Source organism: Agromyces sp. Y558 (assembly GCF_059445415.1).
In genome coordinates this window covers 1,826,491-1,882,531 of sequence record NZ_JCAIUH010000001.1, presented here as the reverse complement: position 1 = coordinate 1,882,531, position 56,041 = coordinate 1,826,491, and the positions used below count along the sequence as shown (strand labels likewise).

Genomic DNA, 56,041 nt, shown 5'->3' with positions numbered 1-56,041 from the left:
AGTCGCCTCGGCGGCACGCCGAAGGCCGAGCTCGAGGTCGGCGGTGTGCGCCTCGTCGACCTCGCGGTCGCCGCCGCCGATGCCGCCGGTGCGCGCCGAACGGTCGTCGCGGGTCCGTCGGGGCTCGTCGCGCCGCCGGTGATCACTCGTGCCGAAGACCCGCCGTTCGGCGGACCGGTGGCGGGATTGGCGGCCGCGCTCGACGCACTGCACGTCGCTGAACTGCACGCCGCCGATGCGCATGGCGAGACGGATGCCGCGTGGGTGCTCGTGCTCTCCTGCGACCTCCCGCGCGCGGCTGGCGTCGCAGCCGCGCTGGCCGACGCCGCCCGCACTGCCGCGGCGTCGAGCACGAGCCGCATCGCGCCAGACGAGGACATCGATGGGATCTGCCTCGACGACGGTCGGCCCCAGTGGCTCGCCGCCGTCTACCGTCGCGCCCGACTGGGCGCCGCGCTCGCCCGACTCGGCGCGGTGCGCGACGCGTCGGTCTCGGCGCTCGTCAGGGGTCTCAGGCTCGACCGCCTCGCCGACCCCGACGGCCTCGCCGCCGACGTCGACACCTGGGCAGACCTTGCACATGCGCGCGAGGCATCCGCTCGCCCGGATCCGACGTCGCACCGCCCCCAGGAAGGAACCTCCATGACCGAATCCGCCGCCCCGCCCCCTTCGCCCGACGACCTCGACGAATGGGTCGCCGCCCTCGCCGCGGAGCTCGGCGTCGACGCCTCCGGCATCGCGATCGGCGAGGTGCTCGACCTCACGCGTGAGATCGCGCACGGCGTCGCCCGGCCGGCGGGCCCGCTCAGCACGCTGCTCGTCGGCCTCGCCGCCGGCGCTGGCAAGGGCTCAGTCTCCGAACTCTCGGCCCGGGCCGGCGCGCTCGCCGCACGTTGGCCCGAACGCGACGGACGCGACGCCTGAACTGTCGCTGCGCTCCCTCCCCCGTCGGAGCTCAGGAGCCGGATCGCGCGTCGCGAAGCATTCCGGCGACGACGAGTGCAACCGCACCGACGAGCACGAGCAGCCAGAGCCCGAGCGCATAGGAGTTCGTCTCCGGATGGTACGTGGCGCCCATCACGAGCGGGGGGAAGTAGCCGCCGAGGCCGCCCGCGGCTGCCACGACGCCGGACACCGCGCCGACCTTGTCCTTCGGAGTCGACGGCCCCACCCAAGCGAAGACCGCACCCATGCCGAGTCCCATCGCCGCAGCCATACCGATGAAGACGGCGCCGGTGAGCACCCCTTCGGCCGGCTGTTGGCCCACGATGTAGGCCAGCGAGACGATGCCCGCGAGCGAGATGAGGGAGACGATCTTCGGGCCGAATCGGTCTGAGAGCGCTCCGCCGATCGGGCGGGCGACCACCGCCGCCAAAGCGAACAACGCAGTGCGGGTGCCCGCGCCGATCGGATCGACGTCGTCGGGGTAGATCGTGGTGAGGTACTTCGGCAGGAACGTCGCGAAGGCGACGAAGCCGCCGAACACGATGCCGTAGAGGAACGCCATCGCCCAGGTGACGCGGAGCCGCAGCGCTCCCATGACCTTGGGGACGAGCCGCTGACGGCTCGGCTCCCACTCGGGCGAGTCCCGCAGGAACACCCACACCACGATCGCGGTCGCCACCATGATCGCCGCGATCAGCAGGTGCGTCGGCAGGTATCCGATGCTCTCGGCCAGTCGCGGCGTGAAGAATGACGCGACCGCGGTGCCGATCATGCCCATGCCGAACACGCCCGTCGCGAACCCCCGACGTTTCGCCTCGTACCAGGCACTCGAGAACGGAACACCGACGGCGAAGATCGTGCCGGCGACGCCCAGGTAGAAGCCCGCGACCATCAGCAGCGGGAAGTTCTGCAGCACACCGGCCAGGGCGACCAGAAGCACGGCCGGAACCGAGCCGAGCAGCACGAAGGTGAACATCTTGCGTCCGCCGAACCGGTCAGTGAGTGCACCGACGACGACGCGGCCGAGCGCACCGACCAGCACCGGCATGGCGAGCATGAGCGAGATCTGCCCCTCGTCGAGCCCGAGTTCGGTCGCATAGGTGTTCTGCAGCGGCGCGATCACCATCCACGCCCAGAAACCGATCGTCGAGGCGAAGGTCGCCAAGAGCACTTGACCGAGCTGCCCCCGCAGTCCGGTGCTTTTCTGTTTCGACGACGATTCGTTCATGCTGCCCCCTCGGCACACTGGAGATCGTGACGTTCCTGAGGCAGACAGTACACAGCGACGGCCGGGAGCGCACGCGTTCGCCACACGGCTCGAACGTGCGGCGACGCGCTGATACGCACGAGTCACTTCCAATTCGGCGGATCGCCGAGCACAATGACCGTAGGACGTGTCGGAACGCGGCCGTGGCCGACGCGAAGCACCAGCTGAAACGAGGAGGCTTCGATGAGCCGAACGCCCAGCCCTGCAGTCGAACCCGCCACCGATGGCCCGCTCGCCGACGCCCTCGTGAAATTCGGCCGGTTCCTCCGGCCTGGCGAGGTCTCGCCCGACCTCCGCACGGTCACCCTCGAGGGAGGGCGCCAGGGCGACATCTTCTACCGCGACCGCTGGTCGCACGACAAGGTCGTGCGTTCGACCCACGGTGTCAACTGCACGGGTTCGTGCTCGTGGAAGGTCTACGTGAAGGACGGAATCATCACGTGGGAGACCCAAGAGACCGACTACCCCTCGGTCGGGCCCGACTCTCCGGAGTACGAGCCCCGCGGATGCCCCAGGGGTGCCGCCTTCAGCTGGTACACGTACTCCCCGACCCGGGTGCGCTACCCGTACGTGCGCGGGACACTGCTCGGCCTCTACCGCGCGGCGAAGGAACGGGTCGGCGGCGACCCCGTGCTCGCGTGGGAGTCGCTCATGGCCGACGACGCGGCATCCCGCAGCTACAAGCGCGCCCGCGGCAAGGGCGGACTCGTGCGGGCCTCGTGGGACGAAGTGCTCGAGATCATCGCGGCCGCCCACGTGCACACGATCAAGGTGCACGGCCCCGACCGGGTCGCGGGCTTCTCGCCGATCCCCGCGATGTCGATGGTCTCCCACGGCGCCGGATCCCGGTTCATCAACCTCATCGGCGGCACCATGCAGTCGTTCTACGATTGGTACGCCGACCTGCCGGTCGCGAGCCCACAGGTGTTCGGCGACCAGACCGACGTTCCCGAGTCGGCCGACTGGTGGAACTCCACGTACCTCATGATGTGGGGCTCGAACGTGCCGGTCACCCGCACCCCCGACGCCCATTTCATGACCGAGGCGCGCTACCGCGGCCAGAAGGTCGTGACGGTCTCGCCCGACTACGCCGACAACACGAAGTTCGCTGACGAGTGGCTGGCCCCGCACCCCGGCACCGACGGCGCACTCGCGCTCGCGATGGGTCACGTGATCTTGCGCGAGTTCCTCGTCGAGCGGCGCACCGAACGCTTCGAGCAGTACCTGAAGAGCTATGCGGATGCTCCGTACCTCGTGAGCCTCCAGCCGCGCGGCGACGGCTTCGTGCCGGGCAAGTTCCTGACCGCGTCCGACCTCGGCGGGGCGGCGGCCGACGTCGACAATCCGCAGTTCAAGACGGTGCTGATGGGAGGCGACGGCGAACCGGTCGTGCCGAACGGTTCGCTCGGGCATCGCTTCGGGACATCCGATCAGGGCAAGTGGAACCTCGATCTCGAAGGGGTCGACCCGAAGCTCTCGATCATGGACGGCACCGGCTGGACGGGCGGAACGGCGGCAGTCGACCTGCCGCGCTTCGACGTTGCGCCCGAGCCGGGCGCCGAACAGGAGGGCGGATCCGGCATCGTGCGCCGCGGCGTGCCCGTCGCGAGCGTCGCCGGGCGCACTGTGACGACCGTGTTCGACCTGCTGCTCGCCCAGTACGGGGTCGGCCGCGAAGGGCTCCCGGGGGTCTGGCCGACCGGATACGACGATGCGTCGACACCCGGCACTCCGGCCTGGCAAGAGGAGATCACGGGAGTGCCGGCAGAGAAGGCGGAACGCATCGGGCGCGAGTTCGCCGACAACGCCGAACGCTCGGACGGCCGCTCGATGATCCTCATGGGCGCGGGAACCAACCACTGGTTCCACTCCGACACGATCTATCGCACCTTCCTCGCCCTGACCACCATGACCGGGTGCCAGGGCGTGAACGGCGGCGGCTGGGCGCACTACGTCGGCCAGGAGAAGGTGCGCCCCGTCACGGGATACACCCAGTACGCCACCGGTTCCGACTGGTCGCGCCCTGGCCGCGCCATGATCGGCACCGCATTCTGGTACCTCGCCACCGACCAGTGGCGCTACGACGGCCTGCCGGCCGATCAGCTCGCCTCCCCGCTCGCCGCGGGCCTCTTCGAGGGTCGCACCACCGCGGACTGCCTCGTCGAGTCGGCCAAGCGCGGCTGGATGCCGAGCTACCCGACCTTCGATCGCAACCCGCTCGACCTCGTCGACGACGCCCGAGCCGCCGGCAAGGAACCTGCCCAGTACGTCGTCGACAGCCTGAACGACGGCTCGCTACGGTACGCGTGCGAAGACCCCGACGCCCCGGAGAACTTCCCGAGGGTGCTGAACGTGTGGCGGGCGAACATCCTCGGCTCCTCGGGCAAGGGCAACGAATATTTCTTGAAGCACCTGCTCGGCACGGATTCGGCGGTGCGCGCTGCCGAGGCATCCGAAGACCGCAGGCCGAAGACGATCGACTGGCGCGATGACGCCCCAGCGGGCAAGCTCGACCTGCTCGTGACGACCGATTTCAGGATGACGTCGACCACGCTCTTCTCCGACGTCGTGCTGCCGGCGGCGACCTGGTACGAGAAGTACGATCTCTCGTCGACCGACATGCACCCCTTCGTGCACTCGTTCAACCCGGCGATCGCCCCACCCTGGCAGACGAAGACCGACTTCGAGATCTTCCACCTCATCGCGGGACGCTTCTCCGAGTACGCGGCGACGCACCTCGGCACCCGTGAAGACCTCGTCGCCGCACCCCTCATGCACGACACCCCCGACGCGATGGCGACCCCGCACGGCACGGTCGAGCACGATCTGCCGCTCGTGCCGGGCGTGACGATGCCGAAGCTCATCGTCGTCGAGCGCGACTACACGGCGATCGCCGACAAGATGGCGACCCTCGGCCCGCTCGCTGTGAAAGCCGGCATGACGACGAAGGGCATCGTCTTCGATCCGACACCCGAGGTCGCCGAGCTCGGGCGCCTGAACGGCGTCGCCCGGGCGGGCGCCGGGGCGGGGCAGCCGCTGCTCGACACCGACGTGAAGGCCTGCGAAGCGATACTCGCCCTCTCGGGCACCACCAACGGACGACTCTCGGTGCAGGGCTTCCGCCAACTCGAGCAGAAGACCGGACAGCAGATCGCGCAGCTCTCCCTCGACCACGAGGGCACGCGGATCCGCTTCGCCGACGTACAGGCCCGCCCCGTCTCGGTCATCACGAGCCCCGAATGGTCGGGTTCGGAGCACGGCGGACGCCGCTACACCGCCTTCACGATCAATGTGGAACATCTGAAGCCGTGGCACACGCTCACCGGCCGCCAGCACTTCTTCCTCGATCACGATTGGATGGCCGAGCTCGGCGAGAACCTGCCGATCTACCGGCCGCCGCTCGACCTGGCGCGACTGTTCGGAGATTCGCCACCGGTCGGTTCGACGAAGCCGAGCGGCGACCCCGCGGCCGCCGGTCATGCCGAGGTCGCCGTGCGCTACCTCACCCCGCACTCGAAGTGGTCGATCCACTCCGAATATCAGGACAACCTCTTCATGCTCTCGCTCTCACGAGGCGGCCCGACGATCTGGATGAGTCCACAGGACGCAGCGAAGATCGGCGTGCGCGACAACGAGTGGATCGAGTCGTACAACCGCAACGGCGTCGTCGTCGCGCGTGCGATCGTCTCTCACCGCATGCCGGAGGGAACCGTGTACATGTACCACGCGAAGGATCGAACGGTCGATGTGCCGCGCACCGAGACGAGCGGCCAGCGCGGCGGCATCCACAATTCACTCACCAGGGTGCTCCTGAAACCGAGCCACCTCATCGGCGGCTACGCGCAGCTCTCCTTCGCCTTCAACTATCTGGGGCCGACCGGCAACCAGCGGGACGAGGTCACCGTGATACGCCGTCGCAACCAGGAGGTCGTGTACTGATGTGTCGAGTACTGATGATGGGGGCGATCAGATGAAGGTCATGGCTCAGATGTCGATGGTGATGAACCTCGACAAGTGCATCGGATGCCACACCTGCTCGGTCACGTGCAAGCAGGCCTGGACGAACCGCTCGGGGGTCGAGTACGTCTGGTTCAACAATGTCGAGACGCGGCCCGGAGTCGGGTATCCGCGCGGGTACGAAGACCAGGAGAAGTGGGGCGGCGGCTGGGTGCGCACGAAGCGCGGGCGCCTGAAGCTCAGGAGCGGCGGGCGATTGAAGAAGCTCGCGACGATCTTCTCGAACCCGAAACTGCCTGAGATCCACGACTACTACGAACCGTGGACCTACGACTACGACATGCTGCTGAACGCCCCGGCGGGCGAGCACACCCCGGTCGCCAAGCCGAAGAGCCTGCTCACCGGTGAAGACATGAAGATCTCCTGGTCGGCGAACTGGGACGACGACCTCGGCGGCTCAGGCGAGACCATGGCGCAGGACCCCATCCTCCAGCACATGTCCGAGCACGTCGCAGCGGAGTTCTCGGACACCTTCATGTTCTACCTCCCGCGCATCTGCGAGCACTGTCTGAACCCCTCGTGCGTGGCATCCTGCCCCTCCGGGGCGATGTACAAGCGCGAGGAAGACGGCATCGTGCTCGTCGACCAAGACCAGTGCCGCGGGTGGCGCATGTGCGTCTCAGGATGCCCGTACAAGAAGGTGTACTTCAACCACAAGACCGGCAAGGCCGAGAAGTGCACTCTCTGCTACCCGCGGCTCGAGGTCGGCCTGCCGACCGTGTGCTCCGAGACCTGCGTCGGGCGCCTGCGCTACCTCGGCCTCGTGCTCTACGACGCCGACAAGGTGGCGGCCGCCGCGAGCGTCGAGAACGAGCACGCGCTGCTCGACGCCCAGCGCGACGTCTTCCTCGACCCCCACGACCCGGCCGTCATCGAAGCCGCGCGCGCCGAGGGCATTCCCGAGGACTGGATCGACGCGGCCCAGCGCAGCCCCATCCGGCGCCTCATCAGCGAGTACAAGGTGGCGTTGCCGCTGCATCCCGAGTACCGCACGATGCCGATGGTCTGGTACATCCCCCCGCTGTCTCCCGTCGTCGACGTGGTCGCCTCCTCGGGCAGCGACGGAGAAGACGCGAAGACCCTGTTCGCCGCGATCTCCAAGCTGCGCATCCCCCTCGAGTACCTCGCCGGGCTCTTCACCGCGGGCGATACGCGGCCCGTCGAGGCGTCGCTGCGCAAGCTCGCCGCGATGCGCTCGTACATGCGGGGCATCAACCTCGGCGAGGGCAAAGACGAGCGCATCGCCGATGCCGTGGGCATGACCGGTGAAACGCTCGAGGAGATGTACCGGCTGCTCGCGATCGCGAAGTACGAGGAGCGCTACGTCATCCCGGCCGCCCACACCGAGCAGGCGCGCGAGCTCGACGAGCTCGCCTGCTCGCTCGACTACGACGGCGGCCCCGGCATGGGCGGTGCCGGGCCCTTCGGGTCGTCCAGCGGCGAGCAGGTGCCGGTCGCGGTCGAGAACTTCCATGCACTGAAGAACCGGCAGACCGCCGACCGCCCCTCGACGCCGGGCCGGGTGAACCTCTTGAACTGGGACGGAAACGGATCAGCGGGTGGGCTGTTTCCACCGAAAGGCAAGGGCAAGGGCGAAGGCGAGGGTGAGCAATGAGCACACGACTGCGCCTGCCGATGCAGATCACCCTGAATCGGATGCCGCGGCCGACGAAATCCCTGACGCTCACGCGCGATCAGCGGAATGCGTCGCAGATGGCGGCCTCGCTCCTCCTCGACTATCCAGGACCCGGCTTCGCCGCACGGCTCGGCCCGATCGGCGCAGCCGTCGCTTCGCTGCCCCGGCCCATCGCCGGCGAGTTCGCCATCTTCCTCGACCATGCGCGCGCCACGCCGCAGACCGAACTCGAAGCGCAGTATGTGGCGACGTTCGACGTCAAACGCAAGTGCTGCCTCTACCTCAGCTACTACACGGCCGGCGACACCAGGCGGCGGGGCACTGCGCTCGTCGCGTTCCTCGAGGCGTACCGGGCAGCGGGGTGGGAGTTCGATGCCGACGAGCTGCCCGATTTCCTGCCGGCCGTGCTCGAACTCGCGGCGCGCAGCGACTCGCCCGTGGCATCCGAGCTGATCGCATCGCATCGTGAAGGACTCGAGGTGCTCCGCACCGCGCTCGAACGACTCGACAGCCCGTACGCTGCGGTCGTTCGCGCCGTGTGCCGCTCGCTTCCCGAGATCGACGACGCGACCCGCGAACGCGTCCTCGCGCTGATCGATGAGGGGCCCCCGACCGAGACGGTCGGACTTTCGTTCCTCGGCAATCTGCCGCCGTTCACCCCGGCCGGGGGCCCGCCGGAGGAGGTCCGCACATGAATGCATTCGAGATCGTGCTGTGGGTGGCGCTGCCCTACGCCGCGTTCGCCGTGTTCGTCGTCGGCCACGTCTGGCGGTACCGCTACGACAAGTTCGGCTGGACCACGAGGTCGAGCCAGGTGTACGAGAACCGGCTGCTGCGCTGGGGGTCGCCGATGTTCCACCTCGGCATCCTCTTCGTCATCGCCGGACACTTCGTCGGCCTCATCATCCCGCGCGAATGGCTCTACGCCATCGGCATCGACGAGCACATGTACCACATCGGTGCGACCACGCTGGGCACTGCTGCCGCGGTGCTCACGATCGCGGGACTCGTGATCCTCATCTACCGACGCCGCACGGTCGGCCCGGTGTTCCTCGCGACGACCACGATGGACAAGGTCATGTACGTCTTCCTGGGCGCCACGATCGCGTTCGGCACGGCCGCGACCGTGCTGCACCAGTTGCTCGGGCCCGGTTACGAGTACCGCGGCACGATCGGGCCGTGGATCCGCAGCCTGATCGGCCTGCAACCGCAGCCCGAACTCATGGCCGACGTGCCGCTCTCGTTCCAGCTCCATGTGGTCGCCGCGACCCTGCTCTTCGCCCTCTGGCCGTTCACCCGGCTCGTTCACGTCTTCTCCGCACCGGTCGGGTATCTCTTCCGCCCCTACATCGTCTACCGTTCGCGCGATGCGCAGCGGCCGAATCGGCCCACCCGCCGCGGATGGGAGCCAGTGGAGCAGCCCGACCCCGAGAAGCTCACCCGGCTCTGAACGGCAGCTGGTCGTTGAGCGGCAGCTGGTCGCGCATCTTGCTTGCAATTCCGCAGCTGCGGATCTAACGTCGATTTCGTGACGCATTATCGGATCAGCGAAGCTGCCTCGCTCGTCGGCGTCAGCGACGACACCGTGCGCCGATGGGTGAACGACGGCCTCCTGACTGCGAGCAGAGACGCGTCAGGCCGTCAGGTCGTGCCGGGCGCCGAGCTCGCTGCCCGGGCGGTCTTGATCGCGACGGCACCCGCCGACCGCAGCCAGGTGCAGCGCAGCGCCCGCAATCGCTTCGTCGGTCTCGTCACCCGGGTCGAGATCGACGGCCTGATGGCACAGGTCGAGCTGCAATGCGGCCCGCACCGGGTCGTCTCGCTGATGTCGGCCGAAGCGGCACGCGAACTCGCCCTCGACGTCGGCTCCCGGGGCGTCGCGGTGGTCAAGGCGACCATGGTCGCGATCGAGACCGACAAGGACCCCGTCGAATGACACGTCGCGCCCGCTCGGCAGCAGCGACCGTGACAGCCGCCGCGGCTGCCACCGCCGCCCTCGTGCTCGCGCTCACCGGTTGCGTCGTCTCCGACGGTGCCCCCGGGGCATCCGCGCAGCCAGAGACTGCGCCAGCGACCGAGCTCGAAGGGGAACTCACCATCTTCGCCGCCGCATCGCTCGGCGGCGCCTTCGATGAGCTCGCCACGCGGTTCGAGCAGCTGCATCCGAGCCTCGAGGTCGCGCCCATCAGCTACGACGGCTCCTCGGTGCTCGCCACCCAGCTCATCGAGGGTGCACCGGCCGACGTGTTCGCCTCTGCCGACGAGAAGAACCTCGACAGGGTCGTTGCCGAAGGTCTCGTCGAGGGCGAAGCCGAGACCTTCGCCACCAACGTGCTCGAGATCGCGGTGCCACCGGGCAATCCGCTCGGCATCGATCGTCTCGACGACCTGGCAGATGCGACGGCGAACGGCGCCGCGCCGATCGTCGTCGTCTGCGCTCCCGAGGTGCCGTGCGGTAACGCGGCGGTCACCCTCCTCGAGCGGGCCGGCGTCGACCTGGTGCCCGCGAGCGAGGAGCAGAACGTCACCGCCGTGCTCACGAAGGTGCGCGCCGGCGAGGCTGACGCCGGGCTCGTCTACGTCACCGATGTGCTGGCCGCGGGCGACGAGGTCGCGGGGGTCGCAGGGGTCGAGATCGAAGGTGCGGATGCCGCGACCAACGTGTACCCGATCGCCGCGCTCACGGGGGCGGCGAACCCCGAGGCTGCTGTGGCCTTCATCGCCTTCGTGCGCTCGGCCGAGGGCGTCGAGGTGCTCGCCTCGTTCGGCTTCGGGACGCCGTGACGACTCTTCTCCAGACATCGCACCGCGGCGGCTCCGAGCGCTTCGGCCCCGGCCGCGGCGCAACGCGCCTTCCCATCTGGCTCGTCGCGCCCGCCGCACTCGGCGGCGCGGTGCTCGTGCTGCCCATCGCGGCGCTCCTCGTACAACTCGACTGGGCGAACGTCCCGGCCGCGATGGGCTCCCCCGCAGCGCTCGAGGCTCTGTCGCTCTCGCTCATGACCGCGACGATCGCCACCCTCTGCTGCGTCATGCTCGGTGTGCCGCTCGCGGTCGTCATCGCCCGCAGCGCCCCGGCCCTCGGCGCGGTGCTGCGCACCCTGACCACGCTCCCCCTCGTGCTGCCGCCGCTCGTCGGCGGCATCGCCCTGCTCGCGCTCCTCGGCCGCAACGGGATGCTGGGCGACTCGCTCGCCCTGCTGGGCCTGCGTATCCCGTTCACGACCGCGGCGGTCGTGATCGCACAGACCTTCGTCGCCCTGCCGTTCCTCGTGATCTCGGTCGAGGGGGCACTGCGCAGCTTCGGGACCCGGTACGAGGCGGTCGCCGCGGGCCTCGGCGCCGGCCGCTTCACGGTGTTCCGTCGCGTCACCTTGCCGCTCGTCGGTCCGGGGCTGCTCGCCGGCACCGTGCTGTGCTTCGCGCGCGCACTCGGCGAGTTCGGCGCGACGGCGCTGTTCGCGGGGAACGCGGCCGGAGTCACCCGCACGATGCCGCTCGCGATCTACACCGCCTTCAATGGCGCAGGCGTCGGCGAAGACACGGCGATCGCCCTGTCGCTCATGCTCATTCTGGTGGCGGTCGCCGTGCTGCTCTCGATGCGGGCCTGGCGAGAGGATGCCACGCAGTGAGCACGCCGCCCGCGCAGCGCATGGCCGCGGCAAGCACGCTCGCCGTCGAGGTCGTCGCCGGCCGCGGCGACTTCACGATCGACGTCGCGCTCGGCGTCGGGGCGGGCGAGACGCTCGCGGTGCTCGGCCCGAACGGCTCGGGCAAGTCGACGCTGCTCGCGATCATCGCCGGGCATCTCGCGCCGACCGCGGGAACGGTGCGGCTCGGCGGTCGCACCCTCGTTGCACGACGAAGCGACGGCAAGGTCGATTCGCTTCCGATCGAGCGCCGGAGGGTCGCACTGCTCGGCCAGGAGGCGTTGCTCTTCCCCCACCTCACTGCCCTCGAGAACATCGCATTCGGCCCGCGGGCGACAGGCGCGCCGGCCGCCGACGCACGTCGCAGCGCCCTCGGCATGCTCGACCGGTTCGGTCTCGCCGAGTTCGCCCGCCGCCGACCGCGGGAGCTCTCCGGCGGTCAGCAGCAGCGTGTCGCGATCGCCCGGGCGCTCGCCTCGCGCCCCGACGCGTTGCTCCTCGACGAACCGTTCGCCTCGCTCGACGTGCAGACCGCCGCCGAGATGCGCAGCGTCATCGCCGAACAGCCCGGCGATCGGCCGATCCCGACGCTCCTCGTCACGCACGACCCGCTCGATGCGATCATGCTCGCCGATCGAGCCGCGATCCTGCAGTCGGGCCGAATCGTGGCGGAGGGGCCGACCGCCGAGGTGCTCGGCCACCCGGCAACGCCGTTCGCAGCCGCCCTCGCCGGCGTCAACCTCGCCACGGGCATCGGCACCGCCGACGGCTCGGTCGAGGTGACCGGACCGCGTGGCGCGCGACTCGTCCTCCACGCCGCCACCGGCAGCGTCGACCCGGGAGGCAAAGCTTCGGCGGTGTTCAGCCCGGGGGCCGTGCACGCAACTCCCACGGATGAACGGCAGCCAGCGGCATCCGTCGACCCGGTGCCGAACCGCTGGGTCGGAACCGTCTCGTCGCTGCAGAGCGCGCCCGGCGGGGTGCGCATCGTGATCACGGAGCATCCCGGACTCGTCGTCGATGTCCCGTCGGCGGCGGCGGTCGCATTGGGGCTCGCCGCCGAAACCCGGCTCACGTTCACCATCGCCGCGTCGGATGTCTCGGTGAGGGCGGTCGGCTGACCCCTCGGTGTTAGCGTTGACGCCAGACGAGGGGGTGAGCTGTGAAGACCGTGCCCTCAGACGCGCGCTCGGTCGTGCGCCGCCTGCCTGCCACCGGCCGTCTCGCCGACCAGCTCGATCGCCCGATGCGCGATCTGCGGATCTCCGTCACCGACCGGTGCAACTTCCGCTGCGTGTACTGCATGCCGAAGACCGTGTTCGGCCGCGACTACGCCTTCCTCGACCGTGACGAGCTGCTGAGCTTCGAAGAGATCACCAGGCTCGCTCGAGTGGCGGCGGCGCACGGCGTCGAGAAGCTGAGGCTCACCGGCGGCGAACCGCTGCTGCGGCGCGGCCTCGAAGACCTCGTCGCGAGTCTGGCCGAACTGCGCACGCCCGACGGCCGCCCGCTCGAGATCGCCCTGACCACGAACGGCGCCGCACTTGCCGTGAAGGCGGCCTCGTTGAAAGCGGCGGGCCTGACCCGGGTGACGGTCTCCGTCGACTCGCTCGACGACGCCGTGTTCCAGGCGATGAACGATGTGAAGTTCCCGGTCGCACGCGTGCTCGACGGCCTGCGCGTCGCGCACGAGGCCGGACTCGGCCCGATCAAGGTCAACATGGTCGTCAAGCGCGGGCTGAACGATCACGAGGTGCTGCCGATGGCCCGGCACTTCAAGGACACCCCGTACAGCCTGCGCTTCATCGAGTACATGGACGTCGGCAACTCCAACGGCTGGAGCCTCGACGAAGTCGTGCCGTCGTCCGAGATCGTCGAGACGATCGACCGCGAGCTGCCCCTCGAGCCGGTCGGCGCGCGGGCGCCCGGCGAGACGGCCGCGCGCTGGCGTTACCGCGACGGCGGCGGTGAGATCGGCGTCATCTCGAGCGTCACGCAGGCGTTCTGCGGCACCTGCAATCGCGCCCGGATCTCGACCGAAGGGCGGCTCTACACGTGCCTGTTCGCCTCGGAAGGGCACGATCTGCGGGCGCTGCTGCGCGGCGGCATCGACGACGACGGGATCGCGTCGGCCATGGGCGCGATCTGGAGCGCCCGCTCGGATCGCTATTCCGAGGTGCGGTCGAGCCTCACGCCAGAGCTGCGCGCGGCCCTGCCGAAGATCGAGATGTCGTACATCGGCGGCTGAGGCGCGTGCGGGGCCTCAGCTGGGCCGGGCCGAACACCACGCCCGGCGCGCGCGTCAGTACAGCTCACCCGAGATCGAGTCGCGAGGTCAGAGGCCGACCCACTCCGAGACACCGTCGGTGAAGTGCTGTCGCTTCCAGATCGGCACCTCGTGCTTGATGAGCTCCACGAGGCGCTCGCAGGCGTCGAAGGCCTCGGCCCGGTGGGCAGCGGATGCCGCGGCGAAGAGTGCCACGTCGCCGATGCGCAGCTCGCCCACGCGGTGCGCCGCTGCCACGACGAGCCCGGTCTCGTCGGCGATGCGACGCACGCAGTCGGCGAGGAAGCGCTCGGCGTCGGGGTGGCCCCGATAGTCGAGCGCCTGCACACTGCGGCCGCCGTCGTGGTCGCGCACCACCCCGCAGAACATGACGACGGCACCGCTCGAATCGCTCTCGACGGCGGCCCGCACGGCGCCTTCGTCGATCGGCTCCGCCGTGATGACGGCCAGGAGTTCGGTCATGCGCGTCTCGTCTCTCGCGTGTGGTGGTCGATGGTGAGCGGATGCCCCGTGCTCAGCGCTGCACGAGGTCGTCGGCGACCGCCGCGAACGTCACGATGCCGCCCGCGAGGTAGACCACGTCGGAGTGCCCGCGGTCGCTGAGTATTCGCGCCGCGCGCCGCGAGCGCAGGTCCCGTTCGCAGTACACGACGACCGGCCGGGACCCGGGTTCGGGGCCGGCGCCGCCGGCGAGCGCGGCGAGCGGCACGAGCACGCTGTCGCGGATCCGGCCGAGCTCGGCCTCGGCCGGCTCCCGCACGTCGATCAGCGTGATCGGCGCGCCGTCGCGGAGACGCTGCAGGAGCTCGGCGGCGGACACCGCCTGGATCGCCGTCGACCGCCCCTCGGTGGGGATGGTGCCGCAGAACGCCTCGTAGTCGATGAGGCTCGTGATCTCGGGGGCGTCGGCGATCGACTCGTAAGCGATCTCGCGAGACCGGCCCGTCAACGTGTCGACCGTCGTCACCCGGCCGAGCAATGGCTCGCCGACTCCCGTGATGATCTTCACGATCTCGGTGGCCATGAGGCCGCCGATGGTCGCGCACAGGCTCGGCAGCACGCCGCCGAGCTCGCACGACAGCACCTCGTCGGGCGAGGGCGGCACGGGGAAGAGGTCGCGATAGCCGGGGCCGTGCGCGTGCCATGCGACGCCGACCTGGCCGTGGTAGCGGAGGATCGCACCCCAGACGAGCGGCACGCCCGCGAGCGAGGCGGCATCGTTCGTGAGGTACCGGGTCGGGAAGTTGTCGCTGCCGTCGACCACGAGGTCGTATCCCGTGAGGATGTCGCGGATGTTCGCCGAGGTGAGCCGGGTGCGGTGCCGCACCACTCGGCACTCGGGATCGATCGCAGCCACGGTGTCGGCGAGCGAGTCGACCTTCGCCCGGCCGACGTCGGCAACGCCGTGGCTCGTCTGCCGGTGCAAGTTCGAGAGCTCGACGAGGTCGTCGTCGACGATGCCGATGGTGCCGACGCCGGCACCGGCGAGGGAGGGCACGAGGGCGCTGCCGAGGCCGCCTGCGCCGACCACGAGCACGCGCGCGGCGGCGAGCCGACGCTGGGCGAGCTCGCCGAAGCCGGGCAGCATGAGCTGACGGCTGAACCGCGCGATGCGCTCGGGCACGAGCGGCGGGCCCGGCTCGACGAGCGGGCCGGGTCGCGTGCCGGCCTGCGGCAGCGTCGGCGGTTGCATGGACGTCATTGTACGCAGCACCGCCCGGAACGGGCCCCCGAACGACCGCCCGCTCGACCGCCCGCTCGACCGCCCGGTCGACCGCCCGATCGTCTGCGCGATCCCCTCACCGCCCCGACCGGGCGGGGTAGCATCGTGGGCATGACCCTCGTGACCGTGCGGTACTTCGCCGCCGCCGCCGAAGCGGCCGGTCTCGACGAGGAGCACCTCGAATTGGGCGATGCAGCGACACTCGGCTCGCTTCGTGAGCTGCTGGTCGACCGCTACGGCGAGCCGATGGCCCAAGTGCTGAAGTCCGGCTCGTTCCTCGTCGACGGCACCGTGCGACGCGACCCCACCCATCCGCTCGCCGCACAGGTCGACATCCTGCCGCCCTTCGCGGGCGGCTGAGACCGAAGGGGTCGGATGCGCACGTTCGCTGAGCATCAACGCGTCGTTCGCGAGCTCCTGGAGCCGCTGAAGGCGAGGCTCGATGAGCCCGCCGGGTTCGAGGAGGTCTCGATCCTGTCGGGGCGACAGGGAACGGATGCGCTCGGCAGGGTGCTCGCCGTCGACGTCGACTCCCCCACCGACCTTCCGGCGTTCGCCAATTCGCAGATGGACGGGTACGCCGTTCGCTCGGCCGACCTCGCCGGCGCCCGTTCCGACGCACCCGTTTCGCTGCCCGTCGGAACGACGGTGGCCGCAGGCGACCCGGTACGCACTCACGTGCCGGGCACCGCAGGCCCGGTCATGACGGGTGCACCGATACCCGACGGTGCCGATGCGGTCGTGCCGATCGAAGCCGCGGACCCACCCCGGTTCCAAGGGCTTGCTGGCGGTCGCCGCGACGCCGGGCCCGGCACCACCGTCGCCTTCGCCCGGCCGGTCGAACCCGGCACGTTCGTGCGCGATGCCGGCTCCGACGTCGCGCGCGGTGAACGACTCCTTGCCACTGGCATGCGGCTCGGGCCCGCCCAGCTCGGCGCGCTCGCCGCCGCCGGGATCACCCGGGTGAAGGTGCGCCGGCCCGTCGCGGTGCTGCTCATCTCGACCGGTCACGAGCTCCGCCGCCCAGGTGAGCCGCTCGCGTCCGGGCAGATCCACGACTCGAACACCGCCATGCTCGCGGCCGCGCTGCGCGAGAGCGGGGCGAGCGTGCACGAATCGCTCGCCCCTGATGAGGCGAGCGCCGTCCTGGCGGCGGTCGAGGCATCCGCTGGACTCGTCGACCTGGTGGTGACCACCGGCGGAGTGAGCGCCGGTGCGTTCGAAGTCGTGCGCGATGCGCTCGCGCCTCTCGGGGTGGAGTTCGCCAAGGTCGCCCTGCAGCCCGGAGGCCCGCAGGGCGTGGGACTCGCACGAGTGCTCGGCCGTGACGGCGATCCGTTGGCCGTGCCCGTCGTGTCGTTCCCCGGCAACCCGGTGAGCGCCCTCGTCTCGTTCGAGTTGTTCCTGCGACCCGTGCTCCGCGCCTTCGCGGGCCTCGCCCCCGATCGAGCCCGCGCCCGAGTGCGGCTCGCACACGACGTGACCTCACCGCTCGGCCGCCACCAGGTGCGGCGCGGCGTCATCGACGGCAATGGCGACGTCGAGGTCGGCGCGCCGAGCTCGCACCTGCTGCACGCCTACGCGAACGCCACCGTGCTCGTGCACCTTCCCGTGGGAGTCGCCGCCATGCCGGCCGGCGCCCACGTCGACGTCTGGAGGATCGATGACTGAACCACGGCTCACCCACTTGCGCGGTGACGGCTCCGCGCACATGGTCGACGTGACCGACAAGGCGGTGACGCGGCGCACCGCGAGCGCGCAGGCGGTGCTCGTCACTCGCGCCGACGTCGTCGCCGCCATCAGCGATGGCACACTGCCGAAGGGCGAGGCCATCGGCACCGCGCGCATCGCCGGCATCATGGCGGCGAAGCAGACCTCGGCGCTCATTCCCCTCTGCCACCCGCTGCCGCTCACGAAGCTCGACGTCGACATCACGCCCGCGGGCGACCGTGTTCGCGTCGTCGCGACAGTCACCACGAAGGGCGTCACCGGAGTCGAGATGGAGGCGCTGACCGCCGCGACCGTCGCCGCGCTGACGCTCTACGACATGATCAAGGCCGTCGACAACCGGGCGGTCATGACCGACGTGATGGTGCTCGCGAAGGCGGGCGGCAAGAGCGGCGACTGGTCGCGCGAATGACCGAGGCCGAGCGGATGCCGCGCACCGCCGTCGTCATCGTCGCCTCGACCCGTGCGGCCACCGGTGTCTACACCGATCGAACCGGCCCCGTCATCGCGGCGTGGTTCGCCGAGCGCGGCTTCGACGTCGCGCCGCCCGCGGTCGTCGCCGACGGGGAGGCCGTGCGCACGGCGCTGCGCGACGCCGTCGCTGCTTCGCCCTCCGTGATCGTCACGACGGGTGGTACCGGGCTCTCGCCGAGCGATGTCACCCCCGAGGCCACCGCGACCGTGATCGATCGCGAGGTGCCGGGCTTCATGGAGGAACTGCGTCGTCGCGGCGCCGCGACGACGCCCACCGCGCTGCTCTCGCGCGGTCTCGCGGGCGCGGCCGGCTCGACGTTCGTCGTCAACCTGCCGGGCTCCGCCGGTGGCGTGCGCGACGGGCTCGCGGTGCTCGGCGAGGTGCTCGAGCACGTGCTCGATCAACTCGCCGGCGGCGACCACCCAGCTGCGGGCTGAGCTCGACGCGCCGTCGAGCTGGGTCGGCCGTCGTCTCAATCGACTCGAGGATCGATGTTCTGATTGATCCGGAAGAGATTGTGCGGGTCGTAGCGCCGTTTGAGCTCGACGAGCCGGTCGTAGTTTCCTCGGTACGCTGCACGCACGCGCTCCTGCCCTTCGTCCATCATCATGTTGACGTACCCCCCGCCGACCGAGGTGGGGTGGAGATCCGCCCAGTAGCGCTGGGCCCAGTCCGTCACGGTGGCAAGATTGGCGGGATCAGGGTCGATGCCGGCGATCACCCCGTTCCACCCGCCGCTGCGGAATGCGAATGCGGTGGCGTCCACCGGCACCCGGGCCGCCGCCCCGCTGATCGGGTAGAGGTGCATCGTCGACGACGGCGTGGGGATGGTCTCGCCGTACGCCCGATGCATGTCGATGGCCTCATCCGTGATCTCCTCGAAGACGTCAGCCTTCCAGTACCACTGCAGTCCAGCCGGCAGCAGGCCGTCGAACGCGCTCTGGAGCGTCGGGTACGGCATCGGTTGAACGCCCACCAGCAGGGGTGAACCGAACTCCCGCAGCTGGGCCAACAGGTCTTCGGCTCCGTCGTCGTGCGGCCCGGAATAGCACCACACGATCCCGCAGACCTTCCGGCCCCACAGCTCCTCGGGGAACGGCGCCGCCGATGGGACCTCCAGCACGCCGATCCAGCCGTTGAGATCGTCCGGCAGGGCGGGGAGCAGATCCCGGTACCACCGGAACACCTCCTCGGCGTCGGCGATGTCATAGAGCACTGGGCCACCGATGATCACTCCGTCCTCGCCGACGGGGTGGCACCGGAACGTGAACGATGTGGCCACACCGAAATTGCCGCCACCGCCACGCAGCCCCCAGAACAGATCCGCATGGTCGTCTTCGCTCGCGGTGACGAACCCGCCGTCGGCGAGCACCACATCGACGGAGCGCAGGTTGTCGATGGTGAGCCCGAAGTGTCGGGTGAGATAGCCCGTGCCGCCGCCGAGGGTCAGCCCCGCGACGCCTGTCGTGGAGACGAAGCCCGACGGTGTTGCCAGCCCGAACGCGCCGGTCGCATGGTCCACGTCACCCCAGGTGCAGCCGGCATCGACTCGCACCGTTCGTGCCGCAGGGTCGACGTTGGTCGACTTCAACCCCGAGAAGTCGATCACCAGGGCGTCGTCCCAGACCGCGAACCCGGCGCCGTGGTGGCCGCCACCGCGCACGGCGAGTGGGATCCGGTGTTCGCGTGCGACGTCCACACACGCGATCACGTCTCCGATATCGGCGACCCGAACGACGGCCAACGGGCGGCGATCGATCGCGCCGTTGTAGACCGCTCTGGCATCGTCGAATCCGGGGTCGGTGCGCTCGACGAGCGTGCCCCGCAACCGTTCGCGCAGGCTCTCGAGTCCAGTCGTCACGCCGATTTTCACTGTGCTCATCTTCCGGTTCCTTCCGGGCACATCACCCTTGTGGGAGAATTGGACTTTCACACTAGGAGCGTCGGTCCACGGATCGGAACGCCCGCAGCGCCGGACTTCTTGCCCGTTCGTCCGGCGGCAACATCGATCGTGGCCGTGAGTCCGGCCGCGTTGCCTGAACGTCCGGAGGCACCGCATGGATGTCCTGTCCGACGTCCTCCTCGCCGTACGCCTCAGTGGGGCCGTCTTCTTCGACATCGACGCACGATCGCCGTTCGTGTTGCAGAGCCCACCGACTGAGGCGATCGCAGCGAAGATCGCGGTGGACTCCGAGCACATCATCGCCTTCCACGTGCTGACGTCCGGCTCCTGCTGGGTGGAAGCAGTCGACGAGCCCGAGCCGGCCGTGTTGCTGCAGGCGGGCGACATGGTGATCTTTCCCGCTGGCGAAGCGAACATCCTCGCGTCAGCGCCAGGGATGCGGGGACAGCCCGACCTCCCGCTCTACTATCGTCCGGTGTCCGAAGCGCTGCCGTTCGTCATCAACCTCAACGGCGACAGCACGGTCGACCGGTGCCGGATCGTGTGCGGCTACCTGGCATGCGACGAACGGCCGTTCAACCCGTTGCTCGAATCACTCCCGCGGATGGTCCATGCGCCCGTGTCCGAGCGGAGCTGGCGATGGATGACCGGCCTGTTGGACGCCGCCATCGAGGCCAGCGCCGGGCGCGACGCAGGGCAGGAGGCGATGCTGGCCAAACTGTCGGAACTGATGTTCGTGGAAGCACTCCGAGCACACATCGGCGGGCTGCCACGAGAGGCGCGCAGCTGGGTGGCCGGACTCCGTGACCCCGAGGTCGGCGCATCACTCCGCCTCATCCACGGCCGGTTCGCCGAGCCCTGGAGCCTGGAGCGACTGGCAGGCGAGATCAGGATGTCACGCTCAGTATTCGCTGAACGGTTCACCTCGTTCGTGGGCGTACCCCCGATGACCTACCTTGCCCGGTGGCGGCTGCAGGTCGCCGCCGGCCTGCTGACGGGCGGCTCCCTCAATGTGTCCCAGGTGGCGGCCGCCGTCGGCTACCAGTCCGAGTCCGCGTTCAACCGGGCCTTCAAGCGACAGGTCGGCCGGGCTCCGGGCATCTGGCGGCGCGGGGGCTCAGTACCCGTGACGAGAGATCGACGGGAGCCGGGATGACGATGCCGTGACGCTACGCGGACCCGAGAGTTCGATCCGGTGAGGGATCGTCTACTGCTCGGCCGGGTGCATCAACGGCGGGTCAGAACCGGGGCTGTGTGAGCAGGTGCCAGACGAGCGCCACTCCGGCCACCTCGCACCCCATGCCGCCCCTCGTCCGTGAGCACCAGCGCCGGTCGTTCGTTGGCGTGGTTCATGCGGTCGGTTCGCTGTCGGCTGCCGGAAGGTAAGCGGTGATATCGATCGAGGTGTGTGGTGGCATGCTGATCGCGGTCGGATCAACGCGCGGCATCTCGCGGTCGGGCAAGGCAGCGTCGTACGGGTTCACGTCGTCTCATCTCAGGTCGCTGGCGGTCGGGATACGGGTAACGTACGTCGGGTCAGTCGGCGCGTCGATACGACCTTCGCGACATTCCGCCTGCCCGAACGCGAGAGCGGATCGGACGGCTGCTCGCTCATGACCCCGGTGATTCGATCTCACCGAGCCGTGACGCCTTCCCCACGGCGTCGGTGCGAGAGCTCGCTCCGAGCTTGGTGAAGATGTTGGTGTTGTGGCGTTTGACCGTGCCGACTGAGATCGACAACGATCGACCGATCTGCTCGTTGGACATCCCTTGACCGATCAGCCTCATCACGTCCTTTTCGCGCAGAGACAGGATCGAGACGACGAGCTCTGGCCGGTGAGCGGCGTCGAAGACGTCGATCGCGGAATGGATCGCGTCGACCAACTCGCTGGCCGGAGCCGACTTGGATACGAACCCGGCCGCGCCGGCCGCCCGCAGGTGATTCGCGAGGACTCGGTCGCGGTGCATCGTGACGATGAGGATCCGCGTCTCCGGCGCCTCAGCTCGAACCCGGCTGATCGTCGACAGCACCGGAATGCCGGGCATTTCGACATCGAGCAGCAGCACGTCGGGTCGCGTAGCGATCGCCTGTTCGTACGCTTGATCGTGCGTGGCAGCCTCACCGACCACCTGTACCCCATCGGCGGCGGAGAGCATCGCCCGCAGCCCTTCCCGGAAGAGCTCGTGGTCATCCGCGATGACCACGGTCACGGATGCCGCGCCCGTCACGTCGCAGCTCTCGCCACGAACGGCAACGTCAATCGGATGCCCGCAGCACCTGGAGCGTTGAGGAACTCAACCGTCGCTCCGATCACCCCGGCTCGCTCCGCCATTCCACGCAGGCCGAGTGAGGTCGGCCCGCGAGTGGCATCGTCGTAGCCGAGTCCGTCGTCGGTGACCGTGACCTGCAACTCGACCGGTGACCACGCCAGACGCGCCTGCACCGCGGTTGCCTGCTGTCCGTGCGAGCGAGCGTTACGGGTGGCCTCGGCGACGATCGTGAACAGCTCCTCACGGGCAAGGTCGCTCAGTGGCCTGACCGTGCCGACCTGCGTGACGTGGACGGGCAGCGTGCCACGCCCACCGGTCGCGTAGGCGTATTCCTCGAGGGCTTCAGCCAGTTCACCGTGCCCGACCTGTACTCGGAGGTCGACGGCGATGTCCTGAGTGTCCAAGAGCGCATCACGAAGGATCCCGATCGCCGTGGCGACCTCCTCATCCGGTCGACGCAGTTGGGCCGCCTCCAACCGCTGTACGCCTGCCGCAATGCCGTGGGCGATCCGATCGTGCAGCTCACGCGCGAGACGCAGCCGCGCTTCACGGTCCGATGACCGCAGCTGATCCCGAAGCACCTCCACGTAGGCGATGGCGCCGGGCGGGAACCGCCGCCAGATCGCATGATGCAACGCCCGGGCGACGTCCAGATCCCGGCGCTGACCCCCCGCTTCGGCGACCGCATCTGCAACGAGCGGCAACGCCACTCCGAACAGCACCTCTGCCGCCATCAGCGGCTCCGACGGATCGATGTCCAACGTGGCCGTCCGCTGCCCGTGCGCACTCAACACCTCAAGGTCGCTGTACTCGACCGCGACCGGCGGCGACTCGCCGCCGCCGCCCAACAGCGAGAAGGTCTCCGCAAGGATCGACTGGACCTGATACTCCAGCCCCCCATCGAGCACCTCGGCGGTCGCCAACACACTTCCTCGCTGCAGCAGCCGCGTATGCAACTCGGCGATCACCGCGCCGGAGACCTTGGGCACATCAATCCGCATACCGTTCCCCACTTGCCGTTCTCCGGCATTCGGCCATGGCCATTCCGCGCATGGCGCTCATCTGGACGGTACCCCGAAGCCGTCCATGGGTCGATACGACCTCCGGCACATCGCGTGCCCGAACGTTCGAGCACCCGATGAGGGAACCTCTACGAGCCGACGTCGTCGAACTCACGCCGCAGGTACTTCGGAGCCTGCACGCGCCACGCTTCCGTCATGAGCTCGGCGAGATGGTCTTCGTCGATGTCGGCCATGCGGAATGCGACCTTCGGCTCGCCCCAGCGGGTTGTGGTGCGAAGGAACACGTCGGGCGCCATTTCGACGAGGGCGAGCGCGTCCAGGCGCTCGGCGACCTTCACCCCGACGACGAGCTCGGCGGCGACTATCTTGCGTATGTCGGCGGGGATGCTCGGCCACGGATGGCACTCCCACGCGTACAGCTTGCCGCGAACGAACCACGCGGCGCCGCCCGTCGTCGCGCGCTCCTCGCTACCGAGCAGCGCGACGGCGGTGCGCCGCAGGTCGTCGAGGGTGGCCACGATGTGAGCCTACGCAGCACTTCCGACAGGAAGGCACGAGGTGTCGGTTGATTGATCCCCGCGCGGGTCGTAGCGCTCGCACAGCTCGGCGAAGTCGTCCCAGCGCGGGTGGTGCAGTGTCATCAACCGATCGGTTGATTCGTCGATCATCCGCTCACCCCGCGGCCATGGCCGCATGGGCGATGGCACCCTGCCCGCACCTCGCGAGACTCGAGACATGTCAATCATCGAAGTCTCCGAACTCACCAAGAGTTACGCCGGTCGCACCGTGCTCGACCGAGTCTCGTTCTCCGTCGAAGAGGGTGAGATCTTCGGCATCCTCGGCCCCAACGGCACCGGCAAGACCACGACGGTCGAGATCATCGAGGGCCTGCGCCGCGCCGACAGCGGCTCCGTTCGCGTGCTCGGATTGGACCCGGTCAGCGACGGCCGCGCCCTGCGTGAACTGGTCGGCGTGCAACTCCAGCACACCGCGATGCCCGACAACCTGAAGGTGTGGGAGGCCCTCGACCTCTACGCGTCGTTCTACTCGAATCCGCGCGATTGGCGAGAACTCCTCACCGAGTGGGGCCTTGCCGAACAGCGCAACGTGCGCTTCGCCAAACTCTCGGGCGGGCAGAAGCAGCGCCTCATCATCGCCCTGGCCCTCGTGGGCAACCCGCGCGTGGCATTCCTCGACGAGCTGACCACCGGGCTCGACCCGCATGCCCGCCGCGCGACGTGGCAGCTGATCAAGCAGATCCGCGACACCGGCGTGACCGTGGTGCTGGTCAGTCACTTCATGGACGAGGTCGAGGAGCTCTGCGATCGAGTCGCCGTCTTCAGCAACGGCACCATCGCCGCGATCGACTCGCCGGCCGGTCTGATCGACGGCGTCGGCGCCGAGCACCAGATGCGTTTCACCGTCGCGGCCGGCGGCGACGTCGATCCCGACCTCCTGTTCGAGCTGCTCCGAGCGGTACCCGGGGTGTCTGCGGTGCGCCGCGACGGCGGACAGGTGACCGTCGCGGGCACGGGCGACTTCGCCACGGCCGTCACCGGCGTGCTCGCCAGGAATCAGGCGGTGGTCTCCGAGCTGCGCATCGACAAGCGCACGCTCGACGACGCGTTCACCGCGCTGACCGGTCGCCCGCTCGGGCTGTGACCATGACCGGTACGCCCGCCGTACGATCCCGATTCGATTCACCAGGAGCCCCCCGAATGACTGCCACCGCCAAACTCACCGTCGTCGAGACGAAGCTGCTCGTGCGCGATCCGGGTTCGATGTTCAGCTTCCTCATCCCCGTGTTCATCCTCATCGTCTTCGGCAGCTCGACCGGGCCCGGCGACACCGTGCTGCTGCCCATGACACTGGCCATCTCCATCGGCCTCGTCGGCCTGTACCTCATGCCGACCGCACTCGCGAGCTATCGGGAGAAGGGCATCCTGCGCCGGCTCGCGACCACACCGGTGCGCCCGGGGAGCCTATTGGTCGTGCAGTTGCTGCTGCAGTTCATGCTGACGCTCGTCAGTTGCGGGGTGCTGCTCGCCGTCGCGGGAACCGTGCTGGGCGTGCAACTTCCGGCGAGCGTGCTCGGCTTCGGCGTCGTGTTCCTGCTGGGCACGGCATCCGTCTTCGCAATCGGGCTGCTCATCGCCGCTCTCGCACCGAGCGGCCGCGCGGCGAACGGCATCGGGGTGCTGCTCTACTTCCCGATGGCCTTCCTCGCGGGGCTGATGCAGCCCGTCGGGCAGATGCCCGCTATCGTGGTGAAGATCGGGGAGTTCACCCCGTTGGGTGCGTTCCGGCAGTCGCTCCAAGACGTCTGGAACGGGGGCGCTCCCGATCCGCTGCTGATGGGCGTCATGGCCGTGTACGCAGTCGTCGTCAGCCTCGCGGCGGCGAAGTTCTTCCGCTGGGAGTGATCATGACGGCAGCGACGCCCGAGCAGCTCGAGCGGCACGAACGGCAGCTCGAGCGGCTCATCGCCGCGGTGCCCTATGTGTTGCTCCTGATCTCGACGACCCTCTCGGTGCTCACCGGACCGCAGGACTGGGGCGACCGTTTCGCCGCACTCGGTCTCGCCGTCGCGGCAGCAACATGGATGTGGGTGATGAGCGTCCGCCGCACCCCCGGGCCGACGTACGTCATCGGACTCATCGTGCTGATCGCGCTGCTCAGCCTCCAGGACACGTGGTTCGCGAGCTTCTTCGCGTTCACCGGGTACCTGCACTCCTGGCACTACCTGCGCGGCAACTGGCGCTTCGTCGGGGTGACCGTCACCGCGGCGATCAGCATCACGGCCTATATGGGCGGATTCCCGGAACCGACACCACCGGCCATCCTGACCTACCTGTTCTTCATCGCCGCGATCGTGGCGCTCGTGGGGGTGTTCAGCTTCCTGGGCGATGTCACGAACGAACGCAGCGCCGAGCGGAAGCGCATGGTGGCCCAGCTCGAGGAGTCGATCCAGGAGAATGCCGGGTTGCACGCCCAGCTCTTGGCGCAGGCCCATGAAGCCGGCACTCTCGACGAGCGGCAGCGGATGGCACGGGAGATCCACGACACCCTCGCCCAGGGTCTCGCGGGCATCGTCACGCAGCTCCAGGCAGCCGTCCGGGCCAGCGAATCGGGCGCGCCCGGGGTGTGGCGCGGCCACGTCGACAACGCCACGCGGCTGGCCAGGGAGAGCCTCGACGAGGCGCGCCGATCGGTCGCAGCGATCGCACCGGGGTACCTGGAGTCGGCGGACCTGCCGGAGGCCATCTCGACCGTCGCCGCCGACTGGGCCGATCTCAACGGAGTGCGGGTCGAGGTCTCGACCACGGGCACCGCGCGCCCGCTCCATCCCGAGGTCGAGGTGACCCTGCTCCGGATCGCGCAGGAGGCGCTGTCGAACGTCGCCAAGCACGCCGGCGCGAACCGTGTCGGGCTCACCCTGTCGTACATGGACGACCTGATCACACTCGACGTACGCGATGACGGCGGCGGCTTCGAACCGGTGCGCGCCAGCGACGGCGGAGGCTACGGCCTGACATCGATGCACCAGCGTGCGAATCGCCTCGCGGGCACCGTCGAGATCGAGTCCGAGCCCGGTGCCGGCACCGCGATCTCGGCCAGCATCCCGGCCCTGCCGAGGGTTCCAGCCAGTTCAGAGGAGAACCCCGGTGATTGAGCGCCCCATTCGACTACTGATCGCCGACGACCACCCCATCGTCAGGGACGGCCTTCGTGGCACGTTCACCGGCGATCACAGATTCGAAGTCCTCGCCGAGGCGTCCGACGGCGCGCAGGCCGTCGAACTCGCTCGCACCCTCGAGCCCGATGTGATCCTGATGGACTTGCGCATGCCGCGCATGGACGGCGTCAGCGCCATCCGCCGAATCGGTGAGCTCGGCCTCGCAGCACGCGTGCTCGTGCTCACCACGTACGACACCGACAGCGATGTGCTGCCCGCGATCGAGGCGGGCGCCACCGGGTACCTGCTGAAGGATGCTCCGAGCGACGACCTCCTGCGCGCCGTCCAGTCGGCCGCACGCGGCGAGGCGGTTCTGTCGCCCTCGGTGGCTACTCGGTTGATGGGCCGCGTGCGGGCACCGGAGTCGCCGCTGAGCGAACGAGAACTCGAGGTGCTCCGACTGATCGCTGCCGGGATGACCAACCGAGAGGCCGCGAATCGCCTGTTCATCAGCGAAGCGACGGTGAAGACGCACGTGCTGCACGTCTACACCAAGCTCGGCGTCAACGATCGCGCCGCCGCGGTCGCGACCGGATTCCAGCGCGGCCTGCTCACCTGACGCGTCGGCTCGAGCGCCGCCTCGATGATCGGCAGGAGGGCCAGGACCACGGCCTCGACCGGTCGCCAGATGAAGTGGATGCCCACCGCACCGAGTGCCGAGTGCCGACACGAAGCGCACTCTCGACGCCCGGAATCGTCAGTGCGACGCGTCAGAACGCGGTGAACGTCACCCTGCCGCACGCGTGCGCCGCTCGCCCCACGCGATGCGCTCGCGCTCGAGCGGGTAGGCGAGAGCGGCCCAGAGCAGCAGCGCCACCCCGGCACCGGCGATCGCTCCCCCGATGGTGTCGGTCACCCAGTGCGCGCCGAGATAGGTACGGCTCAGCGCCATCAGCACGGTGTAGACCGCGCCGAGCACCCACACCCAGACTCGCGGCACGATGATGCCCATGACGACCGCGATCGTCGCGGCGTTCGCGACATGCCCTGAGGGGAATGAACCGAAGTCCGACGAGACGATCATGTCTTCGGGCCTGGCCCTGCCGAACAGGTGCTTCAACAACTGCACGACGCCTGCGCTCGCCGCCGACGCGACGATGAAGAACAGCGCCGCCCACGGACGCCGCACGAGCAACAGCAGCAGCGCAGCGCCGATCGGCACGACGAAGACGCCGATGACGCCGCCGCCGAGGGCGTTCATGCCGTATGCGATCCAGTCGCCGACCGGGCCGCGGAGGCTCAGAACCTCCTCGGCCCACTCCTCATCGATGGCGAACTGCAGCGCGCCCGAGCGGGCCGTGAGCAGCAGCCCGAGGAGTGCGGCGATGAGCAGCGCGGCACCGCCCGCGATGAGCGGAACGCGACGAGCGACCCGCTTCGCCCGGGACTTCTCGACGGCCTCGTCAGTCATCCCCCCACGCTAGCGGCGGGGCCGCAGCATCCGCATCATCCCGCCCTGCCGTGTCAGCCCGCCCTGCCGTGTCAGCCCGCCCTGCCCTGTCACCCCACCGAGCTGTGTGCAATTCAGGTACGCACACGGCGAGGCGGCGCGCAGGGCACGGCGAGTGGATGTCTCGTGGCCGGCCACGAGGCATCCGAAGTCCGTCAATCGCCGAGCGGCGGCACCGTCTTCGGGCGCACGAGCCCCCAGAGCGCGGCGATCGCCACGACGGCAGCGAGCGTCATCACGAACGCCATGGGCACGGCACTGCCGACGCCCAGGAGGCCGATGAGCGGCGAGATGACGCCCGCCAGGCCGAAGTTCAACGCTCCGAGCAGCGACGCCGCAGTGCCGGCCTCCGCTCCGTGGTGCGCGAGGGCGAGCACCTGCACGGCCGGGAAGGAGAACCCGCACGCGAGGATGTAGAACCACAGCGGGATCGCCGTGCCCCAGAACCCCGACCCCGAACTGTCGAGCACCATGATCGTGATCGCCATCGCGAGGTGCACGATCGTGGCGGCGGCGAGGATCCACTGCGGCTGCACCGGCCCCCGCATGAGGCGGGAGCTCGTCTGCACGCCGATGATCACGCCGACCGAGTTGACGGCGAAGAGCAGGCCGTACTCCTGCGCGTTGAACGCGTAGACCTCTTGGAACAGGAACGACGAGGTCGAGAGATAACCGAACAGCCCGGTGAAGGTCATGCCACCGATCAGCGCCGCACCCAGGTAGACGCGGTCGCGGAAGAGCACGGCGTACCGGTCACGCAGCGTCGAGTGGCCCGCGACGTGACGGCGCGATGGGGGCAGCGTCTCGACGATGAAGAACCCGACCGCGGCGACGACGGCGGCACCGTAGATCGCGAGCACCACGAAGATGCCGCGCCAGTCCATGACCTGCAGCAGCTGGGAGCCGATGACCGGCGCGATCACCGGCGCAAGTCCGTTCACGAGCGCGAGGCGCGAGAGCATGCGCACGAGCGGCTTGCCGCCGAAGAGGTCGCGCACCATGGCCATCGCCACGACACCGCCGGCTGCGGCGCCGAAGCCCTGCAGCAGGCGGAAGACCGAGAGCCAGACGATGTCGGGCGCGAAGACAACCGCGACGGATGCCGCGATGTGCAACGCCGTGGCGAGGATGAGCGGTAACCGGCGACCGACCTTGTCGCTCCACGGGCCGACGATGAGCTGGCCGAGGCCGAACCCGACCATGGTGCCGGTCAGCGTGAGCTGCACGGCCGCGGCGGAGACGCCGAGTTCGTCTTGCAGCACCGGGAAGGCCGGGAGGTAGAGGTCGATGGTGAACGGTCCGAGCGCGGTGAGCGCGCCGAGCACGAGCACGTAGACGAGTCGCTGGCGGCCGGTGAGGCGCTCGCCCGGGTGCGCAGGACGGTTGTAATCGTCGGGTCTGATGATGGGAATGGAGGAGGTTGAGGACATGCGTGTTCCTGTGCGTGCTCGAGCGTGAACGGAAGACGGCGCGCGCCCTCGGGCGCCAGAGATGACGGACGACGGCGCCTCGGGGCACCGTCATGCGTGGGATTCGGGGCGGCCGGCACCGCCTCGAATCGATTCGACTGAGTCCAGTGTACCCGTTCATGCGGCACCCGACGCAATGCCTCAGCAGCTCCCCCTTGCAGCAATTCAGGAGCGGAGGTGTGTCGCGCCCGGCAGGCCCGGCGTGTCGCGGCGACGCGCCGCGTGCACTCCTGAATTGCTGCAAGGGGCGGGTCGGTGGGTGGTCGGTGGTGGGTGGTGGGTGGTGGGTGGCGGTGTGAATGTGGAGGAGGCGGGGGCGGGGTCAGCCGTGGGCCAGCGGGTCCGCGAGCAGTGCGGAGAAGGCGGCCTCGGCCGCACCGATCATGAGACGATCCTCGCCGAGGGCGGCGACACGGATCGCGAGCTGCTCGGTCGCGGCTGGCATCGCCTGCTCGACGACCTCGGCCTCGAGCGCGCCCGGGTCGCTGCCGGCCACGGTGGCGAGAAAGCCGCCGAGCACCACGAGCGAGGGGTTCAGGGCATTCACCGCATTCACGAGCGCAGTCGCGAGGATGCGCCGCTGACGGGCGAGTTCACCCGCGACCTCTGCCTGATCGGACCCCGCAAGGGCCGCCGCGAGCGTCGGTTCGTCGGCACTCACGAGCCCGACCACCTCGAGCAGCCGTGCACGACTCACCTCGTCTTCGAGCACTCCGCCCGCAGCACGCCGGTCGGCCGAGTCGGCGATGCCCGGCCGGTTCTGCCCGAATTCGCCCGCGTAGCCGCCGGCGCCGCCCACCAGCCGTCCGTCGAGCACGATGCCGCCGCCGATGCCGCTCGCGCCGCCGTTCAGGTACACGAGATCGTCGACGTCGCGGCCGGCGCCGAAAAGGTGCTCGGCGATCGCGCCGAGACTCGCGTCATTGCCGGCGGTGACGGGCAAGCCCGTCGCCTGCTCGACGAGCGTGCGGATCGGGGCATCCGCCCAGCCCAGGTGCGGCGCGAGACGCACCATGCCATCGGAGGCCCGAACGAGGCCGGGCACGGCGAGCCCGACGGCGACGACGCGCGCGGAACGCAGTGCGCCCGCCCGCCAACGCTCGAGCGTCTCGGCCGCGATCGCCGCGACCTCATCGGGCCCGACGAGATGGTCGACCTCGAGCCGCTCGCGCACCTGCACCGCACCGTCGAGTCCGACGGCGGCGACGGTCACCGCGTCGACCTCGGGGTTCAGCGCGAGGGCGAGCACCCTCGGGTCGGCCGCGATGACCGGCGAGGGACGGCCCACCCTGTTGGTCGGGTCGGGAGCGCGCTCGACGGCGAGACCGAGGTCGACGAGCTCGCCGGCGAGCGTCGCGACCGTCGAGCGGTTCAGCCCGGTCAGCGCCGTCAGCCGGGCCCGTGAGAGCGGCCCTTCGAGGTGCACGAGTCCCAGGAGTTTCGAGAGGTTACGGCGGTGAACACCATCAAGAGTGCCGTCTCGTTCTGCCACGCGATAACTCTAAGGGGAGCCTCGGATTCGCTCCCGTTCGGCGCGCCGGATTTGTTGCGGTTGACGGCATATCCGATTGCCGCGTATATTCAAGGCGTCCAGATCACTTTCGACGCAGTCGTCGAAACTTTCGAGAGGTTCAATGATGAACAGACGCAGCACTACACGGCTCGTCACGCTCGCAGCAGCAGCGGGCCTCGCCGTCGCCTCGCTCACTGCCTGTTCCGCGGGCGGCGACGACGGCGGTGACGGTGACGTCACCCTCACGTGGTGGCACAACGCCACAGCCGGTCCGCTGCCCGCGGTCTGGAAGGAGGTCGCCGCTGAGTTCGAGGAGGCCCATCCCGGGGTCACCGTCGAGCAGACCGGCTACCAGAACGAAGAGCTCCAGCGCACTTTGATCCCGAACGCCCTCGCCGCCGGCGACCCGCCCGACCTCTTCCAGGTCTGGCCCGGTGGCGAGCTGCGCGATCAGGTCTCCAACGACTACCTCATGCCGCTCGACGAGGCCATCCCCGACACCGTCGAAAGCGTGGGGGCCACCGTCAACCCCTGGCAGGTCGACGGCAAGACCTACGGCATCCCGTTCACCTTCGGCATCGAGGGCTTCTGGTACAACACCGACCTCTTCGAGCAGGCCGGCATCGACGAGACGCCGACGACTCTCGACGACCTCGTCGACGCGGCGGGCAAGCTGCGCGAGGCGGGCATCACCCCGATCGCGGTCGGCGCAGGCGACAAGTGGCCGGCCGCGCACTGGTGGTACCAGTTCGCGCTGCACTCGTGCTCCCCCGAGGTGCTGCAGGCATCAGAGACCGAGCTCGACTTCAGCGACGACTGCTGGGTCGAGGCGGGCGAGCAGCTCCAGGCGTTCCTCGGCATCGAGCCGTTCCAAGAGGGCTTCCTCGGCACCCCCGCCCAGACCGGCGCCGGCAGCTCGGCCGGCCTCATGGCGAACGGCCAGGCTGCGATGGAACTCATGGGCCACTGGAACGCCGGCCAGATCGGCAGCCTGACGGCCGATGGGGAGGTGCCGGCCTTCCTCGGATGGTTCCCGTTCCCCGGCATCGACGGCGCGGCCGGCGACCCGACCGCCTCGCTCGGCGGCGGCGACGGCTTCGCCTGCGCGGCTGAGGCGCCGCCGGAGTGCGCCGAGCTCCTCGAATACATCATGAGCGAAGACGTGCAGGCGCGCTTCGCGGCAAGCGGCTCGGGCATCCCCACCGTGCCGAGCGCGGTCGCATCGCTCGAGGACCCGAACCTGAAGGCCGTGGCCGAAGGCCTCGCAGCATCGTCGTTCGTGCAGATCTGGTTCGACACCGCATTCGGCACGACTGTCGGCAACGCCATGAACGAGGGCATCGTGAACCTCTTCGGCGGCGCCGGTACCTCCGAAGACATCGTGAAGAAGATGCAGGACGCGGCGGCGACGCTCTGACCATGACCAGTGTCATCGAATCGGTCGGGTCCGCGGTTTCCGCGGGCCCGGCCCCCACCCGTCACTCCCGCCCCCGGGCAGGCAAGACGCGCAAGCGGGTCGAGATCGTGCTGTTCGTCGGCCCGGCCCTGATCCTCTTCCTCGGCTTCGTGATCCTGCCCGTGCTCCTCGCGGGCGTCTACAGCTTCTACAACCTGCCGCAGGCGTTCCAGTGGGACGACCTCGCCGACCCCGAACGCTTCGTCGGCTTCGACAACTACACGCGAGCGCTCGGCGACCCCGCATTCGTCCGCTCCGTCGGCAACAACTTCCTGATCCTCGGGCTGTCGCTGGTGATCCAGGGACCGCTCGCGATCGGCATCGCGCTGCTCCTCAACCGCAAGCTGCGCGGCCGTGGCCCGCTGCGGCTGCTCATCTTCGTGCCCTACGTGCTCGCCGAGGTCATCGCCGGCCTCGCCTGGAAGCTGCTGTTGCAGCCGCAGGGCGGAGTGAACACCATGCTCGAGGCCGTCGGCCTCGGCTCGCTCCAGCAGAACTGGCTCGCTGATCCGAACATCGCCCTGTGGACGATGTTCGCGATCCTCACCTGGAAGTACGTCGGCTTCGCCATCCTGCTCATGCTCGCCGGCCTGCAGGGAGTGCCCGAAGAGCTCGCCGAGGCCGCGGCGATCGACGGCGCCAGCTGGTGGCAGATCCAGCGGCACATCACCATCCCCCTGCTCGGTCCGACCATTCGGATCTGGGCCTTCCTGTCGATCATCGGAGCATTGCAGCTCTTCGACATGGTCTGGGTCACCACTCGCGGCGGCCCCCTCAATGCGACCTCGACGATGGCCACCTACATGGTCGAGAAGGGCCAGTTCGGCGGCCAACCCGGGTTCGGCAGCGCAGTCGCCGTCATCCTGTTCCTCATCTCACTGGTCGTCGCACTCGTCTACCAGCGTTTCGCCCTCCGCCGCGATCTCGCCGGCTCCATCACGAGAGGAGTGAACTGATCATGTCGGTCGCTTCCACCGCCACCACCGCCGCGGGCGGTTCCCGCATCGCCGCCCGACGCGATCCTGGCGGTCGTCAGCGCTTCGACTGGGGTCAGCCTTTCGTCTACCTCGTCGCGCTCGTCGTCGCGGCGGTCGCGATCGGGCCAGTGCTCTACGTGTTCATCGGCGGTTTCCGCACGACGGCCGACCTCAACGCGAATCCGGCGGGCTTTCCCGCCCCGTGGATCTTCGACAACTGGAGCGTCGTGCTCGGCTCGCCTCGCTTCTGGGGCAATGTGCTCTCCAGCATGATCCTCGCGTTCGGCACCACGGCAGGCGTCGTCATCGTCGGCGTGATGGCGGCGTTCGTCATCGCCCGGTACACCTTCCGGGGCCGTGAAGGGCTCTACCTTCTCTTCGCCGCGGGGCTGATGTTCCCGCTCACCGTCGCGGCGCTCCCACTGACGTTGCTGCTGCGCACCCTCGGCCTGCACGGCAGCTTCCTCGGGGTCATCATCCCCTCGATCGCGTTCGCGCTGCCCACGACGATCATCATCCTCGTGCCGTTCCTCCGAGCCATCCCCGATGAGCTCGAAGAAGCCGCAGCCATCGACGGCACGACGCGCGTCGGCTTCTTCTGGCGCATCCTCCTGCCGCTGTCGATGCCCGGGCTCGTCACCGTCGGCGTGCTCGCGTTCGTCGGAAGCTGGAACGGCTATCTGCTGCCACTGCTCGTCATCAGCACGGGCACGCTGCCGCAAGAGCTCTGGCCGCTGCCGCTCGGCGTGACCCAGTTCGCGACGCAGTACTCGCAGGACACCGGCGCGGTGCTCGCCTACACGTCGCTCGCGATGATCCCGGCGCTCGTGTTCTTCCTGTTCGCCGAGAAGCGCATCGTCGGCGGCCTCACCGGGGCGGTGAAGGGATGACGACTGGCAATGACCGGGCGACGGATGCTCCGTCGGCCACCCCGACCCGCCCGCTCACTTCTTCTTCACTCTCGCCGAACGACGTGTCGTCGGCGCCCAACGGGAGCCAACCGGCATGACCACAGCACACACCACCCAGCCCGCGACGGATGCCTCGTGGCGCGAGCCTGCCCTGCCGATCGAGGAGCGCGTGGCGTACCTCGTCGGCGAGATGACCCTCGACGAGAAGCTCGCCCAGCTCTACGGGGTGTGGGTCGGCGCATCGGACGAAGGCGGCGACGTCGCGCCGCACCAGCACGACCTGACCGACGATGTCGACCTCGACGAGTTGCTGCCTGCGGGTCTCGGCCAGCTCACGCGTCCCTTCGGCACGGCGCCGGTCGACGCTGCGGTCGGCGCGATCTCGCTCATGCGCACGCAGGAGCGCATCGTCGCCGCGAACCGTTTCGGCATTCCGGCGCTCGCGCACGAGGAGTGCCTCGCGGGCTTCGCCGCGTGGGGTGCGACCGCGTACCCGGTGCCGCTGTCGTGGGGCGCCTCGTTCGACCCCGAGCTGGTGGAGCAGATGGCCCGCCGCATCGGAGATGACCTGCGTTCCGTCGGTGTGCATCAGGGGCTCGCGCCGGTGCTCGACGTCGTGCGCGACGCCCGGTGGGGGCGGGTCGAGGAGACGATCGGCGAGGACCCGTATCTCGTCGCCACCGTCGGATCCGCGTATGTGCGCGGCCTCGAGTCTTCGGGTGTCGTCGCGACCCTCAAGCACTTCGTCGGCTACTCGGCTTCACGTGCCGGCCGCAACCTCGCTCCGGTCTCGGTCGGGCCGCGTGAGCTCGCCGACGTGCTGCTGCCGCCGTTCGAGATGGCCGTGCGCGAGGGCGGCGCCCGCAGTGTGATGAACGCTTACACCGACCTCGACGGCGTGCCGTCGGCGGCCGACCGATCGCTGCTCACCGGCTTGCTGCGCGAGACGTGGGGCTTCGACGGCACCGTCGTCGCCGACTACTTCGCGGTGGCGTTCCTGAAGCTGCTGCACGGCACAGCCGGCACTTGGGGCGAGGCCGCCGGCGCGGCACTCGCGGCGGGCATCGACGTCGAGCTGCCGACGGTGAAGGCCTTCGGCGAGCCGTTGCGGCGCGCGGTCGAGCAGGGAGTGGTCGACGAGTCGATCGTCGACACGGCACTTCGGCGAGTGCTGCGTCAGAAGGCGGCGCTCGGGTTGCTCGACGAGGACTGGTCGCCGGTTCCCTCGGCGCTCGCCGGCCTCGACCTCTCAGCTCCGGAGTCGCTGCGCGGCTCGGTCGACCTCGACTCCCCCGGCAACCGCGCGCTCGCGACACGGCTGGCCGAGCAGGCCGTCGTTCTGCTCCGCAACGACGACACCCTGCCGCTCGCGGCAGCCCCGACGATCGCGGTCATCGGCCCCAACGCCGACGACCCCTACGCGATGCTCGGCTGCTACTCCTTCCCCGCGCACGTCGTGTCGCAGCATCCGGGTGTGGCTATCGGCATCGAGATTCCCACGGTGCTCGAGGCGTTGCGTGACGAGTTCCCCGGCAGCGACATCCTGCACGCGCGCGGCACGAGCGTCGACGGCGGCGAGACCGATGAGATCGCGGATGCCGCGGCGCTCGCGGCATCAGCCGATGTCGTGGTGCTCGCGCTCGGCGACCGGGCAGGCCTCTTCGGGCGCGGCACGAGTGGCGAGGGATGCGACGTGGAGTCGCTGACCCTGCCCGGCGCCCAGCAGCAGTTGCTCGATGCGGTGCTCGCGTCGGGCACGCCGACGGTCGTGACCCTGCTGACCGGGCGGCCGTATGCGCTCGGCAGCGCGGTCACCGACGCCGCGGCGATCGTGCAGGCGTTCTTCGCCGGCGAAGCGGGCGCCGCGGCGATCGCGGGCGTGCTGAGCGGCCGCGTCGAGCCGAGTGGCCGGCTGCCGGTGAGCGTGCCCGCCACGCCCGGCTCCCAACCGACGACGTACCTCGCCGCGCCCCTCGCACGCGCCAGCGACGTCTCGAACGTCGACCCCACTGCCGCATTCGCCTTCGGGCACGGGCTCGGCTATTCGACGGTCGACTGGCTGTCGTTCGAGGGCGACCTCGCCGAGATCGGCACCGACGGTGAGGTCTCGGTACGCCTCGTATTGCGCAACGCCGGCGAGCGCCGCGGCGTCGAGATCGTGCAGCTGTACCTGCACGACCCGGTCGCCTCCGTCGTGCGCCCTGTGCAGCGGCTGGTCGGCTTCGCGCGCGTCGAGCTCGAGCCCGGCGAGGTTGCCGAAGTGCGCATGTCGGTGCACGCCGATCTCGCCTCGTTCACGGTCCGAGACGGCCGACGGGCAGTCGAACCGGGCGAGATCGTGTTGAGCGCGGGTCGGTCGAGTTCCGACCTCGTGTTCGCGCACTCGGTGCAACTCGTGGGCGAGATTCGGGCGGTCGACCACGAGCGGCGGCTGCACCCGACGATCGTGGTCGAGCGCGGGGCATCCGTCGACTGATTGGTTGTCTGCGGCCTGGGCGCTCCAGCTCAGGCCGCGGGCGGGGCAGTGCTCTCGCGCACGACGAGGCTCGTCGCGAGGTCCATGCGGGGAGTCTGCTGCTGTGGCGCTTCGCTCAGCCGGATGACGAGTCGCGCGGCCTCCTCGCCCATGCGCCGCAATGGCTGGTGCACGGTCGTGAGTCGCGGCGTCACCCATCGGGCCAACGGAATGTCGTCGTACCCGACGATAGAGAGGTCATGCGGCACCGCCAGCCCCCGAGCCCGTGCAGCGTCGAGCACGCCGAGGGCCTGCAGGTCGCTGCCCGCGAAGATCGCTGTGGGCGGCTCGCTGAGGTCGAGCAGCTCGCCGGCGCGTTCGAAGCCGCCGGTCACGTGGAAGTCGCCATAACGGACCCAGTCAGGCCGGATCGGCAGGCCGGCCGAGTTCATCGCCGAGCGGTAGCCGTCGAGTCTGGCGAGCGAACACATCATGTCGTCGGGGCCGGTGATCGCGGCGATGCGGCGGTGGCCGAGTTCGATGAGGTGACGGGTCGCCATGAGCCCGCCCGCCCAGTTCGCCGAGCCGACCGACGGCGCGTCGGGCGAGGGGTCGCCGGCGGGGTCGACGATGACGAACGGGATGGCGCGGGAACGCAGCCGTTCACGGTATTCGGGTGCCAGGTCGGAGAAGACCAGCACGACGCCGATGGGGCGGCGGCGCATGACGCCCTCGATCCAGTCGGGGTCGGGTGCGTGCCGGCTGCCGCTGACGGTCAGCACGACGCTCAGCCCGCGCTCCTTCGCAACTGTTTCGACGCCGTTGATGAGCTCCATCGACCAGATGTCGTCGAGCTCGTGGAAGACGAGTTCGATGAGTTCGGCGCGCGTCTCGGACCGTGCGCCGCCGCGTCGCACGTAGCCGCGGGTCGCGAGCAGCGTCTCGATGCGCTCGCGCGTGGCGGGCGAGACATCCGATCGGCCGTTGAGCACTTTCGAGATCGTCGCCAGCGAGACGCCGGCCTCATCGGCGATGTGTGAGAGCGTCACGCGATCGGATGCGGAGTCCACAGTCATGTTTCGATCGTATCGACGAAACTCCTACCTCGGTACGGTGCCGCGCGGGCGCCTGCGCCGCGACCTGATGGTTCGCGGTCAGCGAGCAAGCGGGTGATGTGGCGCTTCGAAACAAATCGTTGCCGCCGGCTTGCATCCGACCATCGCGAGCGTTATGTTGATGATCACAACAAATCAACGACGATGCTGAGAAGGCGAATTCCATGTCCAACGCCCCCACCCGCGACGACAAGTTCTCCTTCGGCCTCTGGACCGTCGGCTACAACGGCACCGACCCGTTCGGCGGCCCCACGCGGCATCCGCTCGATGTCGTGCACGTCGTCGAGAAGCTCGACGAACTCGGCGCCTACGGCCTCACCTTCCACGACGACGATCTCTTCGCCTTCGGGTCGACGGATGCCGCGCGCCAGACCCAGATCGACCGGTTGAAGGGCGCCCTCGAGGCCACCGGCATCATCGTGCCGATGGTGACCACGAACCTGTTCAGCGCCCCCGTCTTCAAAGACGGCGGATTCACCTCGAACGACCGCGACGTGCGCCGCTTCGCGCTGCGCAAGGTGCTGCGCAACATCGACCTCGCCGCCGAGCTCGGTGCGAAGACCTTCGTGATGTGGGGCGGGCGCGAAGGCGCCGAGTACGACGCCGCGAAAGACATCCGCCAGGCGCTCGAGCGGTACCGCGAGGCCGTGAACCTGCTCGGCGACTACGTCACCGACAAGGGCTACGACATCCGGTTCGCGATCGAGCCGAAGCCCAACGAGCCCCGCGGCGACATCCTGCTGCCGACGCTCGGCCATGCGCTCGCGTTCATCGAGACGCTCGAGCGCCCCGAGCTCGTTGGCATCAACCCCGAGGTCGGCCACGAGCAGATGGCGGGCCTCAACTTCGCGGCCGGCATCGCGCAGGCGCTCTACCAGGGCAAGCTCTTCCACATCGACCTCAACGGCCAGCGAGGCATCAAGTACGACCAAGACCTCGTGTTCGGCCACGGCGACCTGTACAACGCGTTCGCCCTCGTCGACCTGCTCGAGAACGGCGGCCCCGATGGCGGCCCGACGTACGACGGCCCGCGCCACTTCGACTACAAGCCCTCGCGCACCGAAGACGAGACCGGCGTCTGGGACTCGGCGGCCGCGAACATGGCCAACTACCTCATCCTCAAGGAGCGGGCGGCGGCATTCCGCGCCGACCCCGAGGTGCAGCAGGCGCTCGAGGCCGCGAAGGTGAACGAGCTCGCACAGCCCACCCTGCGCGACGGCGAGAGCTACGACGACCTCATCGCCGACCGCTCGGCCTTCGAGGACTTCGACGCCGACTCCTACCTCGGCAGCCACGGTTTCGGCTTCGTGCGCCTGCAGCAACTGGCCACCGAGCACCTCCTCGGCGCGCGCTGACCATGCGTGGCCGCAGCCTCGTTGCCCACCAGGTCTCGAGCTCCCGCTCCAGCTCCAGCTCCAGCTCCCGCCCACCCCGCGCTGCAGTAATTCAGGAGCGGAGGCGTGTCGCGCCAGTCAAGGCCGGCGTGTCGCTGCGACACGCCGGGTGCGCTCCTGAATTGCTGCAGGATGCGGCGGTTGAGCGGGCAAGGGCAGGGGCCGCGTCCCGGGCGGGCGCATGACGCTCGTCGCGGGGGTCGACTCGTCGACGCAGGCCTGCAAGGTCGTCATTCGCGATGCCGCGACCGGAACCCTCGTGCGCTCCGGCCGCGCGCCCCACCCCGGCGGCACCGAGGTCGACCCCGCCGCCTGGTGGGGAGCCATGCTCTCGGCCTTCGCCGACGCGGGCGGACTCGACGGCGTCGAGGCGATCTCGATCGCCGGGCAGCAGCACGGCATGGTCGTGCTCGACGCCGAGGGCCGGGTCATCCGCGACGCGCTGCTGTGGAACGACACCCGTTCAGCGCAGGCGGCGCGTGACCTGATCGATGAGGTCGGTGCCGCCGAGTACGCCCGCCGCACCGGCATCGTACCCGTCGCCTCGTTCACGGCGACGAAGCTGCGCTGGCTGCGCGATGCCGAACCGGATGCCGCGGCGCGCGTCGCTGCGGTCGCGCTCCCCCACGACTGGCTGACCTGGCGGCTGCGCGGCTACGGGCCTGCGGGCGAGTCGCCGCTCGGACCGGTGCTCGGGGAGCTCACGACCGACCGTTCCGACGCGAGCGGCACGGCGTACTGGGGCTCGAGTGGCTACGACCGCGAGCTGCTCATCCGCGCCCTCGGTCACGACGCCGTGCTCCCCCGCGTGCTCGAACCGCACGAGACGGCCGGTCGCACGCCCGACGGCATCGTGGTCGGGGCGGGTGCGGGCGACAATGCCGCCGCCGCACTCGGCCTCGCCGCGGCATCCGGAGATGTCATCGTCTCGATCGGCACGAGCGGCACGGTCTTCGCCGTGACGGATGCCGCCATCGCCGACGCCTCGGGCACGGTCGCGGGCTTCGCCGATGCGACCGGGCGGCGCCTGCCCCTCATCGCGACACTCAACGCCGCCCGCGTGCTCGACGCGACGGCCGGCCTGCTCGGCGTCGACCACGCCGAGCTCGGCCGCCTCGCGCTCACGGCGGAGCCCGGGGCATCCGGAGCCGTGCTCGTGCCGTACTTCGAGGGGGAGCGAACGCCCAACCGCCCCGACGCCACCGCCTCGTTCTCGGGCCTCACGCTCGCCAACACGAACCGACCGTCGATCGCCCGAGCCGCCATCGAGGGGCTGCTGTGCGGCTTGGCCGACGGACTCGATGCCGTGCGCGGGCAGGGCGTCGAGGCCGCCCGCGTGCTGCTCATCGGCGGTGCGGCGCAGAATCCGGCCGTGCGACGCATCGCCGCGCAGGTCTTCGAAGTGCCCGTCGTGGTGCCTGCCCCCGGCGAGTACGTCGCCGACGGTGCCGCCCGGCAGGCGAGCTGGGCCCTCACCGGCGAGCGCCCCGCGTGGCCGCTCGACCTCGATGAGGAACTCGCGCCCGACACCCGGGCCGTGATCCGCGAGCAGTACGCCGCCCGCGCCCACCCCTGACCTGACCCGAGTTGCCCAACATCGTACAAAGTCGGGATGCCGCGGGGCGGGTCGTCGTGAGCGGGTCCCGGGGCGACTACCGGGTGGCCTAGGCCGGCGGCGAGTAAACCGTCATGCTCGACGGCCGCTGAGCTGAGCGGCGATGAGCCCGTTCAGCAATGCGGCACCCGTCTGCGCATCGGGCACCGTGACGACGATGGATGCACCATGCGCACGCTCGACCTGAATGGCAGGGCCCGATCGCGCGATGTACCCGCGACGCCCCGAGCCATCGCTCCGGAAGCCCCACCCGCCGAACTCGGCCGAGCTCACCTCCACCGCCGCGGCCGAGACGACGTCATCGAGCGGGACGAACAACACCCGAAAGCGCAGCGGCGTTGCGACCCGCAGACCACGGGCGTCCACTGTGACCCGAGCCGTGAGCGTCGTCATCAGGAATCCGAGCACGAGGAGGATGCCCACCGTCCATGCCCACATATTCGGTGTGATGATGAGCGGAACGAGGGCCGCGAGCATCGCCGCCGCCGCGAGCAGGAACACCAAGGGCGGCGATGCGACGGTGGCCGTCCAGACCGCCACATCGCCGGGCGAGAGTGCGATCGCCGGAGCAGGTGTCGGTGCACGCCGCGGTCTGCGCGGCGCCCCGGGCAGCACGACCCATGCGAGCACACCGACGACGAGCGACAGCCCGAGCGCAATGAGCCAGAGCAGTAGGAATCCACCGGGTATCGCGACGATGTCGCGGCCATCGAGTTGCGGCGCGGTCGAGGCGATGAGCAGCACCGAGAGGAAGGTGACCGCCACCGCCCCCATCACCGCCGACACGCGCACGCCGTCGGACAGGCCGGATGTCGGGGCATCCGTCGATCGCCGCACTCGCTCGATCGAGCGCATCGAGCGCATCGAGCTCAACGCCGACCACGAGGTCACTGCGGTGATGATGCCGCCCGCCGACGCGTAGATGACGAGCAGCACCCAAGGCGGCGCGAATCCGTCAGGCATGCCGTCGGCGCCCCAGTGGATCACGACTTCGGCGGGAAGCCGGGGCAGCCAGGCGATGAGCACGATAAGGCCCGCGGCGAGGATCGCCACCGGTATCCAGATCACGACGACGAAGAGGGCGACGTGGTCGCTTCGGTGGCTCGCGGCGGGTCGGTCGTTCATCGGTCGAGTTCCTCTCTCATGAGTGCCATCACCGTGTCGCGGGCGATGCCGTTGGAGCGGATCGTCGCTCCGAGCGCGGCGATCAGGCGGGTGACATCATCGAGGTCCGGCGATCCGACGACGATGGCCCCGCGGCCCCGACGAAGCTCGACGAGCCCCTCGTCGCGCAGCGCCTGGTAGGCGTGCAATACGGTGTGCAGGTTGATGTCGAGCGAGTTGCCGAGCTCCCGTGCCGCCGGCAGCCGAGCACCGGTGACAAGCCGCCCCGACAGGATCTCCGAGCGCAACGACCTGACGAGTTGCTCGAAGATGGGTACCGGCGATGACGGCTCGATACGGATGATCATGCGACCAGTATTCTAGTTATGACTAGAACAAGTCAATCCAATTCACTCGCGATCCGCCGTGCCGGGCGCTTAGCATGGGAGTGAGACGTCGCCCCGGTGACGGCGCCCGACGTACGACGAGGGAGCGATGATGTCCGAATCGAACCGACCCGCTGAACCGCAGTTGCCCGCCGAGCCGAACCCGCCCGCAGATGCGGCCGAGCCCACCGACGAGGCCGTGCCCACCGACGACCTCGAGGGCAGCTACACCGAGGTCGACGGCGAAGCACCGCACAAGCGAACGGTAGCCGGCGAGTACACACGAACCGACGGCGTTGCCGACGACGAGTCTTCCGTCGGTGACTACACCTCGACCGAGGAGCACCCCGACATGCACGATCCGGCCGAGCGCCACGGCAAGTTCGTGCGCGCCGAACCCGCCAAGCCTCATCCCGGGCTGCACCACACCTGACCCGGAGCGCGTCGCTCAGCGAACGGCATCGCCCGCCGCGCGGCCGGCGAGTGCCGCGCCACCGGCGAGCGCTGCGCCCGCGGCTTCGAGCCACCTGACCGGGTCGGCCATCGCGGCGGGCGCGCCACCTGCGAGTTCCGCCAGGGCAACGGATGCCGCGTACCCTCGCGGCTCGGACGTGATCCCCCCGGCGACGAGCGCCACCGGCGCGCCGGCCGCCGCGGCCAGACGGGCCACCTCGCTCGGTGCCTTGCCCGCCTTGGACTGACCGTCGAATCGTCCCTCGCCGGTGATCACGAGCGCGGCGCCGGCCAGATCGCGACCGAGCCCGATGGCGTCGGCGACGCGCGCAGCGCCGCCGCCCATCTCGGCACCCCAGGCGAGGAGGCCGAAACCGGCTCCGCCCGCAGCGCCCGCGCCCGCGGTATCGGGCGAGATACCGGGCACGAGCCGGGCGAGCCGGGCGAGGTTGCCGTCGAGCACCTCGACCGTCGCGGCATCCGCACCCTTCTGCGGTCCGAACACCGCCGCGGCGCCCATCTCGCCGAGGAGCGGATTGGTGACATCTCCGAGGATCACCGCACCGCCGTCTGGCAGCGGCCGAAGACCCGAGAGGTCGACGCGCGCGATCGTGCCGAGACCGCGATTGCCGAGCCGCACCGGGCGCCGGTCTGCGTCGAGGAAGCGGGCACCGAGCACGGAGAGCGCGCCGACTCCCCCGTCGGTGGAGGCGCTGCCGCCGAGCGCGAGCAGCAGGCGAGTGGCCCCGTGGTCGAGCGCTGCGGTGATCGCCTCGCCGAAGCCCGCGGTGTGCGCGTCGAGCGGCGCGAGCGGATCGAGCAGCGTGATGCCCGAGGTCGCGGCGAGCTCGACGACTCCGGTGCCGTCTGGCAGCAGCAGCCAGTGCGTTTCGACGGGCGCAGAGACCGGTCCGCGCACCGAGATCGGCATTCGCCGCGCACCCGGCGCAGCGATCTCGAACGCGTCGAGAGTGCCTTCGCCGCCATCGGCCATGGGTCGCAGCACGATTTCGTCGCCGGCCCGAACCGCATGCCAGCCGCGTGCGAGGGCGGCCGCGGCATCCGCGGCGCTGACCGTGCCCTTGAAGGAGTCGGGTGCGATGACGACGCGGCTCACGGCACGTTCGCCGTCGGGCCCGGCACTCGGGCGAGCCAGGCGAGCGAGCGCGCGAGCAGCTCGCGGTGGCCGACCGAGTCGTAGGAGCGCACGTCGTGCCCGAGCGCGTCGTAGACGAGCCTCGAGCGGCCGATCTCGCGCGCCCAGACGAGCGGGTGCCGCGTGCCCTCGTGCTCGTGCTCGGCGATCGGCTCGATCACGTCGAGGAGCCGGAAGTCGGTGTACCGCTCGTCGAACACCTCGAAATCGGCGAGCCCGTCGACGATCGCATGGTTGCCGACGACGTGCACCAGGGCGTCGCCGATCGGCGGATGCCACGAGTGGTCTCGCACCCAGCGCGCGCCGAGCGCATGCTCGTACGCGGGGTAGTCGCGCAGGCTCGCGGCGGCCGAATGCACGGCGAGGAGGCCGATGCCTCGGTCGAGAGCCGCGTCAAGGGCGGCATTCGCGGCGGCAAGCACGGCGGCGTCAGGTGCGTCACGCGCGTCTCGTGGGTCAGGTGCATCCGGCAGGTCAGGCGTATCGGATGTCGCCGCGGGACTCGGCCCCTCGGGGTCGCCGGCGTTCACGACGATGAGGTCGACGTCAACCGCCAGGTTCGCCAATGCGGCATCGATGCCATCGGTGGCGGTCACCGTGTAGCCGGCCGATTCGACGAGCTCGGCAAGCCGCGGACTCGTCTCGGCGTAGGCGTGCCACGGGTCGGCATAGCGGCCGGTCCCGGTCAGAATGACGGCGTGCATGGCGCCTCCTCGCGTTTCGGGCATCGTATCGCGGGGCATCCGGTCACGCTTGCTGCAGCAGCAGCGCCCAGCCGAACGGCGCGAGCGTCACCTGTTCGATCCGCTCCCCCGTCACGGCGTCGACACCGGCCACGGCAACCGTCACCGACGGCTCGCCCGCGGCGCAACCACGAGTCGTGGCATACGGAAAGCGCTATCCCGACCCTACCCGGTCGAGCTCGATCGGTCGGTCGAGGCCGACCACCCGCCGCGTCGGCCATCGCGGGTCGACCGTGAGCACCTCGACGCCCGACTCGCCCACGAGCACCGTGTCTTCGACCTTCGCCCCTGGAGCGGTGGGATTCCACGCGAACGGCTGGCGCACCTGCACGAGGTCCGCCACGGTCGGCGTCGCCCGCGGATCACGGCCCGCGTAGCCGGCCGCTCCGCCCTGATGGTGACGGCGCCACTCCTCGGGGTCGAACCCGTGGCGCCCATAGGCGGCGATGCCAAGCTCGAACGCCGCTCCGATGGTGGCGCCGATGCGGGTCGCCGCGAAGAATTCCGCTTCGACCTCGAGGATGCGTCGTTCGGCGTCGCGCTCCTCGGCCGGCGCCTCGCCCCAGCGCACCCAGCGCGTCGCGTTCGCGATGAGTCCGTGCCGCCTGCCGCATACGACGAGCATGGCCCGGTCGCCGATCGGCCACGACGTGGGCAACGGATGCCTGTGGCCGAGCCTCGATCGTCCGGAGACGAGCGTGACCAGCGGATCGATGCCGCGGGCCACGAGGTCGGCGGCCAGCCGCGCTGCCACATCGAACTCGGTGTCGCGAGGATCGGCGGCACTCGCGGCATCCGTCATCGCCTCGGCGACCTCGCGGCAGAGCGCGCGGTATCGGGCGAGCTCGCCCGGCAGCAGGCTCGCTCGCGCCGCGCGAAGTTCGGCGGCGGCATCGGTCTCGTCGATCGCGGCGAGCCCGACAGGCACGAGGGAGTCATGCCACGGCACCCGCACGACGTCGAATCCGTCGGCGCCATCGAGCTCTTCGGCGAGCAGTCGATCGGCCTCGTTGTCGAACACCCGCAATTCGTCGCCGGCGCGGTCGACGACGATCGCCGCGACCGGGTCTCCCGCGAGCGAGACGTGGGTGCGGGCGCCGTCGAGGTACCACGCGACCGACGCGTGCGAGCGGAGCACGATCGCGTCGACTCCGCGTTCATCGAGTACGCCGAGTACCCGCGCGCGTTTCGCGAGGCGGTCTGCGGCGCTCGTCGCGCCGGGCGAATCGGCGCTCATCGCACGGGCCCCGTGCTCTCGCGGGCTTCGAGTCGCGGCCGATAGAGCACCGAGTGCTCGATCGGGCCACCGGCGATCAACGTGCGCAGTCGCGCCCACACCTGCGCGCCGATCTCGCCCCGCGGCACCGACATGCTCGTCAGCCGGGGCGTCGCATATCGCGACATCGGCACGTCGTCGAAGCCTGCCACCGAGAGCTCGCCGGGCACGTCGACGCCGAGTTCGCGCAAGCGGGTCATGAGGCCGAGGGCGACGAGGTCGTTGAAGGCGATGACCGCCGTCACTCCGCCCCGCGCGGCATCTCGCACCGCTTCGGCCGCGCCGTCGCCGTCTTCGGGACGGGATCCGCCCGGGATCAGGTCGATGCGCATCGACGGGTCGGCGGCGAGCGCCTCTTCGACGCCCCGCAGTCGCTCGGCGTTCGAGGCGCTCGTCGTCGGGCCGCTGACGTACGCGATACGACGGTGACCGAGACCGCTCAGGTACTCGACGAGATCGCGGATGCCGCGAACGTAGTCGACGCCGACGATCGGCACGTCGGCCTCGGGCAGGTGCCGGTTGACGACGACAACCGGCGCGACCCGCTCGACGAGGCGGCGGAGGCGCTCTTCAGGCATGCGCGGTGCGCAGAGCACGAGCGCGTCGCATCGCTGCCGCGCCTCGACGGCGATGGCCTCCTCATCGTCGACGAGCTCGGCGGTGTCGGCCACGAGCACGCGATAGCCATCGGATGCCGCGGCGAGACTGAGCCCCTTGAGGATGCCCTGGAACAACGGGTTCTCGAGGTCGGGCACGACCATCGCCACGGTGTCGTTGCGCCCGTGCACGAGGCTGCGGGCCGCGACGCTCGGCGAGTATCCGAGCGCGGCGACGGCGGCCTGCACGCTGCGCACGATCACCGGATCGACCGACTGCTTGCCGTTCAGCACACGGGACACCGACGCCTGCGAGACGCCGGCGCGCGCCGCGACGTCGGCGATCGTGATTGCGCGGCTGCGTTCGGCCATCGTGCACTCCTCTCGCGCCGCAGTGCGGCGAACTCTCATGGTCGCGTCTGGTCGAACAGATCGGGAAACCGGTTCCTCAGTGTAGCTGTCAGCTTGCCCAACGGATCAGGTTTCACTTAGGCTCTGGCAGAGAAAGCGGTTTCTCGAAACGTCAGGAGCACGGATGCGGATCCTCGTCACCGGATCATCGGGCAGGCTCGGCCGCACGCTCTGCGCGGGCCTCGCGGCATCCGGTCACACCGTCGTCGGCGCCGACCGCTCACCGGCTGGCCTGGCGGGCATCGACGAGCGCGAGGTCGACCTCCTCGACGGCGCCGCCGCGCTCGCGCTCATCGACGAGGTGCATCCCGACGCCCTCGTGCATCTCGCCGGCATCGCGGTGCCGTTCAGTGCACCCGAGCCCGAGATACTGCTGACCAACACGGCGCTGGCGCACGCCGTGCTCGCCGCGGCCGCGCAAACCGGGGTGGGGCGCGTGCTCGCCGCGAGCAGTCCCACGCTGATCGGCTACAGCTCACCGGCGTGGCGGGCGTCTGCGGTGCCGATCGACGAGACGCACCCGGTCGCGCCCGCGAACGCCTACGCCCTCTCCAAGCTCGTCATCGAAGAGGCCGTGCGCATGTTCTCGCGAACCGCCGCCGGCGCGTACGGCTTCTTCCGCCCCTGTTACATCGTCTCCCCCGAAGAGTGGGCCGGTGCGCCCACCCAGCAGGGCCACACCATGGTCGAACGGCTCGATGACCCCGCACTCGCAGCGGTGAGCCTCTTCAACTACCTCGACGCCCGCGACGCGGCATCCTTCGTCGACGCCTGGCTCGCCGCGCCCGCCGAGGTCGTCGACGGAGAAGGGTTCTTCGTCGGCGCCGCCGACGCACTCGCGCGCACCCCGGTCGCCGAACTCTGGCGCGAGTTCGCCCCCGGCCTCGGCGAAGCGGCCGACCGACTGACCGGCACGAGCCCGGTGTTCGCGATCGACAAGGCCGCGGCGCTGCTCGGCTGGCGGCCCGAGCACGACTGGCGCAGCGAACTCGACGCAGTACCAGCACCCGCACCCGCCGTTGCGGCACATCCTGCCGCACCGCACACACCGTTCACCGAACCGAGGGTTTCATGACCGCCGTACCCGCGCCCGTCTTCGACGGAGTGCTGTTCTTCCCCGTCACCCCCTTCTCGGCCGACGGCACCGTCGACCACGGCATGCTCGCCGAACACGTGACGAGCCGGCTGTCCTTCGGGCCGGGCGGAATCTTCCCTGCGTGCGGCACCGGCGAGTTCCACGCCCTCGCGGCGAGCGAGGCGATCGAGGTCGTGCGCACGACCGTCACCGCGGTCGCCGGCCGGGTGCCGGTGATCGCCGGCGCCGGCGGTCCGCTCGGACATGCGATCGAACTCGCCCACGGCGCTGCCGCAGCCGGCGCCGACGGCCTGCTCCTCCTGCCGCCCTACCTCGTCTCGGGCACCACCGACGGGCTCATCGCCTGGGTCGAAGCCGTCGCCGCGGCATCCGAGCTGCCCGTCATCGTCTACCACCGCGGCACCGCTCACTACACGGCAGACGCGATCACCCGGCTCGCCGCGAATCCGAAGGTCGTCGGCTTCAAAGACGGCACCGGCGACATCGGCCTCGCCCAAGAGATCGTGCTCGCCACCGAGGCGACCGGCCGCGAGCTGGCGTTCTTCAACGGGCTCCTCACCGCCGAGCTGAGCCAGGGCGCCTACCGCGGCATCGGCATCCCGCTCTACTCCTCTGCGGCGTTCGCGATGATCCCCGAAGTCGCCGCGCTGCACTACCGCGCGTACACCGACGGCGATGAGGAGACGCGGCTCCTGCTCCTGCGCGAGTTCTACGCCCCGCTCGTGCGCCTGCGTGACGAGACGCCCGGCTTCGGGGTGTCGCTCGTGAAGGCCGGGTTGCGACTGCGCGGCCTCGCGGTGGGCTCGGTGAGGCCGCCGCTCGTCGATCCCACGCCTGCGCAGGAGGCGCGACTGTCCACGCTCCTCGATTCCGGTCTCGCGCTGGCCGGACGCCTGAGCCCGGCCGCGGTGCGGTGAGTGACATGACGGCGACGGATGCCGCGGCGAACCGCGCGACAGGCATCGCCGATGCCGCCCGCACCGGCAGGGAAGACGGCGCGGCAGGGCCGGCCGGCAGGGAAGACGGTGCGGCAGGGCCGGCCGGCACGGCTGGAAACGCTGGCACGGCCGCAGCTCGGGCGACTGGAGCCGCGCACCCGGACGGGGCGGCAGGGCCGGCCTGCACAACGACGATCCGGCGCATCGCGACCCGGCGCATCCGGGTGCCGCTCGGGCGCCCATGGGGGCCCGACGTGCGCGACCTCTTCGTCATCGAGGTCGTCGTCGAAGACTCCGCAGGCGACCTCGGCCATGGCTTCTCGTGGACCCCGTCGATCGCCGCCGCCGCAGTTCAGGCCCACCTCGACCATGACATCGCGGCATTCGCCGTGGGCCGGGCCGCTGACGCCGAGGCCCTGTGGCAGCCGCTCTGGGCGCACCTTCACGAGGGCGGTGGCGGCGGCATCACGACGATCGCGATGGCGGGGCTCGACCTCGCCCTGTGGGATCTCGCCGCCCGCCGCGCCGGCGCCGGCATCACCGATCACCTCGGGCGCCGCCACGAGACCGCCGAGGTCTACGGCAGCGGCGTGAACCTGCACTACTCCCTCGACGAACTCGTCGCGCAGGCCGAGCGCTGGGTCGCTGCGGGATTCGACGCCGTGAAGGTCAAGGTCGGCAGCCCAGACCTCGCCGACGACGTGCGGCGCATCGCCGCGGTGCGCGAGGTCATCGGCTCCGATCGGCGGCTCATGATCGACGCCAATCAGCGCTGGAGCCTCGACGCCGCCGAACGTGCGATCGGCGAGCTCGCGGCCTTCGACCTCACGTGGATCGAGGAACCCCTGCGCGCCGACGACCTCGCCGGCCACGTCGCTCTCCGTCCGCGCGTCGACGTACCGATCGCACTCGGCGAGAACCTCTACACCCGCTACCGCTTCGCCGAGTTCATCGACGCCGGCGCCGTCGACCTCGTGCAGCCGAACATCGTGCGAGTCGGCGGCATCACCCCCTTCCTCGCCATTGCCGAACTCGCTCGCGATCGCGGCGTCGAACTCGCACCGCACCTGCTGCTCGAGCTCTCGTCGCAGCTCGCGCTGGCACTTCCGGGCGAGCACCTCGTCGAGGCCGTCGAAGACGCGTCCTTCGCCGAACTCGACGCCCTCGCGGACCCCGCCCCGATCGTGATCGAGGGCGACCGCGTGCGCACGACGGGCGGGCTCGGGCTCGGCATCCGCTTCACCGACGACCGAGCGGATGCCGCGGCATCCACTCACCCCATGGAGGATTCATGACCGGCACCGCCATCGCCACCGCTACCGCCACCGGGCTCGACACAGTTGCCGACGCGGCACGACGGGCGTTCTCGGCGACCGTGGCCTCGACCGCAGCCGAACGCGCCATCTGGCTCACCGCCGTGGCCGACGCACTCGATGCGAACGGCGCCGAACTCATCGCGGTCGCCGACGACGAGTCGCACCTCGGTCTCCCCCGCCTCACCGGCGAACTCGCCCGCACGACCGCGCAGCTGAGACTCTTCGCCGAGGCGATCGTCGAGGGCTCCTACCTCGAGGCGACGATCGACCACCCGAGCGCCACGACCACGCCGCCGCGACCCGACCTGCGTCGCCTGCTGCGCCCGCTCGGTCCGATCGCCGTGTTCAGCGCCTCGAACTTCCCCTTCGCGTTCTCGGTCGCCGGCGGCGACACCGCCTCGGCCCTCGCCGCAGGTTGCCCCGTCATCGTGAAGGGTCACTCGGCCCATCCGCGCCTCTCGCGCCGCACCGCCGAGGTCGTGGCCGACGCGCTCGCCGCGGCCGGCGCACCCGACGGCGTCTTCGCCCTCGTCGAAGGACGCGAGACCGGCATTGCCCTCGTGCAGCACCCGGCGGTGCGGGCCGTGGGCTTCACCGGATCACTGCACGGCGGCCGGGTGCTCTTCGACCTCGCGTCAGGGCGGCTCGACCCGATCCCCTTCTACGGCGAACTCAGCGCCGTGAACCCAGTGCTCATCACGGCGGCCGCGATCGCGGCACGGGCCGACGAACTCGCGACGGGCCTCGCGGCATCCTTCACCCTCGGTGCCGGACAGTTCTGCACGAACCCGGGCGTCGTCTTCGTGCCCGCCGGCTCCGGATTCGCCGAGCGGGTCGGCCGCCTCGTGCCGACGGATGCCGCGCAGCCGATGCTCACCGACGGCATCGCCGCTGCCTACGCCAACGGGCTCGGCGAGCTCGCCGCCCGCCCCGACGTTTCGGTCGTCGCTGGCAACCCGGCGCAGCAGCCGGGCACGGGTTCGGCCGTCGTGCTCGCGACCACGACCGACGCTGTGCTCGCCGACCCCGCGGCACTGCTCTCGGAGTGCTTCGGCCCGACGACGCTCATCGTCGAGTACCGCGACGTCACCGACGCCCTCGCGGCGATCCGCGCTGTCGGCGGCAGCCTCACTGCGACCGTGCACGCCGAACCCGGCGAGGAACTCGGTGACATCCTCGCCGTGCTCACCGAGATCGCCGGCCGCGTGCTCTTCGCTGGCTGGCCGACCGGTGTCGCCGTGAGCTGGGCACAGCAGCACGGTGGGCCGTGGCCGTCGACGACGTCGATCCACACCTCGGTCGGAATGACCGCACTTCGCCGCTTCCTGCGCCCCGTCGCCTACCAGGACGCCCCCGAGGCGGCGCTGCCGCCCGAGCTGCGCGAGTCGAATCCGCTCGGCATCCCGCGCCGCGTCGACGGCGTGCTCACGCTCGGGCCGCAGGCCTCGTAGCGCCCGACGCGCAACGCCAGCCTCGTAGCGCCCGACGTGCAACGCCGGTCGAGTAGCGCCCGACGAACACCGCCGGTCGAGTAGCGCCCGACGAAGTAGGACGCGTATCGAGACCCCGCACGAGGTCTCGATACGCTCGCTGCGCTCGCTACCGACCAGCGCCAACGCCGCTCGCCTACACCCCCAGCTCGAGGTCGGCGATGAGCACCGGCTGGCCCGTCACGAGCGAGAGGTTGCCGGCGATACCGACCGAGACGGCCCTCACCCCATCGGCGTAGCCGGCGACCCGACCGAGGAGCGTCATCCGTCACTCGCTCGAAGACGTGTTGCAGCAGGTACGCGTCAGCAGCTTCTCGACGACGACGTCGGCGCCGGCCCTCAGCGACCGCACCACGTAGTCGGCGTGCGTGAGGTCGGGGGTGGTCACGATGACCCGGTCGATGCGTTCGTCGCGGATCATCCGCTCGAGGTCGTCGGGCGCATACCGCTTCGGCGTCGGATGCCCCGCCGCCACGACCTCGCGCTCGTAGACGTCGAGTCGGCCCGGGTTCGAATCGCTCCATGCGACGAGCTCGGCGACCTCGGGCACGTGCTCGGCGCCGAGCACCGTGCCGGTGAGGGCTCCGACGTACATGCCGGCCCGGCTGCCGGTGCCGATGAGTCCGTATCGTTCCTGTGCCATCGCTCGCTCGACTCGGGTTGGGTGAGAAAGCGCTTCCTCGGCGATGCGGATCGAAACAGACTTACAAGCCAGCTCGCGTGGGAAAGCGCTATCTCGTAGACGCGTCATTTTCTACCAGCTCCGCACCATGCGGCCAAACCCTCCCGCTCGCGCGTCATGCTGCGCGATAGAGTCGAGCCGCCCGAGGGGCGGACATTTCGGGAGGACCCATGACCGACGGCGGCATGACCACGAGCCGGCGAGCGCCGGCGACCTTGCACGACGTCGCACGCGAGGCCGGCGTCTCACTCGCCACGGCATCGCGCTCGCTCAACGGCAGCACCCGCAAGGTCAACGAGGAGTACCGCCAGCGCGTGCTCGCCGCCGCCGCGAAGCTCGACTACTCCCCGAACCTCTCGGCCCAGGCGGTCGCTCGCGGCACGTCGACGACCGTGGCCCTACTCGTCGCCGACATCGCCGACCCATACTTCTCGCAGATCGCGGCGGGTGTGGTGCGCGAGGCCGATCAAGCGGGCCTGATCGTCACGATGGCCGCGACCGAGCGTGACCCCGAACGCGAGCTCGAGCTCGTTCGCAGCCTCAGGGGGCAGCGACCCCGGGTCATGATCCTCGCCGCTTCGCGCCGCGACGACGACCCGACGTCGGCAGCGCTCGCCGAGGAGCTGCGCGCTTTCGAGGCCAACGGCGGACGCGTCGCGTTCATCAGCACGAATGACCTGCCGTTCAGCACGCTGAGTCTCGACAACACCGCGGGCGGCGAAGCACTCGCCCGCGCCCTCGTCGATGCCGGATACCGAAACTTCGCCGCGATCACCGGCGCAGAGGGCCTGCGCACGGCTGACGACCGGCTCACCGGGTTCCTGGCCGGCCTCGCGGCATCCGGTCTCGCCATCGCCCCGTCGCTCATCGTGCGCCCCGCCTTCACACGTGACGGCGGATACGACGGCATGCGCACCCTCATCGAGCGCGGCCTCGGCGACACCGAACTCGTCTTCGCCGTCAACGACGTCATGGCGGTCGGCGCGATGTCGGCGATCCGTGACGCCGGACTCGTGCCGGGGCGCGACCTCGCGGTCGCCGGCTTCGACGACATTCCGACGGTGCGCGACGTCACGCCGCCGCTCAGCACGGTGCGCATCCCGCTCGAAGAGGTCGGCCGGCGGGCGTTGCGCCTCGCGCTCGGCGAATCGTCCGACACCGACGAGCAGCCAGTGCCGACCGAGGTCGTGCTTCGCGATTCGACTCCGGTCCGCTCGCGCTGACCGCGCCACCCGCACGCTTCACTCACCTCGAGACCACTCGTGTTGCACGGGGACGCGGATGTCCGCGGTCCGGTGCGACACGAATGGTCTCGAATGCGCTGCGGCTGGCGGAGTCTCGGGCAGCGCAGGCCTCGGGGTCAGCCGGACTCGAGGCATCCCGGCGCGTCGTCAACGCGACCGAAAGGGCAGCTGGTGCTGCAATGATCACGCCAGAGCGACACCAACCGCCCTTTCGACGCGGGCGACGCACGGCGAGCCACGAATCACCAACCACGAACCACGAACCACGAACCACGAACCACGAACCACGAACCACGAACCACGAACCACGAACCACGAACCACGAACCACGAACCACGAACCACGAACCACGAACCACGAACCACGAACCACGAGCCACGAGCCACGAAAGTGTTGCGAAATGGCGTCCCACTCATTTACACGTGGGTAAGCGCTTTCCGCAGCGACGCGGCGGCCTCCGCCACCCGCTCCCGGCTCGAACAGGACACACCACCGTGGCAGCGCAGATCTCCCCGCAGGCCCAGCAGACCCCGCCCACCCCCGAGGCAAGGCGATCTACACCGAGAAGCCCACCGCCGAGAGCCCTCGCCGAGCTCTCCCCCAACGCGCAGGCGGCCGGTGTCATGCTGGCGATCGAGCCGCTGCATCCGATGTACGCCTCCGACCGCGCCGTCGTGTCGACGCTGCAGCAGGCGCTCGACCTCGCCGCCCCTTCGACCCCTCGGTCGTGGGCGTGACGGTCGACACCTTCCACGTCTGGTGGGATCCCGAGGTGCTCCCGCAGCTCGCCCGCGCCGGCGCCGAGCGGCGCATCGCCACGTATCAGGTCTGCGACTGGAAGACGCCCTCTGCCCGCCGACGTGCTGCTCGGGCGTCACTACCCGGGCGACGGCGTCATCGACTTCGCTCTGCTCACCGCGGCGGTCGAGGCGACCGGGTACACCGGCGACATCGAGGTCGAGATCTTCAAACAGGCGATCTGGGATGCCCCGTGGCCCGAGGTCGCCGCCCGCTCCGCATCGGCGTTCAACGCCGCGATCGTGCCGCACCTCGCGGCATCCGTCACCGCCTGACGCTGCCCGCGCGCTCGGCGATCAGCGCGGCGACCCCCGCGAGCACGCGCTCGACGCCGAATCGCAGCGCTTCGTCACGTGCCCCGTCGTGCGCGGCCTCCGCGAAGGCGCCTGCGGTCTGCGGATACGTGTCGGCGCGAGCGGCGAGGATCTCGGCGAGGGCCGCCGCGAGATCGCCCTCGGGCGTCGAGGATCGTGCACCTTGCCGAACGATCGACATCACGTGCCCGACGAGCAGGGTGAGCACGTCGAGCTTCTCGCCGCCGTGCAGCGGAAGACCCTCCATCGCGGCGAGGCCCACCTCGAACCAGGCGAGTTCGCCCGGGCCGGGCGTGTGCGGTCGCTGCACGAGTTCGACGGCCCAGGGGTGGGCGAGCGTACGCGTGTGGATGCCTCCGGCCCACGCCGTCAACGCAACGCGCCAATCCGCCCCCTCGGTCGCGGCGGGCACGCCGAAGGCTGTGTCGAGCATGACCGCGTCGAGCTCGGCGCGACCGGGAACGTAGCGGTAGAGCGCCATCTTCGTCGTTCCGAGTCGATCGGCGACGCGCTGCATCGTGACCTCGTCGAGCCCGGCGTCGTCGGCGATGTCGATCGCGGCCTCGGCGATGCCGTCGAGGGTGTACTTCGGCTTGGGCCCCGGCCGCCGCTGCATCGACCGCGGCGGCTCGGCCCAGAAGATGGCTGCGGTTCCGGCTGCTGACGCCGTGATCTGCTCACGCTCGGTCATCGGGTCCTCCTCGAACGCTATTTGCGTCCATCGTATGCGATTCTGTTATTGTGTCCATAAGACGCAATTACTGAACGGAAGGAAACACTCATGGCAGCCACGAAGATCCTCATCTCCGGGGCAAGCCTCGCCGGCCCCGCATTGGCGCGGTGGCTCGGCCGCAACGGCTTCGACGTGACGGTCGTCGAGAAGGCCCATGCGGTGCGCCCCGGAGGCCAGGCCGTCGACTTCAAGGGACGCACCCATCGCGAGCTCCTGGTTCGCATGGGAATCCTCGATGACGTGTACGCGGCGCAGACCGCGAAGACCGATTGGCGCATGGTCGACGCGAA

At 69.9% G+C, this 56,041-nt stretch carries 53 protein-coding genes and 1 pseudogene (2 of these 54 running past the window's edge); 33 read left to right on the top strand and 21 right to left on the bottom strand.

Annotated features, from left to right (window positions below; all coding sequences use genetic code 11):
• On the top strand, nt 1-924 hold the 3' portion of the coding sequence (locus tag AC1C2T_RS08875) for a DUF6457 domain-containing protein (protein WP_495385027.1). It extends 81 nt beyond the left edge of the window; the window shows 924 of its 1,005 coding nt (coding positions 82-1,005); its start codon lies off the left edge, out of view; the stop codon is at nt 922-924.
• A 31-nt stretch (nt 925-955) separates the two neighbouring features.
• On the opposite strand, the gene AC1C2T_RS08870 is transcribed toward AC1C2T_RS08875, so the two are convergent.
• Complete coding sequence (locus AC1C2T_RS08870) at nt 956-2,173, bottom strand: MFS transporter (protein ID WP_495385026.1); 1,218 nt, start codon at nt 2,171-2,173, stop codon at nt 956-958.
• Nucleotides 2,174-2,395: 222 nt separating this feature from the next.
• Here AC1C2T_RS08870 and AC1C2T_RS08865 point away from each other — a divergent pair, with 222 nt between their 5' ends.
• From AC1C2T_RS08865 to moaA, 9 genes are all read left to right on the top strand, one after another.
• On the top strand, nt 2,396-6,151 hold the full coding sequence (locus AC1C2T_RS08865) for a nitrate reductase subunit alpha (RefSeq protein ID WP_495385025.1): 3,756 nt from the start codon (nt 2,396-2,398) through the stop codon (nt 6,149-6,151).
• Between the two features lie 31 nt (nt 6,152-6,182).
• Entirely contained in the window at nt 6,183-7,844 is a 1,662-nt protein-coding gene (narH, locus tag AC1C2T_RS08860; protein WP_495385024.1) for a nitrate reductase subunit beta, read from the top strand.
• Nucleotides 7,841-8,560 (top strand): nitrate reductase molybdenum cofactor assembly chaperone, encoded by a 720-nt coding sequence (narJ, locus tag AC1C2T_RS08855; protein ID WP_495362200.1) that lies wholly within the window; start codon nt 7,841-7,843, stop codon nt 8,558-8,560. Before narH ends, narJ begins: the two co-directional genes overlap by 4 nt.
• Nucleotides 8,557-9,315 carry a respiratory nitrate reductase subunit gamma gene (gene narI, locus AC1C2T_RS08850; protein WP_495385023.1) on the top strand — a complete coding sequence of 253 codons (759 nt, stop codon included), beginning with the start codon at nt 8,557-8,559 and terminating at the stop codon, nt 9,313-9,315. Before narJ ends, narI begins: the two co-directional genes overlap by 4 nt.
• A gap of 78 nt (nt 9,316-9,393) precedes the next feature.
• The gene (locus tag AC1C2T_RS08845) at nt 9,394-9,801 is read left to right on the top strand and encodes a TOBE domain-containing protein (RefSeq protein ID WP_495385022.1); all 408 of its coding nucleotides are present in this window, start codon (nt 9,394-9,396) and stop codon (nt 9,799-9,801) included.
• On the top strand, nt 9,798-10,649 hold the full coding sequence (gene modA / locus AC1C2T_RS08840) for a molybdate ABC transporter substrate-binding protein (RefSeq protein WP_495385021.1): 852 nt from the start codon (nt 9,798-9,800) through the stop codon (nt 10,647-10,649). Before AC1C2T_RS08845 ends, modA begins: the two co-directional genes overlap by 4 nt.
• Entirely contained in the window at nt 10,646-11,497 is an 852-nt protein-coding gene (locus tag AC1C2T_RS08835; protein WP_495385020.1) for an ABC transporter permease, read from the top strand. Before modA ends, AC1C2T_RS08835 begins: the two co-directional genes overlap by 4 nt.
• Nucleotides 11,494-12,636, top strand: coding sequence for a sulfate/molybdate ABC transporter ATP-binding protein (locus AC1C2T_RS08830; RefSeq protein WP_495385019.1), 1,143 nt, complete (start codon nt 11,494-11,496; stop codon nt 12,634-12,636). Before AC1C2T_RS08835 ends, AC1C2T_RS08830 begins: the two co-directional genes overlap by 4 nt.
• 41 nt (nt 12,637-12,677) lie before the next feature.
• Nucleotides 12,678-13,763, top strand: a complete 1,086-nt coding sequence (moaA, locus tag AC1C2T_RS08825; RefSeq protein WP_495385018.1) for a GTP 3',8-cyclase MoaA — start codon at nt 12,678-12,680, stop codon at nt 13,761-13,763.
• Nucleotides 13,764-13,850: 87 nt separating this feature from the next.
• Here the strand turns inward: moaA and AC1C2T_RS08820 are convergent, their stop codons facing one another.
• Together AC1C2T_RS08820 and AC1C2T_RS08815 are read right to left on the bottom strand one after the other, a co-directional pair.
• A complete protein-coding gene (locus tag AC1C2T_RS08820) occupies nt 13,851-14,264 on the bottom strand; it encodes a molybdenum cofactor biosynthesis protein MoaE (protein WP_495385017.1) in 414 nt (137 codons plus the stop codon).
• A gap of 52 nt (nt 14,265-14,316) precedes the next feature.
• On the bottom strand, nt 14,317-15,495 hold the full coding sequence (locus AC1C2T_RS08815; protein ID WP_495385016.1) for a ThiF family adenylyltransferase: 1,179 nt from the start codon (nt 15,493-15,495) through the stop codon (nt 14,317-14,319).
• 141 nt (nt 15,496-15,636) lie between these two features.
• On the opposite strand from AC1C2T_RS08815, the gene AC1C2T_RS08810 reads away from it, so the two are divergent.
• Genes AC1C2T_RS08810 through AC1C2T_RS08795 form a run of 4 tightly spaced genes read left to right on the top strand, consistent with a single transcriptional unit; the run spans nt 15,637 to nt 18,165 of the window.
• The gene (locus tag AC1C2T_RS08810; RefSeq protein WP_495362191.1) at nt 15,637-15,885 is read left to right on the top strand and encodes a MoaD/ThiS family protein; all 249 of its coding nucleotides are present in this window, start codon (nt 15,637-15,639) and stop codon (nt 15,883-15,885) included.
• Between the two features lie 15 nt (nt 15,886-15,900).
• Complete coding sequence (locus AC1C2T_RS08805) at nt 15,901-17,196, top strand: molybdopterin molybdotransferase MoeA (protein ID WP_495385015.1); 1,296 nt, start codon at nt 15,901-15,903, stop codon at nt 17,194-17,196.
• A complete protein-coding gene (gene moaC, locus AC1C2T_RS08800; RefSeq protein WP_495385014.1) occupies nt 17,189-17,665 on the top strand; it encodes a cyclic pyranopterin monophosphate synthase MoaC in 477 nt (158 codons plus the stop codon). Before AC1C2T_RS08805 ends, moaC begins: the two co-directional genes overlap by 8 nt.
• Complete coding sequence (locus tag AC1C2T_RS08795) at nt 17,662-18,165, top strand: MogA/MoaB family molybdenum cofactor biosynthesis protein (protein ID WP_495385013.1); 504 nt, start codon at nt 17,662-17,664, stop codon at nt 18,163-18,165. The genes moaC and AC1C2T_RS08795 overlap by 4 nt, the downstream gene beginning before the upstream one ends.
• 35 nt (nt 18,166-18,200) lie before the next feature.
• On the opposite strand, the gene AC1C2T_RS08790 is transcribed toward AC1C2T_RS08795, so the two are convergent.
• Nucleotides 18,201-19,610 (bottom strand): FAD-binding oxidoreductase, encoded by a 1,410-nt coding sequence (locus AC1C2T_RS08790; protein WP_495385012.1) that lies wholly within the window; start codon nt 19,608-19,610, stop codon nt 18,201-18,203.
• 175 nt (nt 19,611-19,785) lie between these two features.
• Here AC1C2T_RS08790 and AC1C2T_RS08785 point away from each other — a divergent pair, with 175 nt between their 5' ends.
• The gene (locus AC1C2T_RS08785) at nt 19,786-20,787 is read left to right on the top strand and encodes an AraC family transcriptional regulator (protein ID WP_495385011.1); all 1,002 of its coding nucleotides are present in this window, start codon (nt 19,786-19,788) and stop codon (nt 20,785-20,787) included.
• A gap of 193 nt (nt 20,788-20,980) precedes the next feature.
• Here AC1C2T_RS08785 and AC1C2T_RS08780 read toward each other — a convergent pair whose 3' ends face one another.
• From AC1C2T_RS08780 to AC1C2T_RS08765, 4 genes are all read right to left on the bottom strand, one after another.
• A complete protein-coding gene (locus AC1C2T_RS08780; protein ID WP_495362185.1) occupies nt 20,981-21,115 on the bottom strand; it encodes a hypothetical protein in 135 nt (44 codons plus the stop codon).
• Between the two features lie 127 nt (nt 21,116-21,242).
• On the bottom strand, nt 21,243-21,860 hold the full coding sequence (locus tag AC1C2T_RS08775; RefSeq protein ID WP_495362184.1) for a response regulator transcription factor: 618 nt from the start codon (nt 21,858-21,860) through the stop codon (nt 21,243-21,245).
• Nucleotides 21,857-22,903, bottom strand: a complete 1,047-nt coding sequence (locus AC1C2T_RS08770; protein ID WP_495385010.1) for a sensor histidine kinase — start codon at nt 22,901-22,903, stop codon at nt 21,857-21,859. Before AC1C2T_RS08770 ends, AC1C2T_RS08775 begins: the two co-directional genes overlap by 4 nt.
• Before the next feature lie 149 nt (nt 22,904-23,052).
• The gene (locus AC1C2T_RS08765; RefSeq protein WP_495385009.1) at nt 23,053-23,442 is read right to left on the bottom strand and encodes a hypothetical protein; all 390 of its coding nucleotides are present in this window, start codon (nt 23,440-23,442) and stop codon (nt 23,053-23,055) included.
• Between the two features lie 217 nt (nt 23,443-23,659).
• Here AC1C2T_RS08765 and AC1C2T_RS08760 point away from each other — a divergent pair, with 217 nt between their 5' ends.
• From AC1C2T_RS08760 to AC1C2T_RS08745, 4 genes are read left to right on the top strand one after another with little or no spacing between them, the layout of a single operon-like run.
• Nucleotides 23,660-24,586: an ABC transporter ATP-binding protein gene (locus AC1C2T_RS08760; RefSeq protein ID WP_495385008.1), complete on the top strand. Its 927-nt coding sequence runs from the start codon at nt 23,660-23,662 to the stop codon at nt 24,584-24,586.
• Nucleotides 24,587-24,642: 56 nt separating this feature from the next.
• Complete coding sequence (locus AC1C2T_RS08755) at nt 24,643-25,347, top strand: ABC transporter permease (RefSeq protein WP_495362180.1); 705 nt, start codon at nt 24,643-24,645, stop codon at nt 25,345-25,347.
• A 2-nt stretch (nt 25,348-25,349) separates the two neighbouring features.
• Entirely contained in the window at nt 25,350-26,597 is a 1,248-nt protein-coding gene (locus AC1C2T_RS08750) for a sensor histidine kinase (RefSeq protein ID WP_495362179.1), read from the top strand.
• A complete protein-coding gene (locus AC1C2T_RS08745) occupies nt 26,590-27,219 on the top strand; it encodes a response regulator (protein WP_495362178.1) in 630 nt (209 codons plus the stop codon). The genes AC1C2T_RS08750 and AC1C2T_RS08745 overlap by 8 nt, the downstream gene beginning before the upstream one ends.
• A gap of 168 nt (nt 27,220-27,387) precedes the next feature.
• Here AC1C2T_RS08745 and AC1C2T_RS08740 read toward each other — a convergent pair whose 3' ends face one another.
• From AC1C2T_RS08740 to AC1C2T_RS08730, 3 genes are all read right to left on the bottom strand, one after another.
• Nucleotides 27,388-28,071, bottom strand: coding sequence for a phosphatase PAP2 family protein (locus tag AC1C2T_RS08740; protein ID WP_495385007.1), 684 nt, complete (start codon nt 28,069-28,071; stop codon nt 27,388-27,390).
• Nucleotides 28,072-28,265: 194 nt separating this feature from the next.
• Complete coding sequence (locus AC1C2T_RS08735; protein ID WP_495362175.1) at nt 28,266-29,540, bottom strand: multidrug effflux MFS transporter; 1,275 nt, start codon at nt 29,538-29,540, stop codon at nt 28,266-28,268.
• Between the two features lie 361 nt (nt 29,541-29,901).
• Nucleotides 29,902-31,071: an ROK family transcriptional regulator gene (locus tag AC1C2T_RS08730; protein ID WP_495385006.1), complete on the bottom strand. Its 1,170-nt coding sequence runs from the start codon at nt 31,069-31,071 to the stop codon at nt 29,902-29,904.
• A 145-nt stretch (nt 31,072-31,216) separates the two neighbouring features.
• On the opposite strand from AC1C2T_RS08730, the gene AC1C2T_RS08725 reads away from it, so the two are divergent.
• The 4 genes from AC1C2T_RS08725 (at nt 31,217) to AC1C2T_RS08710 (ending at nt 36,912) form a co-directional block, all read left to right on the top strand.
• Nucleotides 31,217-32,509 (top strand): ABC transporter substrate-binding protein, encoded by a 1,293-nt coding sequence (locus AC1C2T_RS08725; RefSeq protein WP_495385005.1) that lies wholly within the window; start codon nt 31,217-31,219, stop codon nt 32,507-32,509.
• A gap of 2 nt (nt 32,510-32,511) precedes the next feature.
• Nucleotides 32,512-33,504, top strand: coding sequence for a carbohydrate ABC transporter permease (locus AC1C2T_RS08720; protein ID WP_495385004.1), 993 nt, complete (start codon nt 32,512-32,514; stop codon nt 33,502-33,504).
• Nucleotides 33,505-33,506: 2 nt separating this feature from the next.
• Complete coding sequence (locus AC1C2T_RS08715) at nt 33,507-34,415, top strand: carbohydrate ABC transporter permease (protein WP_495385003.1); 909 nt, start codon at nt 33,507-33,509, stop codon at nt 34,413-34,415.
• Nucleotides 34,416-34,530: 115 nt separating this feature from the next.
• Nucleotides 34,531-36,912, top strand: a complete 2,382-nt coding sequence (locus AC1C2T_RS08710; protein WP_495385002.1) for a beta-xylosidase/alpha-l-arabinosidase — start codon at nt 34,531-34,533, stop codon at nt 36,910-36,912.
• Between the two features lie 29 nt (nt 36,913-36,941).
• Here AC1C2T_RS08710 and AC1C2T_RS08705 read toward each other — a convergent pair whose 3' ends face one another.
• The gene (locus tag AC1C2T_RS08705; protein WP_495385001.1) at nt 36,942-37,967 is read right to left on the bottom strand and encodes a LacI family DNA-binding transcriptional regulator; all 1,026 of its coding nucleotides are present in this window, start codon (nt 37,965-37,967) and stop codon (nt 36,942-36,944) included.
• A 203-nt stretch (nt 37,968-38,170) separates the two neighbouring features.
• On the opposite strand from AC1C2T_RS08705, the gene xylA reads away from it, so the two are divergent.
• Both xylA and xylB read left to right on the top strand, forming a co-directional pair.
• Nucleotides 38,171-39,361 carry a xylose isomerase gene (gene xylA, locus AC1C2T_RS08700; RefSeq protein ID WP_495385000.1) on the top strand — a complete coding sequence of 397 codons (1,191 nt, stop codon included), beginning with the start codon at nt 38,171-38,173 and terminating at the stop codon, nt 39,359-39,361.
• A gap of 220 nt (nt 39,362-39,581) precedes the next feature.
• Complete coding sequence (gene xylB, locus AC1C2T_RS08695) at nt 39,582-40,976, top strand: xylulokinase (RefSeq protein WP_495384999.1); 1,395 nt, start codon at nt 39,582-39,584, stop codon at nt 40,974-40,976.
• A gap of 111 nt (nt 40,977-41,087) precedes the next feature.
• Here xylB and AC1C2T_RS08690 read toward each other — a convergent pair whose 3' ends face one another.
• Nucleotides 41,088-42,140 (bottom strand): DUF1648 domain-containing protein, encoded by a 1,053-nt coding sequence (locus tag AC1C2T_RS08690; RefSeq protein ID WP_495384998.1) that lies wholly within the window; start codon nt 42,138-42,140, stop codon nt 41,088-41,090.
• A complete protein-coding gene (locus AC1C2T_RS08685) occupies nt 42,137-42,487 on the bottom strand; it encodes a GntR family transcriptional regulator (protein ID WP_495362165.1) in 351 nt (116 codons plus the stop codon). Before AC1C2T_RS08685 ends, AC1C2T_RS08690 begins: the two co-directional genes overlap by 4 nt.
• 130 nt (nt 42,488-42,617) lie before the next feature.
• Between AC1C2T_RS08685 and AC1C2T_RS08680 the strand changes: the two genes are divergently transcribed.
• Nucleotides 42,618-42,938: a hypothetical protein gene (locus tag AC1C2T_RS08680; protein ID WP_495362164.1), complete on the top strand. Its 321-nt coding sequence runs from the start codon at nt 42,618-42,620 to the stop codon at nt 42,936-42,938.
• A 15-nt stretch (nt 42,939-42,953) separates the two neighbouring features.
• On the opposite strand, the gene AC1C2T_RS08675 is transcribed toward AC1C2T_RS08680, so the two are convergent.
• The 4 genes from AC1C2T_RS08675 to AC1C2T_RS08660 all read right to left on the bottom strand — a co-directional run bounded on the left by AC1C2T_RS08675 (nt 42,954) and on the right by AC1C2T_RS08660 (nt 47,101).
• On the bottom strand, nt 42,954-44,075 hold the full coding sequence (locus AC1C2T_RS08675; RefSeq protein ID WP_495384997.1) for a glycerate kinase: 1,122 nt from the start codon (nt 44,073-44,075) through the stop codon (nt 42,954-42,956).
• Nucleotides 44,072-44,818, bottom strand: a complete 747-nt coding sequence (locus AC1C2T_RS08670) for a ThuA domain-containing protein (protein WP_495384996.1) — start codon at nt 44,816-44,818, stop codon at nt 44,072-44,074. Before AC1C2T_RS08670 ends, AC1C2T_RS08675 begins: the two co-directional genes overlap by 4 nt.
• Nucleotides 44,819-45,011: 193 nt before the next feature.
• Complete coding sequence (locus AC1C2T_RS08665; protein ID WP_495384995.1) at nt 45,012-46,094, bottom strand: M24 family metallopeptidase; 1,083 nt, start codon at nt 46,092-46,094, stop codon at nt 45,012-45,014.
• Entirely contained in the window at nt 46,091-47,101 is a 1,011-nt protein-coding gene (locus AC1C2T_RS08660) for a LacI family DNA-binding transcriptional regulator (RefSeq protein WP_495384994.1), read from the bottom strand. The genes AC1C2T_RS08665 and AC1C2T_RS08660 overlap by 4 nt, the downstream gene beginning before the upstream one ends.
• A gap of 163 nt (nt 47,102-47,264) precedes the next feature.
• On the opposite strand from AC1C2T_RS08660, the gene AC1C2T_RS08655 reads away from it, so the two are divergent.
• The 4 genes from AC1C2T_RS08655 to AC1C2T_RS08640 are packed head-to-tail and all read left to right on the top strand — an operon-like array spanning nt 47,265 to nt 51,941.
• A complete protein-coding gene (locus tag AC1C2T_RS08655; protein ID WP_495384993.1) occupies nt 47,265-48,215 on the top strand; it encodes an NAD-dependent epimerase/dehydratase family protein in 951 nt (316 codons plus the stop codon).
• The gene (locus AC1C2T_RS08650; protein WP_495384992.1) at nt 48,212-49,153 is read left to right on the top strand and encodes a 5-dehydro-4-deoxyglucarate dehydratase; all 942 of its coding nucleotides are present in this window, start codon (nt 48,212-48,214) and stop codon (nt 49,151-49,153) included. Before AC1C2T_RS08655 ends, AC1C2T_RS08650 begins: the two co-directional genes overlap by 4 nt.
• A 5-nt stretch (nt 49,154-49,158) precedes the next feature.
• Complete coding sequence (locus tag AC1C2T_RS08645) at nt 49,159-50,469, top strand: mandelate racemase/muconate lactonizing enzyme family protein (RefSeq protein WP_495384991.1); 1,311 nt, start codon at nt 49,159-49,161, stop codon at nt 50,467-50,469.
• Nucleotides 50,466-51,941 (top strand): aldehyde dehydrogenase (NADP(+)), encoded by a 1,476-nt coding sequence (locus tag AC1C2T_RS08640; RefSeq protein ID WP_495384990.1) that lies wholly within the window; start codon nt 50,466-50,468, stop codon nt 51,939-51,941. Before AC1C2T_RS08645 ends, AC1C2T_RS08640 begins: the two co-directional genes overlap by 4 nt.
• Nucleotides 51,942-52,116: 175 nt before the next feature.
• Here AC1C2T_RS08640 and AC1C2T_RS08635 read toward each other — a convergent pair whose 3' ends face one another.
• Entirely contained in the window at nt 52,117-52,245 is a 129-nt protein-coding gene (locus tag AC1C2T_RS08635; protein WP_495384989.1) for a hypothetical protein, read from the bottom strand.
• A gap of 3 nt (nt 52,246-52,248) precedes the next feature.
• Nucleotides 52,249-52,623, bottom strand: coding sequence for a Gfo/Idh/MocA family oxidoreductase (locus tag AC1C2T_RS08630; RefSeq protein WP_495384988.1), 375 nt, complete (start codon nt 52,621-52,623; stop codon nt 52,249-52,251).
• 209 nt (nt 52,624-52,832) lie between these two features.
• On the opposite strand from AC1C2T_RS08630, the gene AC1C2T_RS08625 reads away from it, so the two are divergent.
• Complete coding sequence (locus AC1C2T_RS08625) at nt 52,833-53,885, top strand: LacI family DNA-binding transcriptional regulator (protein WP_495362153.1); 1,053 nt, start codon at nt 52,833-52,835, stop codon at nt 53,883-53,885.
• A 602-nt stretch (nt 53,886-54,487) separates the two neighbouring features.
• Nucleotides 54,488-54,979 (top strand): annotated as a pseudogene (locus AC1C2T_RS08620) (sugar phosphate isomerase/epimerase family protein); the annotation flags it as partial.
• On the opposite strand, the gene AC1C2T_RS08615 reads toward AC1C2T_RS08620, so the two are convergent.
• Nucleotides 54,969-55,709, bottom strand: a complete 741-nt coding sequence (locus tag AC1C2T_RS08615; RefSeq protein WP_495384987.1) for a TetR/AcrR family transcriptional regulator — start codon at nt 55,707-55,709, stop codon at nt 54,969-54,971. The pseudogene AC1C2T_RS08620 and the gene AC1C2T_RS08615 overlap by 11 nt on opposite strands.
• 90 nt (nt 55,710-55,799) lie before the next feature.
• Here AC1C2T_RS08615 and AC1C2T_RS08610 point away from each other — a divergent pair, with 90 nt between their 5' ends.
• Nucleotides 55,800-56,041: the 5' portion of an FAD-dependent monooxygenase gene (locus tag AC1C2T_RS08610; RefSeq protein WP_495384986.1), read on the top strand. 940 nt of this gene lie beyond the right edge of the window; the window shows 242 of its 1,182 coding nt (coding positions 1-242); the start codon lies at nt 55,800-55,802; the stop codon falls past the right edge of the window.

Coding starts and splice junctions, on each gene's coding strand:
- AC1C2T_RS08805 (WP_495385015.1), top strand. CDS start 15,901: ATGCGCACGTTCGCTGAGCATCAACGCGTCGTTCGCGAGCTCCTGGAG.
- xylB (WP_495384999.1), top strand. CDS start 39,582: ATGACGCTCGTCGCGGGGGTCGACTCGTCGACGCAGGCCTGCAAGGTC.
- AC1C2T_RS08615 (WP_495384987.1), bottom strand. CDS start 55,709: ATGACCGAGCGTGAGCAGATCACGGCGTCAGCAGCCGGAACCGCAGCC.
- narI (WP_495385023.1), top strand. CDS start 8,557: ATGAATGCATTCGAGATCGTGCTGTGGGTGGCGCTGCCCTACGCCGCG.
- AC1C2T_RS08645 (WP_495384991.1), top strand. CDS start 49,159: ATGACGGCGACGGATGCCGCGGCGAACCGCGCGACAGGCATCGCCGAT.
- AC1C2T_RS08685 (WP_495362165.1), bottom strand. CDS start 42,487: ATGATCATCCGTATCGAGCCGTCATCGCCGGTACCCATCTTCGAGCAA.
- AC1C2T_RS08870 (WP_495385026.1), bottom strand. CDS start 2,173: ATGAACGAATCGTCGTCGAAACAGAAAAGCACCGGACTGCGGGGGCAG.
- AC1C2T_RS08665 (WP_495384995.1), bottom strand. CDS start 46,094: ATGAGCGCCGATTCGCCCGGCGCGACGAGCGCCGCAGACCGCCTCGCG.
- AC1C2T_RS08640 (WP_495384990.1), top strand. CDS start 50,466: ATGACCGGCACCGCCATCGCCACCGCTACCGCCACCGGGCTCGACACA.
- AC1C2T_RS08650 (WP_495384992.1), top strand. CDS start 48,212: ATGACCGCCGTACCCGCGCCCGTCTTCGACGGAGTGCTGTTCTTCCCC.
- AC1C2T_RS08710 (WP_495385002.1), top strand. CDS start 34,531: ATGACCACAGCACACACCACCCAGCCCGCGACGGATGCCTCGTGGCGC.
- modA (WP_495385021.1), top strand. CDS start 9,798: ATGACACGTCGCGCCCGCTCGGCAGCAGCGACCGTGACAGCCGCCGCG.
- narH (WP_495385024.1), top strand. CDS start 6,183: ATGAAGGTCATGGCTCAGATGTCGATGGTGATGAACCTCGACAAGTGC.
- AC1C2T_RS08790 (WP_495385012.1), bottom strand. CDS start 19,610: ATGAGCACAGTGAAAATCGGCGTGACGACTGGACTCGAGAGCCTGCGC.
- AC1C2T_RS08810 (WP_495362191.1), top strand. CDS start 15,637: ATGACCCTCGTGACCGTGCGGTACTTCGCCGCCGCCGCCGAAGCGGCC.
- AC1C2T_RS08660 (WP_495384994.1), bottom strand. CDS start 47,101: ATGGCCGAACGCAGCCGCGCAATCACGATCGCCGACGTCGCGGCGCGC.
- AC1C2T_RS08740 (WP_495385007.1), bottom strand. CDS start 28,071: ATGACTGACGAGGCCGTCGAGAAGTCCCGGGCGAAGCGGGTCGCTCGT.
- AC1C2T_RS08795 (WP_495385013.1), top strand. CDS start 17,662: ATGACCGAGGCCGAGCGGATGCCGCGCACCGCCGTCGTCATCGTCGCC.
- AC1C2T_RS08670 (WP_495384996.1), bottom strand. CDS start 44,818: ATGCACGCCGTCATTCTGACCGGGACCGGCCGCTATGCCGACCCGTGG.
- AC1C2T_RS08635 (WP_495384989.1), bottom strand. CDS start 52,245: ATGACGCTCCTCGGTCGGGTCGCCGGCTACGCCGATGGGGTGAGGGCC.
- moaC (WP_495385014.1), top strand. CDS start 17,189: ATGACTGAACCACGGCTCACCCACTTGCGCGGTGACGGCTCCGCGCAC.
- AC1C2T_RS08720 (WP_495385004.1), top strand. CDS start 32,512: ATGACCAGTGTCATCGAATCGGTCGGGTCCGCGGTTTCCGCGGGCCCG.
- AC1C2T_RS08760 (WP_495385008.1), top strand. CDS start 23,660: ATGTCAATCATCGAAGTCTCCGAACTCACCAAGAGTTACGCCGGTCGC.
- AC1C2T_RS08820 (WP_495385017.1), bottom strand. CDS start 14,264: ATGACCGAACTCCTGGCCGTCATCACGGCGGAGCCGATCGACGAAGGC.
- AC1C2T_RS08690 (WP_495384998.1), bottom strand. CDS start 42,140: ATGAACGACCGACCCGCCGCGAGCCACCGAAGCGACCACGTCGCCCTC.
- AC1C2T_RS08815 (WP_495385016.1), bottom strand. CDS start 15,495: ATGCAACCGCCGACGCTGCCGCAGGCCGGCACGCGACCCGGCCCGCTC.
- AC1C2T_RS08865 (WP_495385025.1), top strand. CDS start 2,396: ATGAGCCGAACGCCCAGCCCTGCAGTCGAACCCGCCACCGATGGCCCG.
- AC1C2T_RS08785 (WP_495385011.1), top strand. CDS start 19,786: ATGGATGTCCTGTCCGACGTCCTCCTCGCCGTACGCCTCAGTGGGGCC.
- AC1C2T_RS08725 (WP_495385005.1), top strand. CDS start 31,217: ATGAACAGACGCAGCACTACACGGCTCGTCACGCTCGCAGCAGCAGCG.
- AC1C2T_RS08705 (WP_495385001.1), bottom strand. CDS start 37,967: ATGACTGTGGACTCCGCATCCGATCGCGTGACGCTCTCACACATCGCC.
- AC1C2T_RS08715 (WP_495385003.1), top strand. CDS start 33,507: ATGTCGGTCGCTTCCACCGCCACCACCGCCGCGGGCGGTTCCCGCATC.
- AC1C2T_RS08625 (WP_495362153.1), top strand. CDS start 52,833: ATGACCGACGGCGGCATGACCACGAGCCGGCGAGCGCCGGCGACCTTG.
- AC1C2T_RS08755 (WP_495362180.1), top strand. CDS start 24,643: ATGACTGCCACCGCCAAACTCACCGTCGTCGAGACGAAGCTGCTCGTG.
- narJ (WP_495362200.1), top strand. CDS start 7,841: ATGAGCACACGACTGCGCCTGCCGATGCAGATCACCCTGAATCGGATG.
- AC1C2T_RS08770 (WP_495385010.1), bottom strand. CDS start 22,903: ATGCGGATTGATGTGCCCAAGGTCTCCGGCGCGGTGATCGCCGAGTTG.
- AC1C2T_RS08750 (WP_495362179.1), top strand. CDS start 25,350: ATGACGGCAGCGACGCCCGAGCAGCTCGAGCGGCACGAACGGCAGCTC.
- AC1C2T_RS08630 (WP_495384988.1), bottom strand. CDS start 52,623: ATGGCACAGGAACGATACGGACTCATCGGCACCGGCAGCCGGGCCGGC.
- AC1C2T_RS08655 (WP_495384993.1), top strand. CDS start 47,265: ATGCGGATCCTCGTCACCGGATCATCGGGCAGGCTCGGCCGCACGCTC.
- xylA (WP_495385000.1), top strand. CDS start 38,171: ATGTCCAACGCCCCCACCCGCGACGACAAGTTCTCCTTCGGCCTCTGG.
- AC1C2T_RS08680 (WP_495362164.1), top strand. CDS start 42,618: ATGTCCGAATCGAACCGACCCGCTGAACCGCAGTTGCCCGCCGAGCCG.
- AC1C2T_RS08735 (WP_495362175.1), bottom strand. CDS start 29,540: ATGTCCTCAACCTCCTCCATTCCCATCATCAGACCCGACGATTACAAC.